The sequence below is a fragment of the Streptosporangium sp. NPDC001681 genome (assembly GCF_040298085.1).
Lineage (GTDB): Bacteria > Actinomycetota > Actinomycetes > Streptosporangiales > Streptosporangiaceae > Streptosporangium.
Genome location: NZ_JBEOZN010000048.1, coordinates 1 through 55,626 on the forward strand (window position 1 = coordinate 1; position 55,626 = coordinate 55,626).

The window sequence follows — 55,626 nt, forward strand, 5'->3', positions numbered from 1 at the left end:
TCGTCGGGCCGACGAAAGTGCTCATGTAGTCCTCGTACGAGATCAGGTCGTCGTTGAACCGCAGGTATTCGTCGAACAGCGGCTTTCCGCCGCCGCTGAACTTGTCGTCGCAGTCGAGTGCGTTGCCGCCGAAGACCTTCACGCCCACGCCCTGCACGTGCTCGATCGAGGCCTTCACCATCGAGCAGTCGACGCCGAACAGTGCGACCGCATCCACCGATGCGGCGGCTGCTGCGCGCAGTTGAGCGTTGTAGACCGCTGGATCGGCCTTGCCGTCTACGAGCTTGACGTCCCAACCCAGGGCTTCCGAGGCCGCCACGAAGCCCTCGGCGGGGAGTACGCAGCCCGCTGCCTGGGTGCTGCAGGCGAGCGCCCACACGGTCTTGTCCTCCTGCGCTGGGGGCCCGGCGGCAGGCAGCGCACGGTCGGTGCCCGCGAACGCCGCCGCTGTGGCAGCCTTCGCCTCGTCGATCACGTTGGTGCTCGTCGACCCGGCAGAGTCGCTCGAGGACCCCCCGCACCCGGCCAGAGCCAGCGCCAGGAGCGGCGCACACAGCGCCGCAATACGAGTTCTCTTCATCCCATCTCCTCGATTCTTGCGGCCGCGGGTCCTGTAACCGTGCCGTCTTGTGGCAGGTCGATCGATTCATCCGAGTAACTCGATCGAGCTCTTCGGCACATCCCTGTGCCGACTACGTCCAGCCCTATCAACGTGATGTGACCCACAGTGAGGTACTGTGAGCGGTATCGTAGGAACGATTCTGGTACCACGTCAACCCTGTCGCCACGCGCTCCGCACGCATCGGCAGCGGGTTTCGGGCACGCCTGGCCACCGTTCGTCGCAGGAGCCGATCAGACGACGGATTAAGGGCACGCGGCAGCACCAGGAGCTGCGCGGTACGGCGTCAGGGACGCAGTGTTCAGGCCAGTCCGCGACGGCAGAAGTGCCCGAACAGCTCCAGTGCGTCGCCGCGTGAGGCGCCGACCCGATCGAGGACCTCGGGGTCTCGCAAGCGCCGAATCACGGCACCGAGCATCTCCGCCCACAGGGCGGGTGTCCCTTCGGTCACCTCGCCCCTCTGCATCGCCTTGCGGACGATGCTCTCGAGCTCGCGGATAGCGATCTCCTGGTGCCGGTCGTAGACGTGCCGGGTCGGTGCGTAGTTCTCGACGTCGTGGATGAACTGGCGGCTGGCGCGCCGATTGCGTTCGACCGACGCCGACAGGTAGGCCTCGATCTGATCGTGGACCCTGGCGGCGTCTTGCGCCCGCCGCAACGCGTCCTTACCCATGCCGTTGAAGAATCGGTCGATGACGCCGACCACGACCTCCTCCTTGCTCTGGCCGAGCTGGTAGAGCGTGCGACGCGAGGTGTGCGCCAGCCCCGCCATGTCACCGATTGTGAGGTGGCGGAAGCCCTCGGCGAGGAAAACCTCCTGAAGCGCATTGAGGACGTCGGCCTGCCGGGCTGAGAGCAGGTTCGGTCTCACATCGCTCATTCAGCACCTTGATCCCACGGTGGACGCCGGGCGGCCGACACGAGCGCACGGCGGTACTTTCCTGGCGAGGAGGATACCAGCGCAGCGTCGTCGCCGCGTCGCCAGGTTGATCACTTGCCCTGGTGGCGCTGTCTCCACCGCGCCATCTCCGCGAACAGCTCGGTCGCCTGGGAGGCCGGCGTTTCAAGGCGGGCACCCCGGTAGGCGTTGTAGACGGTGACCACCACCCGCTCCGCCTGCGGCCAACGCGCGTAGGGCCCGAGATCGAGACGCTCGACGGCTTCGCGCCAGGAGCGGCCCGCTGCCAGCGAGGTGTCGACCCCGTCGCGAACCACCGCCAGGTAGTCGCGCATCGTGAGGATGCCGTCGACATCGGTCACGGCCCCGTGTCCGGGGACGACGACCTCAGGCCCCAGCTCGATCATGTGGTCGCATGCGGCGATCCAGCTCGATATGGAGTCTGCCCACATGATCGGCGTACCATCGTTGAACAGCAGGTCGCCGGTGAAGAGAACCCCGCAGTCGGGGACGAAGGCGACCGCATCGCCGTATGTGTGTGCCGGCCCCAGCCGGCGAAGCTCGACCAGACGTCCCCCGACGTCGACGGTGCGTACCTCGTCGAATGTCGTGTCGGGGCCGCGCAGGATGATCCCGTCGAAGGCGAACGCGCCGAAGCAGTGCTGAAAGAACTCCGACAGGAGCGGCTCGTGATCGCCCGCCACCAGACCGGCCAGCCGCTCGGGGGTCGTACCGTGTCGCATCTCGTGCTCGGTGTCAGCCGTCGCATGGATCGTCACCTCGGGTCCCAGCAACTGGTTGCCGAAGCAATGGTCTCCGTTCGCGTGGGTGTTCAGCGCAGCACTAATCGGGTGTTCATCGGTCACCGAAGTCATCGCCTCGAGCATCTCCCCGGTCAGCTCCAGGTCGAAGAGCGTGTCGATGAGGAAGGACTCCCCCTCCCCTCGGACCAGTCCCGCGTTGCTCCAACCCCACCCACCATCGGGCAGCAGCCACGCCCAGACGTCCTCGCCCACACGGTGCAGCCCACGTGTGTACTCGACCACATTCACCAGCTCCTTTAGAATCCGGACGGCAGACGGTGGACCGGGACACCGGGAACGACTCTCTGCTCCGTCCGCCCCAGGAGGTCGCCCCCCAGGGAGACCACGTCCCCCGGCCTCAGCCAACGATCGAATGTGTCGGGATCCCCCGTGAGGTGCTCCAGCAGACACCCGCCGGGCAGGGTGCCGGAGCCGATGACGTCACCGGGGCGCAGATCAGTCCCCCGCGAGACATAGGAGACGATCTCGGCGAACGTCCAGTCCATGCCGGCGAGCGTCCCCCGAGCGATCTCCTGTCCGTTCACCGACGCCCAGATCTCCAGGTCCAGCGCGCCGTCGCGCACCGAGCCCGCGATCTCCTCGGCGGTGACCAGCCACGGACCCAGGGTCAGACCCGAGTCCTTGCCCTTCCCCTGGCCGATTCCCATCGCCGTGTCGAGCCGCTGCAGGTCGCGCGCCGTCCAGTCGCAGAACAGGGTGTAGCCGACGATGGCCTCCTGCGCGGCACGCAGGCCGAGGTCGCGACCCGTCCTACCGATGACGGCACCGACCTCGAGCTCGAAGTCGAACCAGCGCGAGCCGGGTGCCATCGGCACCTCGTCGTAGGGCCCGAGGATGGAGGACGGGTTCCCGAAGTAGAACGCCGGCACCTGGTGCCACACCTCCTCCAGATGAGGATCCCGACCGTAGGCACGGCGGCAGCCCCGGACATGGTCGAGGAACCCAACAGCGTCGCGGACCGAAGGCGGCCGAGGTAGCGGCGAGACGAGGTGGCACTTCTCGAGCGGCAGTACGTCGGACGGCGACCGCCGCAGGCGCGCGGCGACCTCTGCCATCTGGCCGCCGTCGATCACCTCGAGCAGGCTGGGCCCCCTGTCGTGCAGGTGGACGTCGTCCCCGACGATGAGCCCGACGCGCTCCTCGCCCTCGAGTTCGCAGGTCACCCAGCGCATGCGCGTGCCCTCCCTCTGCTCATGCCTTGGTGGTGGGTGCGCCGGACCCGGCCGTGTCCGCGCCCCACCAGTCCGGCTTGGGCGGCACGAGCCCGCCGTAGGCCTGGGACTGCTCTCGGATGTAGGCGCCGGACTCCTGGAGACCACGCGTCGCCTTCTCGAGCAGGTCGGCACGCATCCGTCCGCCGCACTTGACGACCTCTCCGCCGACGACCACGGTGTCCACGTCGGCGATGGTCGCGTTCATCACGATGGTCGAGAGCGGGTCAAGCGACGGGTTGAGCCTGGGTCCGCGGCGGTCGACGAGCACGAGGTCCGCTGCCTTGCCCACCTCGATCGACCCACACTCCGACTCCAGGCCCAGGCCGATGGCACCACCGAGCGTCGCGTAGTGCATCACGTCCGCTGCCTTGAGCTGAAGCCCCTCCATCTCGTAAATGCCGACCTCCTCGAGGGCCTTCTGGTTGCTCCGCGCGCGCTCGCCGGACAGCATCAACCGCATCGCGGTGAACATGTCGGGTGAGTTGTTGGACTGGATGTCGGTACCGAGCCCGGCCGCGACACCAGCGCGGTCCGCCACCGCGGCGATCGGGTACCCCATCCCCATGCCGAGCTCGGTCTCCGGCGTAGAGGAGACCTTGCACCCGAACTCTGCGAGGAGAGCCAGGTCTGCGGTGTCGGCGGTGTTGCAGTGGGAGTGCAGCTGGTGCGACCACAACAGACCGGCCTGGGCGAGCTGCTGGATTTCCGAGGGGTAGCCCGGCCGCCAGCGAGCGTTGGTGTGGGTGTGGATGAGGCAGTCGAGGTCTCGGCCCACCTGCATCTCGCGGGCGACCTGATCGATGCCGACCAGACTCATCTCCGTCGGCGCGATGCCGAACCTGACCCGGTCTTCGAGGTCGCTGGATCGGGTGTTGCGCACCCGGTGGGCGTCGGCGATCCGCTGCTCCACACTCGTGAACGTCCTCGTCGTCGCCGGCTGGTCGTACAGGCCGTAGCACCACACGCCGCGGATGCCCGACTCGATGAACGCCTCAAGACCGGCGTCGGCATGGTCCGGCGTGACGATGCAATGGTTGTAGTCGACCGAGCACGTCGTACCCGAGTCGAGCAGTCCGACGGCGGCTCCGAGCGTGCCGTTGTAGACGTCCGCCGCACGATGGATTGCGGAGTGATTCCGGCGGATGACCCAGACGTAGTCGGCGAGGGTGAAGTCGGCCGTCAGGCCGCGCATCGTGGCCTGCCACATGTGCTGATGGGCGTCGACGAATCCTGGGATGATCCAGGCCCAGCCAGCGTCGACGACTTCGGCGCCTTCGGCCTCCAGGTCTCTGCCGAGGCGCGCGATACGTCCCTCGACGACCTCGACGTCGACGTCCTGGAAGGAGCCTGCGCGTGGGTCTCCTACCAGAACCTGGGCACCTTGGTAGATGGTGTGGTTGGTCACCGTGCGCTCCTCCTGAGCTCGTCCTGCCGATTACGACCATCGGCGAAATCGCATGCCGTGCGGTCGAGTACCTCCTCGAGCGTGACGTCCGGGGCGAGCTCGACCAGATCAAGTCCCTGGTCCGTCACATCGAACACTGCGAGGTTGGTGATGATGCGGTCCACGACACGCCGCCCGGTCAACGGGAGGTCGCACGACCTCACGACCTTCGAACGGCCGTCCTTGGCGGTGTGGTCGGTGACGACCACGACGCGCTTCGCGCCGACGACGAGATCCATCGCACCGCCCATCCCCTTCACCAGCACGCCCGGAATGGTCCAGTTGGCCAGGTCGCCGAGCTCGGAGACCTGCATCGCGCCAAGGATCGCGAGGTCGACATGGCCGCCCCGGATCATCGCGAAGGACTGGTCGGAGCCGAAGAAGCTCCCACCCGGGTTGATCGTGACCGTCTGCTTCCCGGCGTTGATCAGGTCGGCGTCCTCCTCGCCCTCGACGGGGAACTCCCCCATGCCCAGCATGCCGTTCTCGCTCTGCAGCGTGACTCGCATGCCCGCGGGCACGTGGTTGGCGACCAGCGTGGGGATCCCGATGCCGAGATTGACATAGGAGCCGTCGACCAGCTCCCGGGCCGCGACACCTGCCATCTCCTCACGCGTCCACATGCGCCACTCCCCTCGTCGTGCGCTGCTCGATCTCCTTCTTCCGGGGCGAGGCGACGACCACCTCGTCCACGTAGATGCCCGGTGTCTCCACGGCGTCAGGGTCGATGAACCCCGGGAGGAGCTGCTCGGCCTCCGCGATCGTGACCCGTCCCGCCGTGGCGACGACAGGGTTGAAGTTGCGGGCGGTCCGGCGGTAGGTCAAGTTACCCGCCCGATCCGCGCTCTGCGCCCGGACCAGTGAGAGATCGGCGACGATCGCGCGCTCGAGAAGGTAGATGCGGCCGTCAATCTCCATCGTGGGCTTACCCTCGGCGACCGAGGTATGCGCACCGGTCGGGGTGTAGAAGGCAGGGATACCGGCGCCGCCGGCCCGAAGTCGCTCCGCGAGCGTGCCCTGCGGGGTGAACTCGACCTCGAGATCCCCGTCGAGGTACTGCTGGGCGAACAACTGGTTCTCGCCGACGTACGACGCCACCACCTTGCGCACCTGCCGGCCCTCCAGCAGAACACCGAGGCCCTTGCCATCCACACCCATGTTGTTGGAGACGATCGTCAGATCCTTCACTCCTGAGTCGCGTACCGCCTCGATCAGGTCGAACGGGTTGCCGCAGAGGCCGAAACCTCCGACCGCGATCGTCATCCCGTCGAACAGGTGCCGGTAGACCACCTCCTGGACGGACCCGAGCCCTCCTGCCGCCCTCACGACCGGTCCTCGAGCCCGGACGGCAGCACGACGGCTCCGGCGTCGACGTGACGCTGCACCTCGCGCTGGTCCATGCCGAGTTCGGCAAGGAGCGCCGCGCCGTCGCTACCGACGATCGGCACCGGCCGAGGGTCGCCTGCGGGGGTCCGGTCGAATCGTGGAACCGGCCGAGGCATGTGGCCACTGCCGAGAGCCACGTAGGTTTGTCGATAGGCGTGGTGCGGGTGCAGCGGTGCCTCGTTCATCGACAGGACGGGCGTGACGCACGCCGAGCTCGTCGCGAACACATCTGCCCACTCGTCGCGGGATCGTGAGGCGAATTTCTCCTGCAACCGCTCGATCATCACCGGCCACCGGTCGCGGTCCTCCTGGTTGGAGAACGCCGGATCATCGGAGAGTTCCAGTCCGTCCAGGAGGGCGGCGTAGAACTGGGGCTCGATACAGCCGACGGCGACATGCCGACCGTCGCTGCATTGGTAGGTGCGGTAGTACGGCGCCGCCCCGTCGAGGTGGTTGACCCCGCGCTGGTCCACCCATCGACCTTCGACGAGGTAGCCGTGCAGCATCGCCATGAGTGCAGCCGATCCGTCGATCATCGCCGCGTCGACCACCTGGCCGCGACCGGTCGTGCGAGCACTGACGAGGGCGGCGAGCACGCCATAGGCGAGGAGCATGCCGCCCCCGCCGAAGTCGCCGATCAGGTTCAACGGGACGATGGGGTCGCCGCCGGCCGGGCCGATGGCATGAAGCGCTCCGGTCAGGGCGATGTAGTTGATGTCGTGCCCTGGCAGCTGCGCCCACGGTCCGTCCTGCCCCCAGCCGGTCATCCGACCGTAGACCACCCACTGATGGGCGCGATGGACGTCGCTCGGGCCGATGCCGAGGCGCTCGGCGACACCCGGACGGAAGCCTTCGATGACGATGTCGCTGGCCTCGATCATCCGCAGTGCGACCGTGCGTCCCTGCTCGGACTTCAGGTCCAGCGCGATGGACCGCCGGCTGCGGTGGAGGACCGGGTGGAGCTCTGCTCCGGGGCGATCGATCCGGATCACGTCGGCGCCCAGGTCCGCGAGCATCATGCAGGCGAAAGGCGCCGGGCCGATCCCGCCGAGCTCGACCACCCGCACACCGTTGAGAGGCCCGCTGTTCATCGGCCGCTCCAGACCGGTCGGCGCTTCTCGGCGAAGGCGAGCGCCCCTTCACGAGCGTCCGCCGACTCCATGACAGGTCGGGCGACTTCCAGCTGGCGGTCGTACGCCTCGTCGTGGCGCCATGAGGGCGAGGTCATGACGATCTCCTTGCTTGCTCGCAGTGCCAGGGGCCCGTTGGAGGCGATCCGGTCCGCCATCGCCCGCGCTGCCGCGAGTGCATCTCCGTCCGGCGCCATGGCGTTGACGAGACCGACGTCGTGCGCGCGGGAGGCGCCGACCATGTCGCCGGTCAGGATCCACTCCATGGCGATCTGGTAAGGGATCCGCGCGGGAAGCTTGAGGAGCGCTCCGCCCACGGCGACCAGGCCCCGCTTGACCTCGGGTACGCCGAACCTCGCCGACTGCCCCGCAACCACCAGATCGCACGCGAGGACGAGCTCACATCCGCCGGCGACGGCAGCACCCTCAACGGCGGCGATCACCGGGATCGCGGGCGGTCGAGCCGTGAATCCCGCGAACCCACGACCGGGGATGGAGGACCGCTCACCGCGCACAAACGCCTTGAGGTCCATGCCCGAGCAGAAGCTCCCCCCTGCCCCGGTGAGGATGGCGACCCGAAGGTCGCTGCGCTCGTTGAGGTGGTCGACGATTTCGGCAAGGGCTTGCGCCATCGCCGCGTCGACAGCGTTGCGCACCTCCGGGCGGTTGAGCGTGATCGTCGCGACGCCGTCCGCCTCCTCGAAGAGGACGGAGTCGGTGGCCCCAGTCACCGGGCAGCCATCCTGATCGCGCCGTCGAGCCGGATGACCTCGCCGTTGAGGTATCGGTTGTGCAGGAGCTCGTCGGCTAGCGACGCGTACTCCTCCGGGTCCCCGAGACGTCGGGGGAAGGTGACCGTGGCCGCGAGCCGGTCACGAACCTCGGCGCCGAATCGGGCCAGCAGCGGCGTGTCGAAGATTCCGGGTGCGATCGTGTTGACCCGGATGCCCAGGTCGGACAGGTCGCGCGCCGCACACAGGGTCATGCCGACGACGCCCGACTTCGCAGCGGCGTACGCGATCTGGCCCACCTGTCCGTCCCAGGCTGCGACCGATGCCGTCATGACGACGGAGCCGCGCTCGCCCTCGTCCGGTTGGTTGCCGGCCATGTGCGCTGCGGCGAGACGCAATGCGTTGAACGTCCCCACCAGGTTCAGCCGCAGGGCGTTCTCGAACTGGTCGAGGGGGAAGGGGATTCCGTCGCGGTCGACGATCCGACGGGGAAATCCCTTGCCGGGGCAGTGGACAAGCCCACGCAGCGGCCCGCGGTCGGCAGCGATGTCGAAGACGCCGGCGAGGTCCGTCTCGGAGCAGACGTCACCCTGCACGAAGGTGATGCCTTCTCCCCACCGTGCCCTCGCGGCGGTTTCGTCGACGGCGACGATGTCGGTCACGACGACCGTCGCGCCGCGATCCGCCAATCGTCGGGCAGTGGCGCCTCCGAGGCCACCGGCCCCGCCGGTGACCACGTACACCGGGGATTTGTTGCTCACCTAGGTTCCTCTCGATCAGTGCGGCTGCCGCCGCGGCACAGCACACGGCGGGTGAGGACGGCCGCGTCACTGGCGGGTCGTGCCTTCGCGGTCGTCGGGAGAAGGACCTCGTCCAGGATCCGAGTCCTGTTGACCTTCCCCAGGGACGTTCTGTGGACCGAGTCGACAAACCGGTACTCGCGCGGGCTCTTGAAGCGTGCGAGACGGGGGGCCAGGTGGCGGCGGAGCCGCTCGACGGCTTCCTCTCCGGCCTCTTCGCCGGGCTTGAGCTCGACGACAGCGACCACTCGCTGACCCCACTCGGTGTCCGGGACACCGACGACGACGGCGTCCGCGACCGTGGGCTCGGTGACCAGGGCAGCCTCGACCTCGGCCGGGTATATGTTGACGCCCCCGGAAAGGATTAGGTCCGCCCGCCGGTCGCCGACGTACAGGAAGTCGTCCTCGTCGAGGTACCCGACGTCGCCGGCGGTCCGGAAGCCGTCGGCGGGGCCTTCTTGGTCGCTGGCCACACTCACGGCCGCGCCACTGTAGGCGAACTCGTAGCCGCCCCGGACCCAGATGGTCCCGATCTCACCGGGCGGCAGGCTCACCCCGTGGTCGTCGCGGATCTGCAGCGAGATCCCGTCGGCGGCGCGACCAACCGAGCCTGGCTTGTCCAGCCAGACCTGCGAGGTCACCAAGGTGGCCATACCGAACTCGGTGCATCCGTAGTACTCCGTGAGGACGGGGCCCCACCAGCGGATCATCTTGTGCTTGACCTCGACGGGACAGGGCGCTCCGGCGTGCATGACGACCTCGAGCGAGGACCCGTCGAACCGGGCACGATCCGCTTCGGGGAGCTCGAGCATCCGGTGGAACATCACCGGCACCATGAAGGTGCTCGTCACCCGGTGAGCGTCGATGAGTTCGAGCATCTCCCGTGGGTCGAAACGCGGCCGGAGAACCAGCTCCTGACCCAGGTGCAGCGCACTGAGAGCGTTGAGGTTCGGGCCCGGGTGGTAGAGCGGCGCGACGGCGAGATGCACTTGGTGTTCCTCACCCATCCCGAACTGGGCCGAGCGCTGGCGGGACCGGGCGTCGGCGGCCTCATCCGGTGTGCTGGTTGGGAAGGGGCGTCTGACGCCCTTGGGGCGACCGCTGGTCCCCGAGCTGTAGAACAGCATGGATCCGGCGTGCCTCCCTGATGGCGTCGCCACCGGCTGCTCGGCGAGCAGCGCCTCGAGGGCGATCCCGGTGTCCGGCTGACCGGTGAGGAGGAGGGCGTCGCCGGCGATGCCGACCTCGGCCGCCGCCTCCCCCACGACATGTGCATGCTGCGGATCGGTGATCACCAGGCCGGAGCCGGAGTCGTCGAGGAGATAGGCGATCTCCGCAGCGGTCAGGTGCCAGTTGACCGGCACCATGCGAAGGCCGGTCTGCTCGACCGCGAGTTGGGCCACGACGAAGTCGAGGCTGTTGGGCAGCACCACGGCGATCGTTCCGCCTCGCGACACGCCCCGGGGCCCCGACAGCAGGTGCGACCACTGGTTGACCCGGCCGAGCAGGTCGCCGTACATGACCACGGCACCGTCGACGTGGATCGCAGCGCGCTGGGGATCGGCGGCGGCGATCTCGTAGAACCCGCGGGCCTCCCGCGCTCCGGCATCGGTCGAGGTGGTCACATCGGCTCCTGATTCGACAAGACCAGCGTCGCAGCCTCGGAGAAGAAGTGGCCCACTCCCTGTACGACACTGATCTCGACGTCCTCCAGCTGGACGAAGGCCTCACCGCGGAGCTGACGAACGGACTCCTGGATCGCGAACATTCCGTACATGCCGGTATGGGTGTACCGCAGGCCGCCGCCATTGGTGTTGAGGGGCATCCAACCGCCGGGGCGGGTGTTGCCATCGGCAATAAAGGCGCCCGCCTCTCCCCTGCCGACAACTCCCAGCGCTTCGAGTCCGTAGAGCGGCACATGAGCGAAGGCGTCGTAGATCATCAGGTGGTCGATGTCGGAGACGGCGATACCCGCCTCTCTGAAGGCCGCTGTCGACGAGCGCTCGAACGTCTCTGCCCTCGTCAGGTCGGGCATCTGGGACACCAGAGGACTCTGACCGGCCTCACCGGCACCCCAGAGGTAGACCGGGGGTCGCCTGCCGTCCTTCGCTCGGTCCGCGGCCGTGACCACGAGTGCACCTCCACCATCGCTGACCATGCAGCACATGAGCTTGGTGAACGGCCAGGCGATGGGCTGGGAGGCGAGGACGTCATCGACAGACACCCGGGTCGGACGTGCTGCGCGCGGGTTACCGTCAGCCCATTCGCTCTGAATCGCCGGCACCGCGGCCAACTGCTCGACGGTCGTGCCGGTCTCATGCGCGTACCGCATATACGGCAGAGTGAACATGGTTGGCGGGCCGTAGACGCCGTAGGGGAGCTCAAACTGTCCCATCATGCCGTCGGCCGGGATCGGCCGCGGGTGGCGGCCGACCGTCGACCGGCGGGACTCACCATGGAGGACGAGCACCACATTCGCATGGCCCGCAGCGATGGCGTCCGCAGCGTGACGAACGTGGACGAGGAACGACGTGCCCCCGACGGTCGTGCCGTCAAACCAGGTGGGCTCGACTCCGAGGGCATGTGCCACCTCCACCGGGTTGTGGACAGCGCTGGTGACGCCGTCGACGTCCGCCAGACTCAGTCCCGCGTCAGCGAGCGCGAGAAGCGCCGCCTCCACATGCAGGTCCAGTTCAGAGCGGTCGTCCAGCCGCCCCAGGTCGGTCTCGGCGGCCCCGGTGATCGCGGCGAGCGACCTCCTCAATGGACACCCCCGGCCGGAGCGAAGACGGGCAAGACGCGACCAGCGCGCTGCTCGAACCGGACTTCCAGCTCCATGTCCACCCGCAGGTTCTCTGGCCGCGGTTCGACGCCAACGATGTTGGTCATCATCGACGGACCTTCGACGAGCCGGACGATCGCCAAAACATACGGAACGGCGTCCTCGAACCCCGGAGCAGGCAGATGAACGATGACGAAGCTGCTCAGCGTGGCTCGCCCGCTCGCAGTTACCCACGTCAACTCCCGAGCGCCGCACCCGACGCACGAAACCCGCGGGTAGAACACGGCGGTCGCGCAAGAGTCACACCGCTGGATGTCAAGCCTGCCGTCGCGCGCGGCGGACCAGAACGGTTCCGTCGTCGGTGTGGGTTGTGCTCTGGCAGCTCCGACCGACACTGCCATCGACGAGTCGTGGATGGGTATCACGAGCGGTACTATATGCCTTGATTCGGTACCGGGCAAGCGCGCCGATCGCGGCGGCCCGCCTTCTCCCTCACCTACGGCGACCGCGCCAGCCGGGTAGGGGCTAACGAGGCGGCGAATCCGAGCTGATGAAGGTCTTTGCCGGACGTCTCATACCCGCCAGGCAGAAGCCCGAGACGCCCCCAACGAGCTGTGGGTCACGACATCACCGAGCACCCCACCCGCGAAGGCAAGGTCTACTGCCGCGTCGTCTTGGACGTCTACTCCCGCCGGGTGGCGGGCTGGTCCATCGATGCCGGCCAGACCGCCACCCTGGTCACCAACGCACTCGGCATGTCCATCCATAACCGCAGGCCGGCGGCAGGCACGCTGATTCACTCCGATCACGGGGTGCAGTTCACCTCCTGGGCCTTCACCCGCCGTGCCCACGATTCCGGTCTGGTTCCATCGATGGGGTCGATCGGCGACTGCTTCGACAATGCAGTCATCGAGTCGTTCTGGGGACGGATGCAGACCGAGTTACTCAACCGCAAGCGGTGGAAGACCCGTATCGAACTGGCGAATGCGATCTTCGAGTACTTGGAGATCTTCCACAACCGGCAGCGACGACACAGTGCCCTGGGGATGCTCACCCCCATCGAGTACGAGATGCTTTACCCGAACGCCCAGCTGGCATGAGAGTCAACCAAGCCGACTCCACCGAACTCGGGGTACATCAGAGTCTCCACGAAACCCGGCGCGGTTCACTTGCGGGGGTCCGCCGAACCGGCGACGCTGCGCTGCCTGGTCGACGACGGTGTCTCAGTCACCGAGGCCACCCGCACCCCCCGAAAACCATTCGAGGCCCGAGGTTAAAGAACACGCTTAGCCGACGTCGCGGCGGCGGAAGCCGTACAAGCCGACGATGGCCAGCGCCGCGGCGATCGCGGTCATAGCCACCAGCGGGGTCGCCGAGACCTCGCCGCCCGGCAGTGTGGGCAGGTGGCTGAAGGGTGACAGGTCCAGCAGCACCTGGGGCAGCTCCAGTAGCGCGCCCACCTGGCCGAAGAGCAGGAACAGCGCCAGGACCGCCCATGCCGCGGCGGCCAGGCGGGGCAGCAGGCCGAACAGGGCGAGGGCCAGTCCGGAGAAGGTCCATACCGCGGGGAGCTGAGCGAGAGCCGCGCCCAGCGTGGCAGGCAGGTGGGCGGCTATGTCTCCTGAGGCTGCGCCGTACGACAGACCGACGGCCAGGCCGGTCACGGCGAGGACCACCGCCGGGCCGAGCATGGCGAACAGCGTGTGGCCGGCCGCCCAGCCGACGCGGCTGACCGCGGTGGCCAGCAGCGGCTCGGCGCGGGCGAGGCTCTCCTCGGTGCGCAGCCGCAGCGCGGCCTGGATGGCGTAGCCGGACACGGCGATGCCGAAGATGCCGATCAGCACGGCGATGAACAGGTCGGCCGGGTCGGTTCCGCCGCCGAGCCTGTTGAGCATCTCCGTGATCTGGGCGTTTTGCCGCAATGCGGAGGAGGCGGCGTCGGCGGCGCTGCCGATCACCGCGCCGAAGACGGCGAAGCCCGCGCACCAGGCCAGCAGCAGCCCGCGGTGCAGGCGCCAGGCCAGCGCGAGCGGGCCGGCCAGGCTGGGCGCGGCCTGCGCTGGACCCGGCCTGGGCGGTAGCAGGCCGGCCGCGACGTCGCGCCGGGCAGCCAGCGCGTAGGCGGCGTAGCAGGTCACGGCGATGAAGGCGGCGAACAGAGCCAGCGGCCACCATTCCTCGTCGGCGAAGGGGCGCAGTTTTTGCCCCCAGGCGATGGGCGACAGCCACGACAGCCAGGAGGCGTCGGTGGTGTCACCGGCCATCCGCAGCAGAAACGCCAGCCCGAGAGCGGAGAGGCCGATCACCCGAGCCCCGGAGGCGCTCTCGGTGAGCTGGGCGGCCACCGCGCCGATCGCGGCGAAGGCGATGCCGACCAGGGCGTAGTCGAGCCCGGCCGCCAGTGCGCCGGCTACCGGATACGTCCCGGCGAGGGAGCCTGCCACGATCAGGCCGGCGATCACGTTGGCCGACGCGACGACGATGAGGGCGGCGGACAGCGGGGCGTGGCGGCCGAGCACGGTGGAGCCAAGCAGCTCGCGGCGTCCGCTCTCCTCTTCTGCCCGGGTGTGCCGGATTACCGTGAGCAGGCTGGCCAGGCCGAGGATCACCGGAACGAATCCGGCGCGCCACACGCCCAGCGCCGCCACGTGCCAGTCCAGCAGCGGGCCGTACAGGGCGAAGAAGGCCGGAGTGGCACGCATGGAGGCGGCGAAGGCCTGCAGCTCGGCGTCGGTGGAATAGAGCCCGCCGATGGCGGAGATCTGGGTGACGGGCATGATCGCCAGCAGGAGCACCCAGATCGGCAGGATCACGCGGTCGCGGCGCAGAATCAGCCGGACCAGCGCTCGCGTGCCCGTCATCAGCTGTCCACCCGGGCGTAGTGGCGCATGAACAGCTCTTCCAGCGTCGGCGGCTGGCTGGTCAGCGTGCGCACGCCCACGCTGGTCAGCTGGCGCAACGCCGCGTCGAGCTCGTCGGTCGTCACCTGGAAGGTCACCCGGTTGCCGTCGATACGAAGGTCGTGCACGCCGTGCAGGCCGTTGGGCGACCCGGCCAGCTCCGCGGTGATGGTGGTCCTGGTCAGGTGGCGCAGCTCGGCGAGGGTGCCGGTCTCGACTATGCGGCCGTCGCGGATGATACTCACCCGGTCGCACAACTTCTCGACCTCGGCCAGGATGTGGCTGGACAGCAGGATCGTACGGCCCTGCGCGCGTAGTTCGCCGACGCACTGGGTGAAGACCGCTTCCATGAGCGGGTCGAGCCCGGAGGTCGGCTCATCCAGCAGGAACAGCTCGACGTCGGAGGCCAGCGCGGCCACCAGGGCGACCTTCTGCCTGTTGCCCTTGGAGTAGGCGCGGCCTTTCTTGCGCGGGTCCAGCTCGAAGCGCTCGATCAGCTCGGCCCTGCGCCGGGGGTCCAGGCCGCCGCGCAGCCGTCCCAGCAGGTCGATGACCTCGCCGCCGGACAGCCCCGGCCAGAGGGTGACGTCGCCGGGCACATAGGCCAGGCGGCGGTGCAGCTCGACGGCGTCCTTCCACGGGTCGCCACCGAGCATGGAAGAGCTGCCCGCGTCGGCGCGCAGCAGCCCGAGAAGGACGCGGATGGTGGTGGACTTGCCTGCGCCGTTCGGGCCCAGGTAGCCATGCACCTCACCGGCCCTGACCTCAAGGTCGAGGCCGTCCAGTGCGGTCGTCCGGCCGAACCGTTTGGTCACGCCGGACATGGAGATGACGTTGCTCACGCTTTAGAATGTACATAGCCTTCACAAGTTTGTGAAAGATATGAAGACACTAAACTACGGATCCTTGACGCGGGGTGAGAGGAGCAGGATGAGGGACGAGGAAGCGGTGCGTCAGTTCGTCGAGCGGCTCAGCCGGATGCTGGCCGACTGGGGCTTCCCGCCGATGGCGGGCCGGGTCCTGGTGACGTTGTCGGTCGCGGAAGAGGACACGCTGAGCGCCCCCGACCTGGCCGAACGCCTCGACGTCAGCCCGGCCGCCATCTCTGGCGCGGTCCGCTACCTCGTCCAGCTGGGAATGGTCGCCCGAGACCCGGTGCCCGGATCCCGGCGCGACGTCTACCGGCTGGTCCACGACAGTTGGTGGGAGGTCGCGCTGACCAAGGTCGGCCTCTACAAGACCCTCGCCGACATGGTCGACGAGGGCATCGAGGCGCTCGGCGGACCGCAGACCCACGCCGGGCAGACCATGACCGAGCTCCGCGATTTCTACCTGTTCATGCACCGGGAGATCCCTATGCTGCATGAAAAGTGGCGCGAGACGCACTAGTCGGTGGTTTGTTAGGGCGGGGCGTAGAGGTTGAGGGGTCGTCCTGTGGTGACGGCTGTGACCAGGGCTTGGAGTTCAGCGGGCGGGGGCCTGGTTGACCTGTGCGGTGCCAAAACTCGTCCATGGCATCTGACCTGGCCTTCTGTCCTCAGCACTCGTGTTTCTACGCCTCCTGTACCTGCTGATGGTCCGGTTGTTCGGCTGGTTGACACTCCTCGCGCGGGGCGACGCCTCCAAGGAGGTGGAGATCTTGGTGCTGCGCCATGAGGTCGCCGTCCTGCGTCGTCAGGTCGCCCGGCCGCGACCGGACTGGGCCGACCGGGCGCTGCTGGCCGCACTCGTACGGCTGCTGCCCACGCGGCTTCGGCTCCATCGGATCGTGACGCCGGGTGCCTTGTTGTGCTGGCACCGTCGGCTGGTGACCCAGCGCTGGACTTACCCGAACACGGCCGGGCGTCCGCCGGTCCCGGATGAGCTGCGTGACCTGGTGGTCCGGTTGGCCAGAGAGAATCCACGATGGGGGCACCGGCGGATCCGGGGTGAACTGCTCGGCCTCGGCCACCGGATCGGGGAAGGCACCATCCGCCGGATCCTGGCCGCGGCCGGAGTGGGCCCAGCGCCACGCCAGGCCTCACCGACCTGGCGACCGTTCCTCACCTCGCAAGCCTCCGGCATCTTGGCGTGCGACTTCATGCACGTCGACACCGTGTTCCTCAAGCGCCTGTACGTCTTGTTCATCATGGAGATCGAGACACGCCGCGTGCACATGCTGGGCGTCACCTCCAAGCCGACCGGTGCATGGACCATCCAGCTGGCCCGGAACCTGCTGGTGGACCTGGGTGAACGCGCCGGCGCTTTCAGGTTTCTCATCCGGGACCGTGACGGCAAGTTCTCCCGCTCGTTCGATGAGGTGTTCGCCGCCAGTGGTGTGCGGGTCATCAAGACGCCTGTCCGGTCGCCTCGGGCGAACGCGTTCGCGGAGCGGTTCGTGGGAACGCTACGCCGTGAGTGCCTCGATCACCTGCTCCTCTATGGTGAGCGGCACCTGCGTACGGTCTTGGCCGAGTATGAACGCCATTTCAACCATCATCGCCCGCATCAGGGCCGTTCGCTCCGCCCGCCGTTGCATGATCCCAGCGAGGTGATCGACATGGCCTCCCGGATCCACCGTCGAAGGACCGTCACTGGACTGATCAGCGAGTACCGCAGAGCAGCCTGATCGCCCTGCGAACGCTCAGCTCAGCAACAGTATTCGCCGTTTTGGCACCGCACAGGCACCCGTAGCGCACCCGGTGATCGCTGCGGGCGACCTCCATCGCCGCGGGGCCCAAGCCAGCCGCGCCCGCGGGCAGAAATGTGATATGATCATTTTGTCATGGATAGTCATGACACATCCCAGCCTCAGGTGCTTCTCGCCGGAGACCCCGGAGACCCCGATGGCCCCGCGGCCCGCTTCGTCTCGGCCATGAACGCCGGTGATCCCCACGCGATTGACCACGTCTACGAGGATGGCGCCGTCCTCGTACCGGTGCCCGGCCATTCCGTCACCGGCCCCGCACGCCTCGCCGCCAACCAGCACCTGCAGAGCTTCGGGCTGCCGATCGAGGCCCGTCCGAGGCACGCGTACGTGGCCGGAGACATCGCCCTGCTCATCGTCGACTGGTCCATGCGCGGCACGGCACGCGACGGCACCGAGATCGACATGAGCGGCACCGCGACCGACGTCGTCCGCCGCAGCCCCGACGGCCGATGGCGCTACGTCATCGACAACCCCCACGGCACCGACTGACCAGCTCAGCCGCCGAAATGCGATCCACGCTAAGGATCATGTCACCGGCCGCCAAGCGGTTACGGTCCTTCAAGAAAGCCGACCAAGCCTGGCAGCGCATCACCCGTCAGTACCCTCGGTTCTTAACCCGTTGGGCATGGACTGCTTGTTACTGGTGATCGGGGTGACAAGAGCGGAGTGACGGGAGACTGTCACGCTCCACTCTGTGGGAGCCCGGGGGTGTGATTCCCCCGGGCGACTCGACCTGAGGATCCGTCCTGTGCGAAGCGTTACACCGAACGGGACAAGACGCGGCTGAAACACACCTGGGAGATCGCCAAGGCGTGCGGGCTGAAGGACTTCGCCTCGGCCGAGGCCGAGCTGACGGGCAAGGTGCGGGCACACGCGTGGAACACCGGCGACGGCCCGACCGCGTTGTTCCAGTACGCCGTGCGCTGGCTGCGCCAGAACGACGTGCTGCTGCCCGGGATCACCACGCTGACCCGGCTGGTGGCACGCGAGCGCGAGCGCACGGGCGGGTATACCGATGGTAGCCCCTGGCCATCCAGGCTCTATTAGCGACCTTCATCGCCGACAAGACCATCGTCGACGAGTCCGCCGCCCGCGCTGCGGTCAACGAAGTCACCGCCACCGAGTGACAGATCACCCGAACATGGATTCCTCACATAAACTCCTGCTATGCCGCGCTGCGCCAGGCCCGAACTCGTTCCGACCATCCGGAAGAGAGGACAGCGCGGGCATGAACGACACCGAGCAGCAGCCAACCTGGACGCTCCTGACCGACCGCGCCCGGGTTCTGCGCATCATCGCTGACATCCGATGCGGCCAAGCCGACAAAGGGATATCTATGATCACCCATATCAACGTCGCCGTCATGTACGTAGCCGACCAGCAGCGGTCGGTGGATTTTTACGCCGATAAGCTTGGCTTCACCAAGACCGTCGACGCCGAGATGTGGCCAGGCGCGCGCTGGGTGGAGGTCAAGCCGCCGAACGGACAGACCTCGATCACTCTGCACAGCGCGGAGGCGTTCGGTAAGAAGCCGGGCGAGGGCGCCTATCTCACCTTCGCCTGCGATGACATCGACGAGACGGTGCGTCGGTTACGCGAGGTCGGCGTCACCGTGACCGACCCGGTGGAGGAGGCCTGGGGCACCTACATCAAGGTCACCGACCCGGACGGCCACGAGGTTATGATCTCCAAGAAGTGACGGGCGAGGGGCAGATGCCCGTCTGAGGATCCTGACGAGAACCACGACTCACTGGAGCCAGGCGACCCTACGAGCGAGAGCGCCATCACGATCGCGAGAGAGTTCTTGGAGTCCGGGGAAACGGATCCCAGCCTGAAATCCCCGGTTCAGATGTCCCCTCGCCCGCAGAGCGGGCCACCGTCAACGAGGTCATTGCCACGAAATGAACCGGAAAGACAGACTTCCCGTTTCCGGTTACGCGGACAAGGCGGCGGGCGACTTCCTGCCCGTCTTGCGAAAGCGCAGGTGCAACCGGGTGGTGCCGTCGCTGAGGTCGGTTCTCCTGCGCGACGTGCTGCCCCGCCGGGGCGAGGTGGTCTCAGCACGTGCCGAACGTCTGCTCATGGCCGCTGGCCGCCTCCTGGACGACGCTCGCGGGCGGCCAAGCCTGCGCGAGGCCGCCCGCGAGCTCAACACCAGTCCGTGAGCAGTCAACTTGCGCATCAAGATCACCACATGGTGACGGGTGACGTAGGCCGGCCACGATCGCAGGCCGAGGGCGCGGAAGTTGTTTCATAAGTGACCGCCTATGAAACAGGCGGGTGTTTCGCTCCGTGTTCCCGAAAGTGCGGGCACGGGTAGTGATCTTCGCCCCACGGGCTGTCGCTGTCTTGCCGGTATCGCTCGTAAAAGCCCTGGGCCTGTTCGTACTGGCCGGTGGTGTACCAGGTCAGGTCAGGGGGCGGGCCTCCAGTTCGCGCAGGGCACGAGTACCGAGCCCGCAGAACTGCCACTCCAGCGGAAAACTGATCATGTTGAGAAGGCCGGCCTCGCAGGTCCCGTACCGGACACGCCCGAGCCGATGCTCGTCACCGGCGGTGATCCAGAACTCGTAGGAGGAGATCGGCGAACCGGCGACCTGGATGAGAGAGCGTGGCAGCCGAAGCCGACTTCCAGCGCCGGGCCGCGCAACTGGGCTACCCGGTGCCGCAGATCGTCGCCGACGGCTTCGAAGGCAGCGCCGAGGGCGGCCGCCACTTCTTCACCGAACACAGCCTCGGCGAGGCCTCCCTGCACGACGCCGCCCTGGCCGGCGCTGATGCCCACGGCCAGGTGCCTCAGGAGTTGCTCGGCGTCCAGGACGCCGTCGAGGCGGGAGATATGCTCGCAGACCTCGCCGAGCTCGAACGCCCGGTCGCTGCGGCCGAAGTCTTCCCAGTCGATCAGCCGTACCCGGCGCTCGTGCTCGTCCCACAGGTAGTTGGCGCGGTTTCCGTCCGCCAGTCCGAGGACGGGCGGCAGCGGGTTCACGATGAGGCTGTCGGAGCGGTAGAGGCCAGCCAGGCGGCTCCTGCGCAGGGCCCGATCGCGGACCAGCCGTCCGCTGTCGGGATAGCGCTTCAGCAGCTCCTCCAGCTCAACGCCGGCAGCGGCGTCATCCTGCGGGCCGGCCACGTGCCGCTCGATTGCCTCCTGCAACGGGGCCGCGAACTTTCGCGCCCGCGTTCGCGCCGTTGTCGCCCGGCACCGTGAGACGGTCCAGTGACAGGCCCGCAAGCCCGGCGGTGTGAGCGAGCCGCATCACCGGCACCAGGCCCGCGGCCGACACGAGATTCGGGTCATCGAACGCTACCGACACCGCCTGGGGAGCGTGCTTGAATTGCATCTACGGGATGCCTTCCCGACAGTGAAAACGGAACCCTAGACAAGTCCCATTTTCCCTGGTCAGAAAGGTATTCTCACTTCAACTCACCGACACTCTCCTGCTCGTGCTCGCGCTGACCGTCGCCTGAGTGCGACCGGCGCAGCCCGTCCAGCACGAGGGTGATGACACCGTCGGCCTCGGCCCGCCAACCGGGGCGGTCATGGGCCGCACCGATGCCATGCAGTGCCATCATGACGGCGCCGGCACCCACGTCGTCGCGGACGGCGCCGTCCTTCACGGCGGCGGCCACCAGGTCGGTGACAGCCTGCTCCAGCGCCCGACTACCCTCGGCGAGCTCATCTGAGCCGGTGGCCATGAGCGTGGCCAGCGTCCGGGCGAGGCCCTGGTGGGCATCCATGTAGCCGACCATGCCACGCAGGAAGGTCGCCAAGGCCTCCTCCGCGGGCAGCGTGGCCTGCAACTGGCGGGCGCGGTCGCACAGCGTGGCGACCTCCTCGTGGTAGACCGCCTCGGCTAGCGCCTCCCGGGTGGGGAAGTGGCGGTACAGCGTGCCGGTGCCCACACCGGCCAGGCGGGCGAAATCATCGAAGCGCAGGTCGAAGAAGCCTCCGGCGTCGAAGACCTCCCGGGCCTTGGCGAGCAAGGCCTCGCGGTTGCGCTGGGCGTCGGCACGCAGCGGCTTGGCGGAGTTCATGCGCTACCTCGCGTTGACAAACGGAAACTACCTCCATATTTTTGGGAAGTGGAGATGACCTCCAATTTGATTGTATCCCACGAGGTGCAGCTTGAAGATCCTGATGTTCGGCCGAGGCGTGATCGCCACCATGTACGGCTGGGCCCTGGAACGGGCCGGGCATGACGTCGAGTTCTACGTCCGGCCGGGCCGCACGGCGGCGTACGGGGAAGCGATAGACCTCGATCTGCTCGATGCGCGGCGGCGGGTGTGGGGGCAGCGCGTCGTCCAGAAGTGGCCGGTGCGCTACCGCGAGGCGCTGGAGCCGGACCACGACTTCGACCTGATCGTGCTGAGCGTGCCGCACCACCGCCTCGCGGAGGCGACGGCCTTCCTGTCCCCGCGTGTCGGCCACGCCACGGTGCTGGTCTTCGGCAACATCTGGACCGAGCCGCTGACCGCGATCGGCGCACTCCCTGTCGACCAGATCGCCTGGGGCTTTCCCCAGGCCGGTGGCGGTTTCGGCGCGGACGGCGTGCTCCGTGGGGCGCTGCTGCCGTCGGTCATCTTCGGCACCCTCGGCCAGCCCCCGACCGACCGGGAGCGGGCCGTGCGCCAAGCGTTTCGCGAGGCCGGGCTCCGGCTTAAGGAGCAGCCTGACTTCCGCGGCTGGCTGTGGGTCCATTTCGTGTCGGATGCGGGCCTGCACTCGCAGGGCCTGAGGCTGGGCTCGTTGGCCAAGCTGGCAGGGGCGACGGGCGACCTGCGCGAGGCGCTGCTGGCTATCCGCGAGCTTCTGCCGCTCCTCGAGGCGCGCGGCGTTGACCTGCGACGTCACCGGGGCGGTGTGCTACCGTTCCGTGCGCCCACCTGGCTGACGGCCCCCGCGCTCGCCTGGCTGCTCGCTCATTTCGCGCCGGCGCGCGTGAATTTCGAGGCGCACTCCGACCCCGAGGCCGAGGAGCCGCGTGAGATCTGCCGAGACACCCTGGCGGAAGCACGCCGGTTGGGCGTCGCGGTACCGCGACTGGAGGCGGCGGAACCGAGCTTCGCCCGCGAGGTGACAGGCTGAGTGAGCGGCTACGAGACTTCCCCGCAGTTCCGCTGTGATCACCCCTTGGCGACGAGGGGTAGGAACGTCGACGACCTCGCCCCACGCCGGGTGCATCTCCTCAGCCATCCGCGCATCCTTCGAAAGATCGGCCAAAGGACAGGATCGCGCAGCGGCTGTCTCGACGAAGGACTGGAACACGGACACCACGCCGTGGACATCCTCTCCCACGTCGCCTCCACCCGGTCGCTCACCTACGTCAACGACCTCCTCCACGCGCTGACCCCCGGGACACAGAAACCAGCGTGCGCCAGTTCCGCCACCGCATACGCCAAGAGCTCCGCATCCCCGCATAGAGCCACGGCCGCGCCCGCGAGCACGCCCCCGATTCCCCGCGGCCAGGCGGCGCTCACCGCTGCGCCACAACGACTTCCTGGACAGAGGTTTCTGGACGGCATCGTGCCTGGTCACTAGAGTGTCCAGAAAAGTTAGACGTTTCTGGACACCGCTGGGAGGGTGGCTGATGACCGTCTGGGCGTACGTACGGGTCTCGACGCGCGACCAGAACCCACAGCTCCAGCTCGACGCCCTGGCGGCCAGCGGCTACGACGAACTGGTCACGGAAAAGGAATCGGGCAAGCGCGGTGTCGCGCGACCGGCGTGGGAGGCGCTCTTGGCGCTCCCCAAAGCGGGCGACACGCTGAAGTTCTGGAAGTCCGACCGGTGGGGCCGCTCCGCGGGACACGTGCTGACCACGGTCAACGAGCTGCGCGACCGCGGCATCACGGTGGTGTCGCTGACGGAGAACTTTGATCTGGCCACCAAAGAGGGCCGGTTCATGTTCGCGGTCCTGGCCGCAGCCGCGGAGTACGAGCTGGAGCTGCGCGCCGAGCGCCAGGCCGAGGGAATCGCCGCCGCCAGGCGTCGCGAAGCCACAGGTGCCATGCTGCCCGGCAAGAAGAAGACCGGCCGGCCCCGCGTCATCGGCCCCGCCGAGCTGGCCACACTACGCCGCCTGGTCGCCGACGGTGTCTCGGTCACCGAGGCCGCCCGCACCCTCAAAATCGGCCGCTCCACTGCCTACGCGGTACTCGCGGGACGCTGACCAGCAACTATCCCACCCGCATCCCGCTTCTGCCCTGAGGCGCCCCAGCAAGATCGTTCTCATCGATAACGGCTGTCCGCCGGTTCCTCAACCCCGTCTTCGGCCGCTTCGTCGAGCTGCTCGGCGATCATCGCGTGCAGCCTGGTCATCCCCGCCACTCCCTCGGGCAGGCGGGCCTTGGCCAGCCTGCGGCCCGAGGCGTCCCTCAGCTCGACGTCGTGATGCTGCTCGGCCCAGTCATCTCCCACGAACAGGCGCACCGCTTCTCCCGATTTTCGACACCGATCGATACTCAACAGCCCGCAGGAGAACCGTCAGCGAACTAATCAAGCAGTGCTCACGCCTCTGCGGGCGGGCACGGCATCCCGGCGGGGATCAACTCTCCCGGCCGACCAGCGGGGGCACGATCTTTGGGCGGGACTCACGGTCCGGTAGCTATGAGTGCTCACCCGCTGGCGACTGTACCCGGCCGCTGAGATCGTCCTATCGCAGACTGGGCTGGGACCGGTCCTGGGCGCCCGGGCGCTCGCAGAGTTCGGCGACGCCGAAGGCCGCTACACCAGCGCCAAAGCACGCAAGAACTACGCCGGCACCAACCCGATCACCCGGGCGTCGGGCAAGAAGAAGGTCGTGCTCACCCGCTATATGCACAACGACCGGCTCATCGACGCCCTCGATTCTCAGACCTTCACCGCCCTGCAGGCCTCACCGGGCGCCCGCGCCTACTACGACCGGCTCCGCGCCCGTGACGTCTGCCATCACGCCGCCCTGCGCCAAGTGGCCGGCCGCCTCGTCGGCATCCTGCACGGATGCCTGAAGACCAACACTCTCTACGACGAAACCGCCTGGTCACACCACACCGAACCCCTCACCGCTTGACACTTAAGCTCCTGGGATGTCTTCGGGGCTCATCGCACGGACCCGAGTGGAGGACCGTCATGACGACCTCTCTGGAACCCGCCGACCGGCCGGACTTGCTCGTCGCCGAGCCGCTCGTCCGCACCGAGATCAAGATCGGATACGCCCGGGTCTCGACCAGCGGGCAGAAGCTGGAGCGGCAGCTCGACGCGCTCACCGCCGCCGGGTGCCGGAAGATCTTCGCGGACAAGAAGTCCGGCAAGAACGCGCTCCGCCCCGAGTTGAAGGCGTGCCACGCCTTCCTCGACCTCGGCGACACCCTCGTCGTTCCCTCGCTCGACCGCTACGGCCGCAGCCTCCAGGACCTCATCAACATGGTCGCCGAACTCCGCGAGCGCGGCGTCGGCTTCACCTCGCTGCACGAGAACCTCGACACCACCACCCCCGGCGGCCGACTCGTCTTCCACGTCTTCGCCGCCCTGGCGGAGTTCATCCGCGAACTCATCGTCATCGGCACCAACGAGGGCCTGGCCGCCGCCCGCGCCCGCGGCCGTATCGATCGTCAACCCTTGCCCGCAGTTCCTCGTTCTCCGTCACGAGCAGCGCATCCCCATCCCACTGTCAAGATCTCCGCGCTCAACACCATGTCAGTCCGCCCGGCCCCAGATGCCCAGTATGTCCTTGCCCGGGCGGAAGCCGTGCGCCTCCGCCATGTGCGCCGCCTCCTTGAACCCTTGGGCCACAGCCGACGGCATGTGCGCGTCGCTCCCGAACGTCACCGCCTGCCCGCCCTCCTCGCGCCACCAGCGAAGGATGGTCGAGTGCAGCGGCAGGCGCGTGTTGATCTCCAGAGCTCTGCCCGACTCCGCCGTCACCCGCAGCGCGTGCCGGAACCCCTCCTCGAACTCCAGCAGATCGAACGGCCCGGCCTGCTCCGTCGGCCAGTAACGGATCGGATAGTCGATGTGCGCCAGTACTGTGAACACCTCGCTCTGCTCGATCAGCCGGGGAATCTCCGCCAGGTAGTCACGCATGACCTCCGCCGCGGGTCGCCGCGCGAACTGCCCCGGAGGCTCGGTGAACCTGTCCCCGATCGGGAGGCAATGCAGCGACCCGATCAGCCGATCGAACGGCCCGGCCGCGAGCAGCTTCGCGATCTCCTCGGCATGCCAGTGTGGCTCCCCCAGTTCCATACCGCTAAGGATCTGCAACTCCGGGAAGCGCTCCCGGCACCTTTCGATCGCCTCCAGGTATCCGGCCGCGTCGAACCGCGGCGGAGTCAGCTCGCCATCCGGTGAGCGCACGGTCGCCAGATGGTCATCCGGGTGCAGCACGTCGGGGTTGACCATCCACACGGTGTGATCGACGTGCTCCGTGAAGGCGATCGCGGGCAGGCCGAGCTCCACCGCCTTCTCGCAGGTGCGCTCCATCGAGCCCAGCGGCGCGTCCCAGGACCACTCGCTGTGCACGTGACTGTCCGCAGGCAACATCACGAATCTCACCTCTCGTCGATCGGAAGATCACTGCACAGCGTACTGAGCGGTCACGAGGGCGAGTTGACGGGCGGCGGCCGAGCGCCTCCACCTGTCCATCCCCGCGACCAGCCGGGCGCTCGGCCGGTTGCGGCGGGCGATGGGCGGCCCGATCCTGGTGCGCGCCGGTCGTGAGATGGCGCCCACCCCGTTCGCGCTTCGGACCGCTCCCCGGGTCCGGTCGCTGCTCGAGGAGGCGTCAGCGCTGATCAGTGCTGATCAGTGCTGACCACGAGGTCACGATCGCCGACCTCAGGCGCACCTTCACGATCCGCATCAACGACGGCGTGGCCGCGACCCGGGTCGCATCCAGCCATTACGTCGGGCTCGCCCCTCGACGCCTCGCCGAGCAGTACGGCCAAGCCCTCGGCATCTGCTGGTTTCCCATCCCCGCGGACCTGCCGGAAATCGACGTACGACTGCTCTGGCACGCACGGCTCGACGTCGATCCGGCACAGCGCTGGCTTCGTGACACGATCCGCGACACTTTCTGCTCCCCGTCCTGACGAGCAACATGCGCGACAGCCGTTTGCGTGCCAGACGCGTGCACGGATGGTTCGCCGGCAAAATCAGAGACACATGGCCCGCCGGTGACTGCGTTGGGGGCGCGGCAGCCAGGAGCGGCGCGGGCATGGCGGTCTGTTTTCAGATGCAGAACTCGGCGTTCAGGGCCTGGTTCATGGCTTGGTCGACAGCGGCATCGTCGGGGGCGGGCAAGGCGGTGGGCCACACAGTCGGCGACGCGGTGGGGCGCGCCGTCGGCAAGCGTATCCGCTGCCCGATCTGCCGATCGTCCAGGACGATGGCATCGCGGCGCGCTCGTGGCCCGGCAGGCCGGCCACGCGCAGAGGGCGGGACGGCCTGCCGGGCGGATGAGGTCAGGAGACGGGTTCGATCCACACGTTGCGGAAGCGGGGATTCTCGCCAGGGTCGCCGTGGTCCTGGAGGCGGATCCCGCCCGACGCCGCGCTCTCCGGGATATTGTCGCCTGTGCCGCCGTCGATGGCCACGTCGTTGTGCACCACCACGCCGTTCCAGACGACCGTGACCCGCGCGTTGTCGACCTTCACTCCCGCGCTGGTGTAGCGGGCCGCACGGAAGGTGATCTCGTAGGTCTGCCACGTTCCTGGGGCGGTGGCCATGTTGCGGTCGGGCGCGCGCTTGGAGTAGATCGCGCCCGCCTCGTTGGCGGCCGGTGTGGTGTCACCGTATGACTCGAGGACCTGAACCTCGTAGCGTTCCTGGAGGAAGACGCCGCTGTTGCCGCGCTGTTGCCCGGTCACGTCCGGCGGGTAGTCCGGCTCGTACCACTCGACGTGGAGCTTGAAGTCGCCGAACGTCTGCCGGGTACGGATGTCGCCGCCATAGGACTCCATGGAGCCGTTCGCGATCGGCCAGGTCGCCGACCCGCCGGCCCGTTTCTCCCACGCCGCCAGACTGGACCCGTCGAACAGCGTGATCCGCTGCGCCTTCGACACGGTGATGTGGTCGAGGCTGACCTGTCCCATATCGCCGGAGTCGTACCTGTAGTCGATCCTGTTCGAACCCCGCTTCAGGTTGAGCGCCTCCGTCTGGACGGCCCAGGCGTCCCAGCCGCCGGTGCCGGCCAGCCGCACCTGCCTGACCTTGTCGCCGTTGACGTACACGCTCACCGACGTGCCGGCGTTGGCCGCGTAGCGGAGCCCGACGTTGTGCATGCCGGGTGAGTCCGTCCGCACGGTGAACGACGTGCTCGCGCCCGCGGCCGTGTAGCCGTCGACGAAGCCCTTGCCGGTGTAGCCCTGATGGTTCGTGCTCACCTTCGCACCACCGCGCAGCAAGGCGTTCTCCGCCTCGAGTACCGGTCGCACGGCCACGGTGATGGAGTCCAGGTTGACGTTGCCCGTGTCGCCGCTGTCGTACTTGTAGGCGATGATGTTGGCGCCTGCCTTCAACGCGAGCGGTTCGACCCGGGTGGCCCACAGGTCCCACGTTTCCGTAGTGGGCAGCGGCACCTGCCTGACCTTGGTCCCGTTGACGTACACGCTCAGAGATTTGGTGCCGGGTGCGGGGTGCGGGCCGTTGGAGTAGCGCAGGCCCACGTGGTAGGTGCCGGCCTCGGCTGCGCGTACGGCGAACTGCGTGGCCGCTCCTGCGGCCCAGTAGCCGTCGACGAAGCCGCTTCCCGAGTAGCTCAGATGGTCGGTGTTCAGCTTCGCACCGCCGCTGTGTGAGGCGCTCTCCGCCTCGTACGTGGTATCCGTCGTCGGGCCGTCGATCATCGAGTTAAGCGTGTACCAGGCCTCGGTGCTCCACAGCGGCTGCCCCGATGCCGAGCTGAACGGACGCGGCGACCGCAGGTGCACCACGCGCCCCGGCTTGAGACCCGCGATCTTGAGCGTGACCTTCTTCCCACCGGAGGTCGGCTTCGCGGAGGTGACGGTCAGCGGCTCCTCGTCCACCTTGGGGCCACCGTAGGTGGAGGCCGCGGCGTACCGCCACTGGGTGGCCTGATACTTGGCCGCCAGCGACGTGGCGGTCTCGGCCGACAGCGGCTGGGTGTACTCCAGCTCGAAGCCGCCCTCGATCGCGCGCATCTTCAGGATGTCGAAAGCCTTGTCGTCGCCGGGGGTCAGCTTCTGCAGTCCGTAGGTGAGCTTGCCCGGCTGGCCCCAGTTTCCGCCGGCGCCGAGACCTCCGGCGTAGATGGCGCCGTCGGGCCCCAGGCTGATCCGGTTGACCCCTGCCTCGAGGCCCTGAGTGAAGCGGAAGACCGCGCCTTGGTACTCGCCGTTGACCTTCTCGAGGTAGCCGCGCTGGATCCCGCCGTAGGTGACGTCGCCGAACAACATCTGCCCCGCGAACCTGCCCCCCCTCATGACCAGCGGCGTGCTGGGGGAATTGGCGATCTCGTTGTGCGGCAGCCAGAGCACGGGCGCGCTCACCAGGTTGTCATCGAACAGGCCGTCAGGGTTGGTGTAGTGGTTGAAGAACCGGTCCTTCTTGATGTGCACCAGTTTCGAGGCGGGCAGCCAGCCGCCCTGGTTGTCCATGACGAACAGGTCACCCTCCGGCCCCCAGCCGAGCCCGTTGGGCGTGCGCAGACCGCCAGCGATGTACTCGACCTCGCCGGTGGCCTTGTTGACCTTGATGGTCGTGCCCCTGTTCCGCGCCGGCTGCGGGTCGGTGGTGGCGCCGCCGTAGTTGATGGCGACGGAGAGGTTGATGTAGAAGTGGCCGCCACGGTAGAGCAGCCCGAACGCGAACTCGTGGAAATTGCCGCCGAACGGCCAGCTCGCCACGGTCCTGAGGTTGTCGGCGACCTCGTCGCCGTTGGTGTCGTTCAGCTCCACCAGCCGGGACTTCTCCGACACGTAGAGCTTGCCGTCCACGTACTTGATGCCCATGGGCTCCTGAAGCCCGCTGGCGATCTTCTTGGTGGTCACCTGCGCGGGTGAGGTCTTGCCTGTGACGTTGTCGAGCAGGTAGACCTCGCCGAGCTTGGTTTCCGAGCCACCCCACGTGGCGACCGCCAACCGGCCGTCGGGCAGCCAGTCCATCGCGGTCACCTGCGGCTGGAAACCGTTCGGTCGCAGGTCGGTGAGCGTGAAGTCAGGGTGTACCGACTCCAGCGGCAGCCCGTCGCCCGGAGAGTCGGCGCCGCTCTCGCACTCCTTGCGCCCGGGGGCGGTGACCCGTACCACGTCCGCGTCCGTGCTCAGCACCGAGTTCGGCACGAGGGTGAACGCCGAGGATCCGGGTGGTTTCCACTCCAGCTTGAGCTGCTGGCCGTACAGGTGCTCGAAGTGGTCGACGCGCAACGTGTGGTAGCCGGCGGTCAGGGTGATCGTGCCGTCCACGGCGATCGGCCCGTGCCGCCCGTCGTTGGTGATCACGACGGTGTCGTCGATGCGCAGCCGGGAGCCGTCGTCGCTGGTGAGCCGGAACTCGTACGTGCCTGCGGCGGCGATGGAGATGTTGCCGATGACCTCGGTGACGAACATGTCGGCCAGGCCGAAGTCGGCGTCGGAGGTCCAGTCGATCGTGGGCATCAGCTTGTCCACGTTGGGTGTCTGACCGGGCTTGAGCGTGCAGAGCTTGGACAGTTCGACTTGGAGGTCGTAGGTGCGCAGAGTGATGCCCGGCTCCTGCGGCGGCACCGCCGCGCGCGCTTGAGCGGGTACGACGAGCCATGAGAGTGCGGTGAGCAGTAAGACGGATAACAGGGGTAATTTCCGCATGGCCAGTCCCATCTCGGTGAGGGCGCCGCGTTCAGCGCGGCGTGGGGGTTACGGCATCGCCGATATGGCCGATCGAACGGCGGATGCCGGGTCTCATTCGCTGTAACACGGAGGAAATAACGCTGCTCTGCGCCGTAATATAAAGCAAGATCTGCAACTTGCCCATACTCTTTTGCCTCAAATCGACGTAAGTCGTGACTCACCACGGCAAAAGGGTGCGGCGCCACGGCACCGCTCGCAACGAGTGCAGGGCGACCGGGGATCTGCCAACGGCCTGCCGTGTCGGCGACCGAATTGGGTGCGGCTCTTCTGGAGGGGCTGGAAGGTCCGGTGTGACCTGGGCTTTTGCAGATCCGCCCCCCGGCGCCCCGAAGCGTCGTCGTCATCGGGAAGAGCTGACCGGACATGACCGGGTGGGCTCCCGAACTGGGATGTTGCTGCTCTGGCGGCAGGTGCGGGTTGGTCGTTTCGGTGTTCATCACGTGATCCAGGGCAAGAAGGCGGGCGGTTCCAGAGCATGCGCCGCAGCAGGGAGGTGTTGCGGGCATGCCGCCTGGCCAGGTCGCTGATCGGCTCGGCGAAGGTCCGTACCTGGCAGGTCGGGTTGCCGCACTTCAAGCGGCGTACGGTCAGGCTGATGAGGACCTGGCGGCCGCCGGCCGCCAGGTCCTCATCAGCCGCCGGTAATGCCCGTGCAGCCGGATCGACGGCACCCGGCACCCTGAACAGGGGATGGGCGCTCCGCCGGTCCGTGCCCGGATCAGCACATAGCCGCCGCGGTCGACGAGCTCTTCCGGTTGCGTCCACGGAGGTGGCGTATGAGTTTCCCCAGCTAGATGGCATGGCGCCGTGAAACGAGGACGGCCATCGCGTGATCCTTCAGGTTGCGAAACCAAGATCGAAGGAGAAGAAAGCGATGGCCGTACCCGACAGTGTGGACCCCGCCGCATGGCCGGCGGAGCAGATCCGGCAGGGCGATCCGGATCTGTTGCGATCAATGACGCGGGGAGGGCGAGCGCCGACGACCTTCAGCCGCCCGTCGGCAGGAGGTCGAGGGTATGGGTGAGGGCGGCGCGGCCCCTGCGCAGGGCAGCGGCCGGGTCGGTCCCGGCCGGTCCCTGCCAGCGGAGATAGACCATGGTGGAGCCGTGGCGCACGGCCACGGCGATGTGCGCTACGGAGTCGTGACGGGCAGGATGGCGCTGCGAGTCAGGGCGCCGCACGGCGAGAGTCTCGATCTCTCCTGTCCAGGAACCCCTGGTGAAGGGCTCGAGGCGACGGTCGATGCTGTAGGACAGCGCGTCGTCGGAGTCGCAGGGCTTCACCCCCTTGTCGGTCGAGACGCCCGAGCGGGCCCAGCGGATCGGCCGGATGCGTGCCTGTTCGGCGCTCTGCTCGTCGGCCAGGAACAGCACGTCCTCGCGGATGGAGACCTCGCCGATCAGGCGGCGCGTGATGGCCGGAGCACCGCCGTGCACGTTCTCCTCGAAACCCGACGGGCAGACCAGATCATGCAAGAGACCAACAGGGTCGGGCCACGGCCTCATGTCCTTGCCGTAGACGGACGGCAGAGGCAGGGCCGCGGCCATCATGGTCGAGGCGGCCCGCGAGGTGACGCCGGCCGGTGCGGGCGCGGAGGGGGCGCCGCCCACGGCGGCCAGCACGGACACCGCCGCCTCGGTGCCCCGGAGCAGCGGGCTCTGGCCCGGCCTGCCGCCTGCCTCGAACGCCCAGGCCCACGACACCTCGGCCAGCAGCGCGCCGCGTGCGGCCACGATCGTCACCCTGGCGCCCGAGTCGCCGTACTCCGTCCAGTTCTCTGTGGTGACCAGGGCCTGCACCCCGTGCCACCCCCAGCGATCGAAGTCGGCCACGTCACTGATCGCATAGCCCTCCGGAGGGCGACGGCCACACTCCTCGGCGCCGCGCCGGGTCGCCGCGACCAGGCGGCTCGCCTGGTCGGGCGAGGTGATCCAGAACCGCACCTCCAGCGGATCGGCCACCTCCGGAGCGTGCAGCTCGCCGGTGTAGGCGGGCACACCCTCAGGCGGCAGCCGCGCCTCGAGGCCCTGCTTCTGCTCCGGCCAGCACCAGTGCAGGAGGGGCGTGTCCAGTCTCATCGCGAAGGGGGCGAAGGTGAGGTCCGGCAAGAAGCTCTCGAAGACCTCGTCGTCCAGGCGGTCTCGCAGTCGCTCGGCGATCTCCTCGGCCGAGGCCGCCGCGTCCGCGGGCATCGGCAGCGCGGGCATCTTCAACTGGTCGAAGCCACCCAGGGTGAACAACAAAGTGACGGCCGCGGCCGCGATGCGCAGCCCAGGACGCCTGGAAAGATCCACAACGGACATGATGCCGTACACCCGGCCAAGTTCACCGGGACAGCGATCAAGGAGCTCTTTCCAACCTGGCCCCCTCCTCCCGAACGTGTCCCCGGCCGCCAAGTAGCGGCGCGGCTCTGTTTTCGGAAGTGCCGAGCTGGGCTTTCACCCTTGCGTTGTGCGTGTTCTCCGAAGATGACTGACTGCTGGCGGGATATTCGGGTGCGGAGGGTCGGTGGGGTGGTGTGTGATCGAGGGATGGCGATCGAGGTGGGTAGGCCGGGGGTCGACGGGCTCGGTGACGTGGTGCGGGTGTTGGGGAAGTGGCAGTACGACGGAGGGCTCGTGCAGTTGCATCCAGGGGATGTGGGGTGGTTCTGGCGGTTGGGTGCGGAGCGGACGGCGGAGGCTACGCGGACCTGGAGTCGGGCTGGGGAGGTTCTGGCGGTCGGGCTGCTGGATGGTGCGGAGTTGCTGCGGTTGGCGTTCGCGCCGGAGGCGTTGCGGGATGAGGAGTTGGCGCAGCAGGTGGTCGAGGACGTGTCGGCGCCTGAGCGTGGTGTGCTGCTCGAGGGCAAGGTGTACGTCGAGGCGCCGATGGGTGCGCTGGTCCAGGACCTGTTGTTCAAGGACGGCTGGGAGAGTGGCGAGCCGTGGACACTACTTCGGCGTGACCTCGGCGCGCCTGTGCCGGATCCCGGCGTTCGCGTCGAGGTGATCGGGCCGGAACAGGCGCACGAGTGGGCCGCGGTCCTGCGGGCGTCGTTCGACGGGTCGACGTTCACCGACGAGCGCTGGCACGCGATGGCGGCAGGTGCGCCGTATGTCGACGCGCGGTGCCTGGTCGTTCGCAATGAGCAGGGCGAGGCGGTGGCGGCCGTGACGGTGTGGTCGGCGGGTGAAGGCAAGCTAGGGCTGATCGAGCCGATGGGGGTGCACCGGGCACACCGCGGTCACGGTTACGGCCGAGCGATCACGGTCGCCGCGGCGCGCGCACTCCAGGAGTTGGGTTCGTCCAGCGTGGTCGTGTGCTGCCCGAGCTCCAACGTCGGCGCCGTCGCCACCTACCAGTCGGCCGGCCTCGAGCAGTTGCCCGAGAGACGGGACCTGTACCGCAACGCTTCCTGAGGTTTTCGGTGTGGGGCCGGGGTGTGGCCAGTGATCGCGAGGTTGGTCTCCGGGGTTGGGGTGTCGATAACGAAGCTGTCATGAAGTACACGCGATGGCGTCCGGCCAGGTCAGCGGCTTGCGCTTAGGGGTCCCGGTAGTACCGGCGAAATTTTCAACGGACATGCAGGTCAGAGCTCCCTTAAGAACCTTCGGGCACAGCGTGGAAGGGGGCCGCTGACCTGCATATCCGTTGTTTCCTGCGTCGTTACTACTGGAACCCCCATTAGCAGTCCGGGTACGACCTCGCCGCGCCGTGTCCGTCCACTCAGTATTCGGCGGCGCCGGACCGTGAGGCCCGGCGCCGCCGCGGGTGGCCAGATCAGTCGCGCGCGGAGCCGCCCGTGGCCGATGTGTTCAGCTGCGCGCTCGTCCGGCCGGTGAGCTCCTCGAGGGAGACGCTGTGCCGCGACCCGTCCTGGAGGATTGCCGTGACGCTCTTGACGCCGCCACGAGGTGAGGCGTTCTCGCGCTCCTCCGTCGTCGGCGCGTCCGGCCACCAGGCTGCGAAGTAGCCGCCGGTGACGGTCGCGGTCACGCTGCCTTTCGCCTCCGTGGAGAGCTCCAGACCCACCACGCCGGCACCGACCCTGCCGGTCACGATACGCACGCTCTCCTCACTCGTGCTCATGACCGCGCCGAGGGCGGCCCGCGCCGCCCCCGCGGGAACCGGCGAAAGCGGTTGTGCGTCGGGCCCCGGCGTGCTGCCCTGCGAGCCGACGAGGTCGCCATCGCGGAGCAGGCAGGTGATCTCGGCCAGATGGCTGCTGTCGTCGTTGACGTAGACGAGCGTCCATGGCCCTCGGCCCTCGGTCACCACGGGCCGGAAGCCGAGCTCACGCCCGGTTGTGCGCTTGGCGGTGTCCCGGGCGCTGTCGAGGCACTTCTCCTGGGCGTCGGCGGCCCGGTCACCGCTCACCGTGTGTGGCGTCGCGGTCCACGCTGCCATCGCCGAGCCACCGCCGAACACGCCGGGCAGCAGCAGCGCTGCCGCGATGCCGACGGCCACCCCTCCGCCGGCAGCGGTGAGACGCCCGGCGGTGAGCAGACGAGGGCTGCTGGTCGTCGGTGCGGGCGTCTCCATCGGGTCGGTGGCCATCACGCGGGCCAGCAGGACCCGAGCCTTGGGGTCGGTGCTGGTGTCCAGGTCGGCGGGGGTGACGGCCGGGTCGAGGTCGCGCAGGGCGTGGTCGAGGGTGTCGTTCATCGCATGCTCCGGGAGTTCACGGTGGCGGTTGCCACGGGCTGGGTTGTAGTGGCGGGGACCGCGTCGGCGCGGTGGCGCAGGGCACGCCGGGCCCGGGTGAGCCGAAGCCGGAACGCGACGGGGGAAATGCCGAGCACCCGCGCGGCCTGTGGGGCTGTGAGGCCGTCCCACACGGCCAAGGCGAGCGTCTCCTGGTGGCGCGGGCTGAGCCGCCGCCACGCCCGGACGAGGTCGAGCCGGCGTGCCACCAGCTCGGGGTCCAGCCCGGCCGCCGCGGCGCCGGTCAGCTGGCTGTCGGCGATGCGAACGGTAAGTGCCTGCCGCCGCTGGTCGGCCCGCAGCCCGTTGCGCAGAGTGCGGTGCGCCACGCCGAACAGCCAGGCCCGAGCCTCGTCCGCCGCCAGCGGCACGTCGTCCAGGCGACGCCAGGCGACGAGGAACACGTCGGCGACCACGTCCTCGGCATGGGAGGGATGGACACGACGCTCGATGAACCGCAGCAACGTGGCATACGTCTGCTCGTAGAGGCGGGCGAAGCGCTGGGTGCGCGGCGGCCCGGTGTCGGTGACGTTCATGCCTAGGTCATGTCCGGCAAGCCCACAGGTGTGTCGCGAACCGTCACGACGAGGCGTCGACCGGCCTTTGGGGGCCCAGTAGTAACGACGCAGGAAACAACGGATATGCAGGTCAGCGGCCCATCTTCCACGCTGTGCCTGAAGGTTCCTAAGGGGGCTCTGACCTGCATATTCGTTGAAAATTCCGTCGATACTACCAAGACCTCATAAGGGGTCGATCGCAGGATGAGGGTTCAGGCCGCCCAGTACGGATGCGCCGCATCCGACCTCGTTGCGAGGCGGCGGGCCCGGGCACCTTGTGACTGCTCTGAGATCTTGGACTGCGACGATCTCGGCGGTCCCGTCACCGTAGGGCAAGAGCAGCAGGAGAACCCCCCGATGAGATGGCCTATCGCCGCATTCGCCGCCGTCCTGGCATCCGCCCTGGTCGCCGGGTTCGGTGACGGTGCGAGCGCCCAGAGCGCTCCGGCGGACCCGGTGCGGGCGCTCAAGAAGCAGATGGCGGCACATGGCGGAGTGCGCTTCTCCCGGGTCGCGGTCGACACGACCGAGGATCGAAGCGATGTTCCCTCCTGGATGACCAAACGCAAGAGCAAGATCACCTTCCGTAGCAAGGGGGCCGTCCAGTTCGGGGGCGGGAAGGTCACGGCCAGCGACGTGACGAGCCGAAACAGCCTTATCGGGTCAGATGAGAGCGTGCGGTTGGTCACCTTCACAGGCCGCAGCTATATGTCGGGATGGCCGGTGCAGCCGCTGCCCGCGGGCAAGGAGTGGGTCCTGCTCGACGACGACACGACCAGGCCGGAGATGGACAGCGGGCGGATCAGACTCGCCGATCCCGCCACGTTGCGGGCCGTGCTCGCCACCACCACGGCCAAACGGCCCGCGGGCCGCTACGACGGCACCCGCACCACCCTGTACGAGGGAAAGATCACCTTCGGCGAGCTGAGCAAGGCCTACCCCGGATTCCGTCTCCTCACCGACGGAAAGCCAACCGCGAAGGACCTCGGGATCGAGGTCTCCTGGCGGCTGTGGATCGGTGAGGACCAGCTCGTCCGCAGGGCGTGGAGCTCGTGGAGCGAACCCCTCCTCAAGAAGATCGACCTCTACGTCTCCAGCGTCACCGATGTCCGCCTGACCGGCTGGGGCACCGCACCTGGCGTCCATGCCCCCTCCGACGACCAGGTGGTGAAAGCCGATGGCCCCGTACCCGACTTCACCATCCGCACCCTCCAGCAGATGAGTGAGGACCTCGGCTCCCAGAACCACCCCGCCTCCTACTGAACACCCGGCCCACTGCCCAGCTGTTACGCGCAGGCGCGCGAGAAAGCCGGGACGAGGACCCTCTCGCCTTTGACAGCGGAAACCGGCCAAGGCCTTGATTACCAGTCGTTACCGGCGCGGTGCTGGTTGACGTCATCGGCCTGCCTGCGCGTCTGTTTGAGGGTGGGGCGGCGTCTTTAAGGCAGGACAGTGCCGGGTTCGGCGGGGGTGATCCGCTGTCCGCGCGGTGGAGGTCGGCACGCGACGAAACCCGACCGTGGCCGGGAGGGTCCGCGCGGTGTGCGAGCCCGGCCCCGCCCCCGGCCCGAGTGTGGCCGACGCTTGCCGCCGGTCAAGTCCGCTCCCTCGCTGGCGCTCGGTCGGCGGACTGGACAGTCGGCCGCGCGTCGGCCGGACAGGCCGCGGGGAGCGAGGCCGGGAACGGCGGGGAGGGAAGATCGGCTCCGTTGTGTCGTGGGGGCCTCGCAATTGGCCACACATCCGGTCCCGGCAGCAAGATAGGCGATCAGGGCACCTGATCGCGGTCCGGTCCCTCCGGGGCGCTGCGCTGAGCCGACGACGACCGTCGGCGAGCAGGCCAGTTTCCGGACTTTCTGGACCCCCTACGCGCGGGCGCGCGAGGTCTGTGGAATTCGCTCACAGAAGTCTGGTTCTGTGATCCCCTCCGGCGGGCGGATCGGCCGGCCTTCGGGGAGGATCGGACCGGATTTTGGCGGTAGGGCTGAAGCGGTGATGATCTACTGGGTCAGCGGGTCGGCCACAACCGCACCGTGTCGTCGAGGCTGCCGGTGGCGAGGGTTTTGCCGTCCGGGCTGAAGACCACCGAGGTGACAGCGTCGGTGTGGCCGGTGAGGGTGGCGATGGTTTTGCGGCCGGCCATGTCCCACAACCGCACCGTGTCGTCGAGGCTGCCGGTGGCGAGGGTTTTGCCGTCCGGGCTGAACGCCACCGAGTAGACCCAATAGGTGTGGCCGGTGAGGGTGGCGCTCGGTGTGGGGTTGGCGGCGCTCGGTGTGGGTTTGGTGGCGTTTGGTGTGGGGTCGGGGGTGCAGGCGACCGTGGTCGGTACGCCGATGGCGGCCAGGGCGCCGAGCCCACCCAGGAGCAGGGTGCGGCGAGATAGTGGCGGTAGGCCCTGGCCGCGAGCGCTGAGGTGGTCGAGGCACTCGGCCGGTCGAAGGGCCTGCGGTAGGTCCCGCGCACCCGCGCGGGCCAGCTCGACCTGCGCCTCGGCGTAGAGCTGCGGCCGCTGGCGGGCCTCACCCGCGGCTTCTACGACTGCTGGACAGCCGGCACCGTATGCCTTGGCTATTCCGCTGCGTGGGCGAGGACGAAGTGACGGAAGTTCTCCACTGCCGGTGGGCGGGTGCGATCCGCGACCCATACCAGGCCGATCCTTCGTCGTGCGCCCGCGATCTCGCGTTCGGCGACCCCCGCTACCGCGTCGCCCGGTGGGACCACCGCCACGCCCAGCCCGGCCGCGACCAGGCCGCGCAGCGTGCTTGTCTCTTCTCCCTCGAAGGCGATCTTCGGGCGGATGCCTGCCTCGCGGAACAGGTTCTCGATGATCGAGCGCAAGCCGTACCCGTGCCTCAGGACGATGAACGGCTCGTCCGCCACCTCCGTCAGGCTCACTTCCCCCTGCTCCCTCGCTCCCGTGACCGCCAGGCGGTGACCGGCCGGAACGGCCAGTCTCAGCCGTTCCGTCGTCAGCAGATGCCACGCCAGGCCCTCCGGGCGAGGGCTAGTGATCGCCATATCCGCGTGCCCCTGGACGACTTGCTCCTCGATGCGCTCGGCGCTGCCCTGCATCAGCCGGAAATCCACCCAGGGGTGCTCGGCCCGGTACGCGCGGAGCAGTTCCGGCACCAGCACGGTGCCCTGCGTGTGCAGGAAGGCCAGGCCAACCTCGCCGTGCTCGGGATCGGCGGCCTGGGCGAGCGCTTGCCGGGCCGCGTCTTCGGTGGCGACCAGGCGCTCGGCGTGCTCACGGAAGATCGCGCCGTACGCGTTGAGCCGGAGCGTACGGCCCTCGCGGTCGAATAGAGGCGCGCGCAGGTCACGTTCGAGCCGGGCGATGGCGCGGGAAAGCCCCGGCTGGGAGATCCGCAGCTCCTCGGCCGTCCGCGTGACGTTGCCGGTCTCCGCGACGCGGAGGAACCAGCGCACTGTAACCAGATCCATGCGTAGCAAGCATAGTTCTTACAAATAACTCTCATTGGACGTATCAGCGCACCATGTCGCATTGTGGAGAGGACATGGTTTCCTCACTGGTATCCACGCTCTCACCGGAAGAACGGCACCGTCGCGACTCCCCCGGGCTGCGCCGGGTCAACCTGGCCCTGTTCGTCGCCGGGCTGACCACCTTCATCTCGCTCTACAGCGCCCAGGCGTTGCTGCCCGTACTCTCCCGGGCCTTCCACGTCTCGCCGACCGGCTCCAGCCTGCTCGTTTCCCTGGCCACCGGGACGCTCGCCCTCGCGGTGATCCCGGTCAGCGCGCTGTCGGAGCGGTTCGGCCGTACGCAGGTCATGCTGATCTCCTCAGCGATCGCGGTGCCACTCGGCCTGCTGATCCCGCTCTGCTCGTCGTTCCCGGAGCTGGCGGCGGTGCGCGCCCTGCAGGGGATCGCCCTCGCCGGCGTTCCCGCGGTCGCGATGGCCTACCTTGCCGAGGAAGTCCACCCGGAGGCGTTCGGCGGCGCCATGGGCCGATACATCGCCGGCAACACGATCGGCGGGCTGGCCGGACGGCTGCTGCCCGGCTTCGTCACCGACCTGGCAGGCTGGCGCTGGGGACTCGCCGCGACGGCGCTCGCCTCGGCGCTGCTCACAGTGGCGTTCTGGGCCCTGCTGCCGCGCTCGCGGTTCTTCACGTCCTCGCGGCCGGGCCTCGGCGGGCTGCTGCGCCATCTGCGCGACCCGGGCATGCGCCGCCTGTACGTAGTCGGCCTCGTCCTGATGGCCACCTTTGTCACCGTCTACAACTACCTCGGGTACCGCCTGATCGCGGCACCGTTCGGTCTGCCGCAGGCAGTCGTGGCGCTGCTGTTCATCATGTACCTCGCCGGCACATTCAGCTCGCCCACGGCAGGCTCGCTCGCCGACCGGATCGGCCGCCGGCCGGTGCTCCTAGGCGCCTGCCTGGTCACCGCGGGCGGCCTGCTGCTGACGCTGCCCGATTCGCTGCCGGCCGTGGCCGCCGGACTCCTGATCATGACCACCGGCTTCTTCGCCGCGCACTCGGTCGCCAGCGGCTGGGTGGGACGGCGCGCAGCCACCGCGAGGGCCCACGCGTCCGGGCTCTACCTGTTCTTCTACTACCTCGGCAGCAGCGTCGGCGGATCGGCGGGCGGCCTGGCCTACGAGCACGGACGCTGGCCGTCGACGGTCGCGTACGGTCTGGTCCTGCTCGCAGTCGCCTTCGCGGCGGCGCTCGGGGTGCGCGTTTCCGCGGGAGAGAAGCGCACCGCCCCCTCCCCGAGCCCCGACAGTCAGTGATGGATGCAAAACCGCTCACTTCGTCGACCACCTCGCCATCGGCCCGGCCGATGTCTACGTCATCGACTCCAAGAACTGGAACCGCGGCCGTCGCGTCACCCCAGCGCGGCCGGTACGTTCACGTTGGAACCACCTGGGGTGACAACGTCACTCGCTCGGTCGTGTACGAGTCCACAGCGGTCGCTACGGCTCTGCGCGCCGCGATCGTTATCTTGGGTTGTTGACCTCGTCTCGCAGGTCAGAGCGAGATGATCTTTTCAGGTACGTAAGGCACGTTGGTCGGCTCTCCAGGCACGTTGGACCGTATGCGTGTCCGGTGTTCCACCGAAGCTTCTTCTGGCGTGGGACAGAACCCGGGGCAGCATGGGGCAGGCCGGTAGCGATCGCAGGCGACAGTTGCACTCCGCACCGGGGCCGATCGTGGACTCGGCGGTGGATTTCGGGCTGGCCCTGGCTTCGTTCTTCCCAGGGTCCGGGCTGCCCGTTTACCTGGTGCCGCGCGTACGGGCGTTCCTCATGGTGGATTCCGCGGCAGGCTGAGGGTCAGGATGGTTCCGCCTCGGGGGGCGTTGGTCGCGGTGAGAGTGCCGCCGTGCAGGCGCGCGTTCTCGGTAGCGATGGCCAGGCCCAGGCCACTGCCGTCGGTACGGGTACGGGCGGCGTCACCTTTGGTGAAGCGGTCGAAGACGTGGGGCAGCAGGTCGGCGGGGATGCCGGGCCCGTCGTCGGAGACGGTGACGGCGATCTGGTCGGTATCGGCCCGAACCTGGACGAGCACCGATACCGCCGTGCCGCCGTGCCGCAGCGCGTTGCCGACGAGGTTGGCCAGGATGACATCGACGCGGCGCGGGTCGAGCCGGGCGCGCAGCCCAGGGGGAACATCGGTGCGGACCCGGTCCCGCCAGTGCCGCAGCGCTAGCGTCTTGCCGATGAGCTCGCCCACGTCGACTTCGTCAAGGTTCAGTACGGCGACGCCGGCGTCGAAGCGGGACACCTCGATCAGGTCCTCTACCAGGCGGCTGAGCTTGCGTGTCTCGTCGGAGACGAGTTGCAGCGCCTCGGTGGTGAGTGGCGCGAGGCGGCCGGAGGCGGCGTCGGCGTCGAGGACTTCGGTCACGGCGGACATGGCCGCCAGCGGGGTGCGCAACTCGTGGGAGACGTCGGCGGCGAACCGGCGTGCCCGCGCTTCCATGTCGCGCAGCGCGGCCGCGTCGGACTGGAGCGTGGCCGCCATGGTGTTGAAGGTACGGCCGAGGTCGGCGAGTTCGTCGTTGCCGGTGACGCGTACGCGGGTGTCGAGACTGCCGCCCGCCATCCGCTCGGCGGCCGTCCGCAGCCGCTGTACCGGTCGCAGCAGTCTGCGCGCGGCCAGCAGTGCGGGGACGATGGAGATCAGGGCGACGGGCAGGGCTCCGGCGCGGGCGGCGGCCGCCAGGGTGTCCACATCCTGCTGCTGGGAAGCCAGGGAGAAGGAGGCGTAGACGACGAGGGGCGGGGGGCCGTGTGGACGGGCGGCGGCGGTGACCGGAAGGGTTACGGCCAGCCAGGGCGCCTGGCCGCGATGGAAGCGCTGGGCCAGTGCGGTGGTCGCGTTGGCCGCTTGAGTGCGCAACTGCGCGGGCAGTGGCGGCTGCGCTCCGGTGGCGATGAGCGGGCCGCCGCGATAGGACAGGGCGGTGCGCCAGCCGCGGATGCCTGCCGCGCGGTCCAGTTGCAGCGCCAGCGTACGCAGATCCGTCTCGGTGGGGTCGGCGGGCAGGTCAGGCGTCCGGGAGGCGAGGTGGGCGCGCAGGTCCTGCAGGGCGTCGGCCTGGGCGCCTCCACGATCGCGGTGCGGCCCTGACGGAAGGTGATGATGGCGGCGATCAGCGCGCTGAGCACGGAGACCAGCAGGAACACCAGGACCAGCTGAGCTCGCAGGCCGCGAGCGAGGGACGGGTGGATCACAGCGGCCCGAAGCGGTAGCCGAAGCCGCGTACGGTTTGGATGTAGCGGGGGTTGCGGGGGTCGTCCTCGATTTTAGCCCGCAGCCGCATCACGCACGCGTCGACCAGCCGGTAATCGCCGTAGAAGGTGTGCTCCCACACCTGTTCAAGGAGTTGCTGGCGGCTGAAGGTCTGTTCAGGAGCGGCCGACAGGAACAGCAGCAGCCTCAGCTCCGTCGGCGCCAGCGCAAGTTGCGTGCCGTGCTTGAGCGCGCGCAGGGCGACCCGGTCGATGAGCAGGTCGCCGTGGGTGGTGCGGGCCTGGTCAGAGGAGGCGGGCGGCGTGGTACGGCGCAGCACCGCGCGCATGCGTGCCTCGATGACCTCGCTGCTGGCAGGCTTGATCACGTAGTCGTCGGCGCCGGCCTCCAGACCGACCACGATGTCCACGTCATCGTCGCGCGCGGACAGGATCACGATGGGCACCTGGCTGAAGGCGCGGATGCGGCGGCAGGTCTCCAGGCCGCTCATGCCGGGCAGCATCAGGTCGAGCAGCACGACCTCGGGGGCGCTCGCGACGAGTTCGGCCAGCCCGTCTTCACCGGTCGCGACCAGCACGGTTTCGTGGCCCCTGTGGCGCAGGCCGACGCTCACGCCCCGGCGCACGGCCGGATCGTCTTCTATCACGAGCACGCGGGTCATGAGGAGGCTCCTTGGGCGGCTGGGACGACCGATCCGGTCTCGTCGCATCTGACCGGCCAGGGCTGGTCCATGGCGGGCTCGATCACCTCGACGACGGGGTCGTCGCCGACGTCCGCGGCGGCGGCCGTGCACACGAGCTGGCTCACCGCCACCGGCCGCAGGTCGCGTACCAGCCAGGGCAGACGCAGTTCCACCCGGCCTCTGGTCGTCGTGGCCCGGACCGGCTGGATTGACGAGGGAAGCTGTGTGATCAGCCCTCGGGCCCGCTCATCCGCCGTGGGGCCGACGAGCAACGCGTCCATGGCCCGTTGCAGCCGGTTTCCGGCCGGGGCCGGCCGCGAGACCGGCCAAACACCCTCTTGCGTGACGAAGTACACCCGCAGTAGCTGGTTGCTGTTCTCGGTCAGGCCGCCCTGGACCGGCTGACCGGCGGGCAGTGCATCGGTGTCGGTGATCCCGCAGCCCGCCAGCGCCGCCGCCGCGACCAGGACGGTCACCACGCGGCACAGCACCCCCGGCATGTGTTGCTCCTCCTCTTCGACGCGATGTCACCGGTGTGACCTGGCTAGAGCTGGCCGAGCCTGCTCACATCGACCGTCCCGGCACCGGGCTGCGGCCGTGGTATCGCCGCCCACAGTCCCGCCACCATCACTCCCGCGACGGCCAGCGCCACCCATCCACGGCGTCCGGTGGCCCACCGGGCCCGCAGCCGCACCGGGTCCTCGACGGCGACCTTCGACACTACCGCAGCCAGCAGCGACAGGCCGATCGCGGTGACCGTCCACCCCCAGCCGGCCGGCCCGGCCACCGGCCGTGGCAGCAGCAGATAGACCGGCCAGTGCCACAGGTACAGGCTGTAGGACAGCTCGCCCAGCCGGCGCGGTACGGCGCTGCCCACTGCCCGGCCCGCCAGACCGTCCGGCGCGTGGGCGAGGAGCGCGATCAGCGCGGCGCCGGCCAGGGCGTGCGCGAACATCCCGCCCTGGAACAGGCCGGGGGTCGTTTCCCCGCTGGTCAGCACCCATGACGCGAGCAGCCCGCCCAGCAGCGGGACGCAGATCGCGTCCACGGCCGTGGGTGACAGGCCGGCCACGGCGCGGCGGACGGGTGCGGTGGCCGCGGCCGCGCCGAGGAGCAGGGAGAAAGCCCGAGTGTCGGTGCCCTCGTAGGCGCGGGTGGTATCCACGGCCGCCCCGAGCCTGATCATGAGCAGGAGTGAGACGAACGCGCCGGCGACCGCGACGAGCGCGACCCGCCGCTGCCCGCCGCGCCCCTTCCCGACCAGCGCCACCACCAGGGGCCAGGCCAGGTAGAACTGCCACTCGACGCTGATGCTCCACAGGTGGGCGAACAGACGGGTGCCGGAGGCGTTCCAGTATCCGATCTGCTCGCCGATGAAATGCCAGTTCAGGCTCTGGGCGGCCGCCCATGGCGCGTCCCGCAGGGCGGACCCCAGCACGTCCGGCCCGGCGAACGCCCAGGCCAGCAGCAACGTTGCCGCGACCATGACGGCCAGCGCGGGCAGGAGTCTACGGGCTCTGCGCCCCCAGAAGGCCACCAGGTCGATACGGCCGGGCCCGGCGAGCTCCTCCAGCAGCAGACCGGTGATCAGAAAGCCGGACAGGACGAAGAACAGGTCGACGCCCAGAAACCCGCCGCGCATGTGCCCGGCGTGGAACAGCAGGACCGCGGCGACGGCGAGCCCGCGCAGCCCATCGAGCGCGCCGATATGCGCGCGGCGGGAGGCTGAATCCATCAGCCGCAGCCGAGTTTGATGAAGCGCTCGTCGCCGGTCCACGGCCCGGTGGCCCAGGCGCCGGGGGCGGGCGGAGTGAAGCCGGCCAGTTTGCCGAGCTGCCTGGCGAACCAGGTGGCGAAGGCCGCCGACCCTTGTTGACAGGAGTGGATCCCGTCCTTGGCACGCTGGGCCTTGTCGGCGGCGTAGTCGTCCCCCCACAGTTCAGAGGCATCCAGGTAGCGAACGTCAGCGACCTTGGCGGCCATCGCGGGCGCGTTCTTGATCGCGTCCTCGTGGGGCTTGTAGAAATCGTCGATCTTGAACGGCGGGGCGGACACCAGGACGAGCCGGGCGCCGGCGTCCTTTGCCGTCCGGGAGAGCTTCTGGTAGGCCGCCAGCTGCTGGTGAGGCGTGCCCCAGTCGTAGGTGGTGATCTGGTACGCGATCACCGTCGGCCGGAAGGAGGCAAGGTCCTCCTTCAGCCTCTTCCAGGTGTCCTTGGCCGCCACGGCCGTCACCGGGTGATCACCGGCGACGATGTTGCCGCCGCCATTAGAGGTGGCGTTCTTGAACTGCACACCGCTGGCCTTCAGCGCGGCCTCCACGGCCGGGGCCTCCGCGCCCGCGATGGAGTCGCCCATCCACAACACCCTGACGCTGGTCGCGGCCTGACTGGCGTGCTGGGCCGTCGCGTCCGCCGCGGCCGGTCCGTCGCCGGGGGCTGCGGTGAATGCGCCGCAGGCCGCCAGCGTGGCCCCGACTGCGACGACGGCCGCCATCACTCCGGCACGACGGCGGCCAGTGGATCCTTGGGAGAACGGGGAGTCAGGAGAGGGGTTCGTCGGTTGCATGATCCGTAGGCAATCAGACGAATCCGGTGGTCAACCGCGTTGTCATCGTTTCATCACACAATGAGGGATCAGCCATCACAGAGCTTCGCTGCCCCTCGCCTCCGGCGCGGTACGGCCCGCCGGCGCAGATACGCGAGACGATGGGGTTCCGGCTGGTGACGTTGGAGACCGAGGAACAGCAGACCCAGGCCGGTAGTACCGAGGCAGTGCACCTGACATGGCTGACATGCCTGAAGACCCCTGAATACTGGTCAGGCAAGTACGCGCCAACCTTACTTGCCTGACATGGCTTCTCTGAACTACGAAACGATCATGAATGCTGCTGGTTGTCAGGCCGTTGCCTGCGCGTCCCGAAGCGGGGCTCTCCTGAGAGGGTGAGGGTCTGGGCCAGGTCGCGATAGGTGGGCATGCCCAGATTGACGGCGGAGTTGCGGCGGGCGATGAGCCCGTCGACTTGGGCGAGTTTGGCTTCGGCGGCGGCGAGGCTGACGTGGAGCCCTTCGGCTTCGCCGGTCCAGCCCTCGCGTTTGGCTTCGGTGATGTGGGCGAGCAGGTTGTCGCGGATCTCCTGGAGCCGACGCTGCTGGGCAGGGTCGATGCGCAAAAGTGGGCACCGAATGCAGGATTCTCTGAACTATGGGGCCGTTCCGTCCCAAAGCCTCTGATCTGCAGCTCTCTGAAACCGAATCGGTGATGCCAGAGGAATCACAGCGAGATGCTCCGAAGAGCGAGAGTCGCTCCGCCTGCCGCCTCAGTACTGTGACTTCGCATGACCGACACCGAGATTGAGATCACCGCAGACCTGGTCCGCGACCTGCTGCAGGAGCAACATCCAGACCTTGCAGGGCTGGCCATCCGCGAGGTGGCGGGCGGCTGGGGCAACCAAATGTGGCGCCTTGGGGATGAGTTGGCCGTGCGCATGCAGCGCATGGACCCTACCCCGGAGCTCCAGCTCAAGGAGCGGCGGTGGCTACCTGTGCTGGCTCCGCGCCTGCCGCTTCCGGTGCCGACCCCGGTGCGGTTCGGCGAACCGTCCGAGCGCTTCCCCAAGCACTGGACCGTGATGACGTGGGTTCCCGGCGAGCCGCTGGACCACGGCTCGATCAGCCGCGGCACCCACGCGGCCGACACGCTGGCGAGCTTCCTCAGGGCGCTCCATGTGGAGGCGCCCGCTGAGGCCCCCGCCAGTTCGGACCTCGGCGCTCACCCCAAGAGGTGCACGGGCGGCTTCGAGCAGTTCTTGCAGGCCATTGACCGCGACGCCGTCGGCGATGTCCGCGCCGTCCGGGCCGTCTGGGCCGATGCCGTCGCGGCCCCCGAGTGGGAGGGCCCGCCGGTGTGGGTGCACGGTGACCTCCATCCCGCGAACGTCGTCGTCTCGGACGGAACGCTCTCGGGCATCATCGACTTCGGTGACATGTTCGCCGGCGATCCGGCGTGGGACCTCGCCGCCGCATGGGTCCTGCTACCCGCGGGCACGGCCTCACGGTTCTTCGACATGTACGCGCATGCAGACGAGGCGGCGATCCGACGCGCCCGCGGGCTGGCCGCCATGAAGAGCCTCTTCCTGATGCTCATGGGGCAGAACGGAGATCGGGGCCTTCCCGGCGGGAAGCCGAACTGGGGACCTGCAGGCCGGGCGGCACTTGATCGTGTTCTGAAGGGCGTTTGATGCAGTCAGCCCGTCTTGTCCCGGTTCTCAGCTTCCCGAACTACGAGCTGGCCGATCGGTGGCATGCCGATGAACACCGGCGAGTCCTTTCGTCGCTCCCTGGCGTCAATCTGGCTGATCTTGTCATCGGTGGCGGCGAGGCTGACGGTCAGTTGCTCGACGTCGCCTAGCCATCCTTCACGTTCGGCTTCGGCGATCCTGGCATGGAGGTTCTCACGGATCTCTTCCAGGCGGGGCCGTTCGCCTGGCCCCACGATCAGTACCGGGCATCGAACACAGGCGTGCTCGTGGACACAGCTGCTTCCGTATGCTCGGCCGCACTGCCCCAGGGCCAGCTTGCGCCTCTTCCCTGTTAACTGCACCTTGTCAAGCGGCAGTTGTTCAGCATGGAGCGCTGCAGCGTGCTGACGTGACCGAGGATGAGTTGTGGATTTTGATTGAGGATGCCCGCCGAGATGGTGGAGGCGTGCTGGGTCGCCAGGTCCAGCTCCTGCGCGAGTTCTTCTTGAAGAGCTCGTCGACCGAGGTCCTGCCGGCGTTTCGTGACCGGTGGGAGGACGTCGAGGATCGATTGTTCTCGTGGCCGGTCTGGGATGCCGCTTGTGTGCTGCTCGGATTTGTGAGCGATGACTTCTTCGGCGACGTGCGCGCCTGGATTATCAGTCACGGACGTGCAGCGGTGGATCGGATCGCGGCCGACCCGGATGCCCTGGTCGAGCTGGCCCACGATGTTGACTCCGTCAACGCTGGCGAGGAGCTTGGCGTGCTCGTCTGGGAGATGTGGGAGCGGCTGATGGGTGACTGTGGCGGCGAGTCCCGGAGCACCGGTGTGGGAGTGGGCAGGTAGGGAGTGATGTTGCGCCAGGCGCGCTCGATGTATTCCTCCTTCTCGCCGACCGGGGCGACATAGTGCAGCGCGCTTTCGGCGGCGTCGTTGCCCTCGAGAGGGGTGCCACCGGAATACGGCGGAAACGGGCCGCCGGAGGCCGACCTGACAGAGTCAATGCTCTCCAGTCTTGGACTGGCCGACCTGCCGACAGGGCGACCGAAGCGCTCGGCCGGCATCCTCGGCCGGCCAAGCTCGGTCGCGCCCGCCGCGGCGTCGATGGCAGGCGGCCTCGCGCCGTCTGCCGTCCGGCCCTGACGGGTCTGCCGCTCCCCGGCTCGCCGTGTGTTCTTCAGGACGGGTGCGGCCCTGCCAAGAGCTCGCCGACCTGGACGACCGCGAACTCGACCTGGCTCTGGCCCTCCTCCCAGTTGGCGATCAGCGTGCAGCCCTCGTCGGCGAGCAGGTCGCCGCCCGACCGCTCGGTCCGCAGGTACATCAGCCCCTCCTCGCCTTCGGTGCAGAAGAAACTCAGATGGGCGAACAACTCGGGCGGCGTGAGGTCGGCCAGCGCCTCCTGCCACTCCTCGGCCGCCTCCGCCTCGAAGGGAAGGAGGCTTTCGGGGCCCGTGCCGAGCGCGGTGGCGACCCGCATAGCGTCGAAGAGCGTGCCGTCCGAGACCAGCCGCGGGTAACAGACGGTCCAGGTGTCGCGCAGATCGGACGCGGCGAGGTCGTACCGCGCCAGCAGGGGAGCCAGGTCGCCGCCCAGGACGAGCCGGCCCGCGAAGCACGCCGCCGCGAGATCCGCCTCGAACTCCGGCGGTAGCCCGGCCTTGTCGAACTCGAAGACCGACCGGCTCGCGTCGAACTCCAGCAGCGGCTCGTCCAGGTCGAAGATCGGGCAGTCCCAGACGACCGGCTCGGCGCCGCGGAGGGCGGCCGGGTTCACCCAGGCGGTGTCCCGCGCGAAGCCGAGCTCGTCGATGAGGTCGCCGCCGAAGAACGTCGCATAGATGGCGTCGGCGTCGAAACTCGCCAGCGGACGGCCGAGCAGGATCTCAAAGGCGCCGGTCAGCTGTTCTCGCCACGGGCCCGAAATGTTCGCAGAAGCGGAGTTCATGCCGGGACCATATAGGCCGGGCCCATCATTCCAGACCGAGTTCGTCGGAAGCGGGCCAGCGCGTTGGCCACTGAGATGAAGCGCCTACGCCGCCGCACCGACGATTTCGGGAGTTCCGGGGGGACCTCGCCTAGCACACCGAGCGTGACGTGCAGGTCCGGCCGGACGCGGCCTGTTTCCGCCGTATGCCGGTGGCACCCCTCGTAGAGCAGCGTGAACAGGAAGCGGTCACGCAGCCGGTCGCACGCGTCCAGGATCGTTTGCACCTCGACGACGGTGAGCACCCGCGGCAGCTTGCGCGGCGCTCGGAGGCTGATCGTCCTGCGCGGCTGGAGCCCGCCCTTGCTGATGTGATGCAAGAACGGCTTCCAGGTCGTGTTCCGTCGCCGCGCGGCCTCGGGCAGAGTCCTGGCCTTCGACAGCACCACCACACAACGGGCTGCGACAGCGTCAGTCCTGAGCTCCGGCGTCGATGCTGTCGACGGTCAGGTCCGTCAGCGCCGCGATGGCCGCGGCGACGGTGGCACGCCCCCGGTTCAGCTCCGCGGCGATCGCCTCGGCCGCGCCCAGCACGCCGACGCAGCGCAGCCGGAGGGCTTCCTGCGTGAGCCCGGAATACGGCCGCAGGGCGGTGGCCATCAGGTCCGTGTAGCCGTCGAGCAGCTCGCGCTCGATCGCCTCCATCTCCTGGCTCCCCTTGAGCGCGGCCGAGATGGCGGTCCACTCCGGCATGTCGGTGGCGCAGGCGAAGTAGGCGGCGCTCAGGACGCGGGCGATCTCGCGGGGGACGGCCGGGGCGTCACGCAGGGCCTCCTCCGAGGCGGCCCGGTGCCGCTCGTCGAGCCGCCGGTAGAGCGCGATCAGCAGGCCGGGGCGGGTGCCGAAGTGGTCGTAGACGACTGGCCTGCTCACTCCGGCGGCCTCCGCCAGGCTGAGCAGCGTGAGGCTGTCGGTGCCGTGGGCGCGCACGATCGCCATGGCGGTGTCGAGCAACTGCTCCCGCCTGGCCGGCTTGGACAGGCGAGTTGATCCCGTGGTCATCGTCCTCCCTTGCGTCGCCTCTCAGTTTAAGCTACAAAATGTAAGTTACAGAATGTAGGTTAGTGAGAGGACATCACCGTGGAGCACTCCGTACTGATCATGGGCGGATCCGGCCAGGCTGGCGCGGGGACCGCAACCCTCCTGCGCCGGTGGTACCCGGAGCTGCCGCTGACGATCGCGGGCCGCGATCTCGGCCGCGCCCGCCGGGTCGCCGACGAGCTCGGCGCCGCGACAGCCGTGACCATCGATCTGCGGCGGAGCGACCTCGGCCTCCAGCGGACCGACGGCTACTCGGCCGTCGTGGCAACGGTGTGGGACAGCCACCTGAACGGACTGCGTTACGCACAGGACCGCGGCCTGCCGTACGTCAGCATCTCCAGCGGCCTGGTCGACATCGGACCCGAGGTCGTCGCCGCCGGCCTGCGAGCCGGCGCGGCGCCGATCCTGCTGGCCAGCCACTGGTACGCCGGGCTCGTCGTCCTCGCGGTGCTCGACCTCGCCAGGGAGTTCGACCGGCTCGACACCATCGAGGTCAGCGGCGTACTGGACGAACAGGACAGCGGCGGGCCCGCGGCCACGGTGGACATGGCACGCCTGCTGGCCGCCACCTCAGCGGGACACGTCCGCCGCGACGGCGTCTTCGGCTGGGTCAGCGGCCCCGACGCGCAGGTGGAGGTCACCGGCGTCGACGGCACCGTCCTGCCCGCCCAGATCGTCCCCATCCTCGACGTGCCGAGCCTGGCCCTCGCGACGGGCGCGCCCAACGTCCGCTTCGCGTTCGCGATCGGCGAATCCGCGGGCCGGCGCCGCGGCGGACCCGCGTCCACGGAGGTCAAGATCGACCTCGAAGGCGTGGACCGCGCGGGCGCACCACTCAGGACGAGCCGCTACCTCCTCCACCCGGAGGGGCAGCGCCCCCTGACGGCACTCGGCATCGCCCTCGGCGTCGAGCGACTGCTCGGCCTGCGCGGCGCCCCCGTGCCGCCCGGCCTCCACACCCCCGAGGCGTTGATCGACCCCGGCTACGCGGCCGAGCGGATGACAGAGATCGGCACCACCTTTACCGGCGCGCACGGCGATCGCTGACTCCGGCGATCGAGAATCGCGGGCGGCGCGTCTGTGCGTGTCAGTGGTTCGGCGACTCGTACCGCTCAATGTGATCGCGAAACCAGTCGAGCATGGGGTCCCCGTAGTTCTCAGGAAATTTCGGGCGGATATGCCTGACCTGCGGTGATTCTGATCAGTGCGTGGCCATGCGGGCGGCGAGTTCCTCCGCGCTGGGCGTTTAGGTACCGCGTTGAGCGTCGATCTCGTCCAGCCGTCGGTGGGTGCCCTCCTTGGACGGCTTGAGGTACCGCTGTAGCGTGCGGCGGTCTTCGTGACCGGAGAGGTTCATCAGGTCGGCCTCGGTGGCGCCGTCCTCTCCGGCGTGGGTGAGCCGGGAGTGGCGTAGATCGTGCAGGTCCCAGCCACTGGTAGCGGTGCCAAGGTGTCGTTCGGCGGTGCGGTAGGTCATCCGGCGCCGTCGACTGCTCTTGTCGAACTCCCCGGAGCGCGCGGTGCCGTCCTCGGGTGCGCGGCGGGTGGACAGGAACACCGGCCCGGTGCGGCGGCGGCCGAGGAGCTGGCCGAGCATCCGGGCGGTGCGGATGTCGTAGAGCAGGTCGTCTTCCTTGCCGCCCTTGCGGATCGTGCGGGCACGGCGGTTGGCGCGGTCCAGGTCCTCGACGTCCAGGCGCAGCACCTCGTCGGCGCGGGCGGCCGTGGAGTACAGCATCGACCACAGCGTCCGGTCCTCCAGCGACTGGCGCTTGTCGGTGATCAGCCGGTCGATCTGTTCGCGGGTGCGGACGCGGTTGTCGGTCGGCTTGGGCTGGTGTTCCCGGTCGAGTCCGGCCAGGACCGCGGTCGGGTCGCCGATCCAGTCCTGTTCGTGGAAGTAGGCCAGGGCGGAGCAGACGGCGGCACGCTTGGCGTTGAACGTCGATGGCGCCTTGCCGCCCCAGGCGGCGCGGATGTTGGCGTGCAACTGGTCGCGGCCGGCGTCGGCCAGTTCGCCGAGGTCGGTGATCCCGGCGAACGCGGTCGGCAGGGCCGAGGTGTAGGAGCGGACGGTCTCTGGCGAGGTGATCCGGCCCGACCGGCCGCGCCGGTTGGCCAGGTGCCGCAGGAACGAGGCGAGCGCCTCGGAGGTCGGCACGCCGCTCGGCGGCGCCGGTTGGGCGCTGTCGGTCGGCGGTTGCGCGACGGCGGCCAGGTGCCGTTCGGTGGCCATCGGGACCCCGCTCCCCTCAGTTGTCAGATAACACGCATAAAGGGGTGTCGCCGCCGGGGACGTCGTCCCAGGAGCGATCCTCCAATTTGTCAGATAATGCGGGATTATCTGACAATCTCAGCAGATCGACAAAGACGAGGACGACCGGGACAGGCCTCACCTGAGCGGAGTTGTGCCGGCTAAGAGTGGTCCAGGAAAGGGCGGTGGCGCGATGACCTCGCCGTCGGACCGCGAGCTGCTCAGCTGGAGTCCGGCCAGCGAGGCCGAGGAGCGCGCCGACATGAAGCAACTCCAAGCTCAGCGCGACGCTGTGACCGCGCCACCGCCGGTCTGAACCGTCGGTTAGGCGTCCTGTCCGACCTCGGCGAGGCCGCGCGGGTGACTGACCTCGCCGAGGCGGCGTCTGGTTTGGCATCGTGGTCGGAGGCACGCCGATGCGGCCCCTAAGTAGCAGGCGCCGAAAAACAACGCTTAGCCGTGCTGGCCCCACCTCGACATCGAGGGTGTGCCCGACCCGGAGCACGTCCCCTGGATCGACCCCGACCCATCCGGCCTGGCGAACGGCCCGGTGTCAGCGGCTTCACCGATCAGAAATCCTCCGCCACGTCGTCAGTTCTGGTAGCCCCTCGCACCGGTGGAAGGATTGATGACCATGACCGATACCAGACCGCTGGGCGTCGACGAGGCCACGTTCCTCGCGGCGGTCCGCTCAGGCGACACGGCGCGGTTCGCACTTATCACGGAGCGCCACCGGCGTGAGCTGCAGGTGCACTGCTACCGGATGCTCGCGAACTACGAGGACGCCCAGGACATGACGCAGGAGACGTTCCTGCGAGCGTGGAACAAGCGGGAGTCGTTCAAGGGCCACGCTGCGCTGCGGACCTGGCTGTACCGGATCGCGACGAACGCCTGCCTCGACTTCCTGGACAAGCGCAACGACCGCACACCCGTACCGTCCGAGCTGCCGGACCCCGGCTCCGAGGTGCTGTACCTGCAGCCCTACCCCGACCGGATGCTCCCCGAGGACCCGCAGGAATCGGTGGTGGCGCGGGAGACGATCGAGCTGGCGTTCATCGTCGCGGTCCAGCACCTGCCGCCGCGGCAGCGGGCGGCGTTCATCCTGCGCGACGTCCTCGGCTGGCCGGCGTCGAAGGCCGCCGACGCCCTCGAACTGACCGTCGCATCGGTGACCAGCGCACTGCAGCGGGCCCGTGTGACGATGCGCGAGCAGCTGCCCGGCCGCCGCCTCGACTGGCGGAGCCCCGCCACCCACGAGCTGTCGAATGACGAGCGGGGCGTGGTGAAGTCGTATATCGACGCCCATGAGCGCAACGACCTCGACGGGCTGATGTCCCTACTGCGCGACGACCTGCGCTTCGTGATGCTGCCCGAGCGGGGAACCTCGGTCATCACGGCCAAGGACGCGGTGGAGGGCTGGGTCTCCGGTGGGCTCTTCCAGCGCGGCCACGACGACTGGCGTTGTATCACCACGACGGTCAACCGCATGCCTGCCGCCGCGCTGTACCTCCGCACCCCCGGCGACCCGGAGTACCGGCTGTTCACCATCGCGGTCCTGCACATCGTCGACGAAAAGATCGCCGAGCTCACCGGATTCGACGCCGCCGACAAACCATGGCTGGGCCTGCCCCCGACACTGTCATCAGACAAAAGCCCCATCGTCGACGAGTCCAGCGCACGGGCCGCCGTCACCGAAGTCACCGCGGAATGAGCACCCCGGCCGGCTGAACACCAACGCGGCAACGCGAACCCCACCGCCCCGTCGGCGTTGCCGGCGGGGCGTCTTCATGCCCGAAGAACATCGTCACGATCAACGACGCCGTCGTCCTCATCTCCAGCGAGTCGGTCAACAGCTCACTCGGAACGCAAGGAAGGGCCCGGGGAAGGTTCCCTCACAGCCGAGGGTCACGGTGAGCACGCCGGGAAGGATTTCGACCTGGCCTCACGAGCCGAGCATCTGGCCCGTGCTCATCGCCTCGTCTCGTATCGGGTCAGCACCACGCCGCCGGGAAACGTCCGCGTCTCCACCAGGGTCAGGTTCACCCAGCTGTCCAGGGCCGTGAAGAACGGCGTGCCGCCGCCCACCAGGACCGGGTAGGTGACCAGCACGTACTCGTCGATCAGCCCGGCCCGCATGGCCGCTGCGGCAAGTGTGGCGCCGACGATGTCCATGGGGCCGCCGTCCTCGGCCTTGAGCCGGGTGATCTCGGCGACCGCGTCGCCGGTGACCAGGCGGGTGTTCCAGTCGACCGTGCCGATCGTCGAGGAGAACACCACCTTCGGCATGTCCCGCCAGCGGCGGGCGTACTCGATCTCCGCCGGCGTGGCGCCGGGCTGCTGGTCGGCGGTCGGCCAGTGGGAGCTCATCGCCTCCCACAGTTTGCGCCCGTACAGCGCCAGGCCGGTCGCCCCCACCCGGTCGGACCACCACTGGAACACCTCGTCGCTCGGTACGCTCCAGCCGAGGTCGTCGCCGGGCGCGGCGATGTAGCCGTCCAGGCTCAGGTTCATGCCGAAGATCAGTTTCCGCATCGTGCCAGCCTCTCGTGAGTCGATCTCACACGTACAGACGGGCGCGGCGCGGAAACCTAATCGGTGCGCGATCTGCGTCCGCAGGTAGTCCTCGCGTTCCGGACTCAGCACGGCGTACTCGGCGGGCTCGAGCACCACTGACCGGATCTCGATTTCACCCTCGCACAGGCAGCGGCGCACCCATTCGGTCAGTTCCGCCTTGAGCGCTACCGCCTCGGCCGGGATGTCCTCGGCGGTCAGCGGCGAGATCACCAGGTCGCCGCCATCGTCCAAGCGCACCGGGCCGTCACCGGCGGCCAGCACTCCCTCCAGCTCCCCGAGCGCCTCGCCCAGCTCGTCCTCGGCGGCGGCCAGGGCGCGGGCGGGGTCGGCGGATTTGCCCACGAGCCGGCAGAACTCCGTGCGCTGCGCCGACCACTTGTCCGAGGTCAGCAGGTAGGTGGCGGGGTCGGAGTAGCGCCGCGAGCCGGGCACGTACACATCGCCGGTGCGCAGTCCGTCGCGCAACCCGAGCAGGGTGCACAGCTCCCAGTAGTGCCGGTAAGCGCTGGTGTTTCCGGACTTGCGCGCGGTGTCGAGGTAGCCGCGCCACCGCGTGGGCACGAACCCGTCCGGCGCCTCGTCGGGGACGCGCCGGGCGCCGGTGGCGTTGAGTTCCCGCAGGATCTCCACCGC

The 55,626-nt window shown here is 68.6% G+C and carries 56 protein-coding genes and 4 pseudogenes; 22 read left to right on the top strand and 38 right to left on the bottom strand.

Annotation, left to right across the window (positions count from 1 at the left end):
- The 13 genes from ABT130_RS22170 to ABT130_RS22230 all read right to left on the bottom strand — a co-directional run.
- The coding region (locus ABT130_RS22170; protein ID WP_350957930.1) for a hypothetical protein at positions 1 to 580 on the bottom strand (580 nt) is incomplete at its 3' end.
- A 340-nt stretch (positions 581 to 920) separates the two neighbouring features.
- Positions 921 to 1,499, bottom strand: coding sequence for a TetR/AcrR family transcriptional regulator (locus ABT130_RS22175; protein ID WP_350957933.1), 579 nt, complete (start codon positions 1,497 to 1,499; stop codon positions 921 to 923).
- A 110-nt stretch (positions 1,500 to 1,609) separates the two neighbouring features.
- On the bottom strand, positions 1,610 to 2,563 hold the full coding sequence (locus ABT130_RS22180) for an MBL fold metallo-hydrolase (RefSeq protein WP_350957936.1): 954 nt from the start codon (positions 2,561 to 2,563) through the stop codon (positions 1,610 to 1,612).
- Between the two features lie 14 nt (positions 2,564 to 2,577).
- Positions 2,578 to 3,513 carry a fumarylacetoacetate hydrolase family protein gene (locus tag ABT130_RS22185; protein WP_350957939.1) on the bottom strand — a complete coding sequence of 312 codons (936 nt, stop codon included), beginning with the start codon at positions 3,511 to 3,513 and terminating at the stop codon, positions 2,578 to 2,580.
- Positions 3,514 to 3,532: 19 nt separating this feature from the next.
- Positions 3,533 to 4,960: an amidohydrolase family protein gene (locus ABT130_RS22190; protein ID WP_350957942.1), complete on the bottom strand. Its 1,428-nt coding sequence runs from the start codon at positions 4,958 to 4,960 to the stop codon at positions 3,533 to 3,535.
- A complete protein-coding gene (locus ABT130_RS22195; protein WP_350957945.1) occupies positions 4,957 to 5,622 on the bottom strand; it encodes a 3-oxoacid CoA-transferase subunit B in 666 nt (221 codons plus the stop codon). Before ABT130_RS22195 ends, ABT130_RS22190 begins: the two co-directional genes overlap by 4 nt.
- Entirely contained in the window at positions 5,609 to 6,325 is a 717-nt protein-coding gene (locus tag ABT130_RS22200; RefSeq protein ID WP_350957947.1) for a CoA transferase subunit A, read from the bottom strand. The genes ABT130_RS22195 and ABT130_RS22200 overlap by 14 nt, the downstream gene beginning before the upstream one ends.
- Positions 6,322 to 7,476 carry a CaiB/BaiF CoA transferase family protein gene (locus ABT130_RS22205; protein WP_350957949.1) on the bottom strand — a complete coding sequence of 385 codons (1,155 nt, stop codon included), beginning with the start codon at positions 7,474 to 7,476 and terminating at the stop codon, positions 6,322 to 6,324. Before ABT130_RS22205 ends, ABT130_RS22200 begins: the two co-directional genes overlap by 4 nt.
- Entirely contained in the window at positions 7,473 to 8,246 is a 774-nt protein-coding gene (locus ABT130_RS22210) for a crotonase/enoyl-CoA hydratase family protein (protein ID WP_350957951.1), read from the bottom strand. The genes ABT130_RS22205 and ABT130_RS22210 overlap by 4 nt, the downstream gene beginning before the upstream one ends.
- Positions 8,243 to 8,989, bottom strand: coding sequence for an SDR family NAD(P)-dependent oxidoreductase (locus tag ABT130_RS22215; protein WP_350957954.1), 747 nt, complete (start codon positions 8,987 to 8,989; stop codon positions 8,243 to 8,245). The genes ABT130_RS22210 and ABT130_RS22215 overlap by 4 nt, the downstream gene beginning before the upstream one ends.
- A gap of 14 nt (positions 8,990 to 9,003) precedes the next feature.
- Positions 9,004 to 10,671: an AMP-binding protein gene (locus ABT130_RS22220; protein WP_350957957.1), complete on the bottom strand. Its 1,668-nt coding sequence runs from the start codon at positions 10,669 to 10,671 to the stop codon at positions 9,004 to 9,006.
- Positions 10,668 to 11,810 (bottom strand): thiolase C-terminal domain-containing protein, encoded by a 1,143-nt coding sequence (locus ABT130_RS22225; protein ID WP_350957959.1) that lies wholly within the window; start codon positions 11,808 to 11,810, stop codon positions 10,668 to 10,670. The genes ABT130_RS22220 and ABT130_RS22225 overlap by 4 nt, the downstream gene beginning before the upstream one ends.
- Positions 11,807 to 12,253 (bottom strand): Zn-ribbon domain-containing OB-fold protein, encoded by a 447-nt coding sequence (locus ABT130_RS22230; protein ID WP_350957962.1) that lies wholly within the window; start codon positions 12,251 to 12,253, stop codon positions 11,807 to 11,809. The genes ABT130_RS22225 and ABT130_RS22230 overlap by 4 nt, the downstream gene beginning before the upstream one ends.
- Positions 12,254 to 12,422: 169 nt before the next feature.
- Here ABT130_RS22230 and ABT130_RS22235 point away from each other — a divergent pair.
- Positions 12,423 to 12,928 (top strand): annotated as a pseudogene (locus tag ABT130_RS22235) (IS3 family transposase); the annotation flags it as partial.
- Between the two features lie 186 nt (positions 12,929 to 13,114).
- Here ABT130_RS22235 and ABT130_RS22240 read toward each other — a convergent pair.
- Together ABT130_RS22240 and ABT130_RS22245 are read right to left on the bottom strand one after the other, a co-directional pair.
- A complete protein-coding gene (locus tag ABT130_RS22240) occupies positions 13,115 to 14,689 on the bottom strand; it encodes an ABC transporter permease (protein ID WP_350957964.1) in 1,575 nt (524 codons plus the stop codon).
- Positions 14,689 to 15,570, bottom strand: a complete 882-nt coding sequence (locus tag ABT130_RS22245) for an ABC transporter ATP-binding protein (RefSeq protein ID WP_350957967.1) — start codon at positions 15,568 to 15,570, stop codon at positions 14,689 to 14,691. Before ABT130_RS22245 ends, ABT130_RS22240 begins: the two co-directional genes overlap by 1 nt.
- Positions 15,571 to 15,658: 88 nt before the next feature.
- Between ABT130_RS22245 and ABT130_RS22250 the strand changes: the two genes are divergently transcribed.
- The 6 genes from ABT130_RS22250 to ABT130_RS22275 all read left to right on the top strand — a co-directional run bounded on the left by ABT130_RS22250 (position 15,659) and on the right by ABT130_RS22275 (position 19,582).
- Positions 15,659 to 16,117, top strand: a complete 459-nt coding sequence (locus ABT130_RS22250) for a GbsR/MarR family transcriptional regulator (RefSeq protein ID WP_350957969.1) — start codon at positions 15,659 to 15,661, stop codon at positions 16,115 to 16,117.
- 157 nt (positions 16,118 to 16,274) lie between these two features.
- Positions 16,275 to 17,336 (top strand): integrase core domain-containing protein, encoded by a 1,062-nt coding sequence (locus ABT130_RS22255; RefSeq protein WP_350957972.1) that lies wholly within the window; start codon positions 16,275 to 16,277, stop codon positions 17,334 to 17,336.
- A 156-nt stretch (positions 17,337 to 17,492) separates the two neighbouring features.
- Positions 17,493 to 17,906: a YybH family protein gene (locus ABT130_RS22260; protein WP_350957975.1), complete on the top strand. Its 414-nt coding sequence runs from the start codon at positions 17,493 to 17,495 to the stop codon at positions 17,904 to 17,906.
- Positions 17,907 to 18,200: 294 nt separating this feature from the next.
- Complete coding sequence (locus ABT130_RS22265) at positions 18,201 to 18,464, top strand: DUF4158 domain-containing protein (RefSeq protein WP_350958071.1); 264 nt, start codon at positions 18,201 to 18,203, stop codon at positions 18,462 to 18,464.
- A 181-nt stretch (positions 18,465 to 18,645) separates the two neighbouring features.
- Entirely contained in the window at positions 18,646 to 19,116 is a 471-nt protein-coding gene (locus ABT130_RS22270) for a VOC family protein (RefSeq protein WP_350957977.1), read from the top strand.
- Between the two features lie 202 nt (positions 19,117 to 19,318).
- Entirely contained in the window at positions 19,319 to 19,582 is a 264-nt protein-coding gene (locus ABT130_RS22275; RefSeq protein ID WP_350957980.1) for a hypothetical protein, read from the top strand.
- A gap of 323 nt (positions 19,583 to 19,905) precedes the next feature.
- On the opposite strand, the gene ABT130_RS22280 is transcribed toward ABT130_RS22275, so the two are convergent.
- The 3 genes and pseudogenes from ABT130_RS22280 to ABT130_RS22290 all read right to left on the bottom strand — a co-directional run bounded on the left by ABT130_RS22280 (position 19,906) and on the right by ABT130_RS22290 (position 21,455).
- Positions 19,906 to 20,550: a phosphotransferase family protein gene (locus tag ABT130_RS22280; RefSeq protein ID WP_451935877.1), complete on the bottom strand. Its 645-nt coding sequence runs from the start codon at positions 20,548 to 20,550 to the stop codon at positions 19,906 to 19,908.
- A 16-nt stretch (positions 20,551 to 20,566) separates the two neighbouring features.
- A pseudogene (locus ABT130_RS22285) lies at positions 20,567 to 20,761 on the bottom strand (IS1380 family transposase); the annotation flags it as partial.
- A 73-nt stretch (positions 20,762 to 20,834) separates the two neighbouring features.
- Complete coding sequence (locus ABT130_RS22290) at positions 20,835 to 21,455, bottom strand: TetR/AcrR family transcriptional regulator (RefSeq protein ID WP_350957985.1); 621 nt, start codon at positions 21,453 to 21,455, stop codon at positions 20,835 to 20,837.
- Between the two features lie 91 nt (positions 21,456 to 21,546).
- On the opposite strand from ABT130_RS22290, the gene ABT130_RS22295 reads away from it, so the two are divergent.
- Complete coding sequence (locus ABT130_RS22295) at positions 21,547 to 22,506, top strand: ketopantoate reductase family protein (protein WP_350957988.1); 960 nt, start codon at positions 21,547 to 21,549, stop codon at positions 22,504 to 22,506.
- A 502-nt stretch (positions 22,507 to 23,008) separates the two neighbouring features.
- On the top strand, positions 23,009 to 23,590 hold the full coding sequence (locus ABT130_RS22300; protein ID WP_350957991.1) for a recombinase family protein: 582 nt from the start codon (positions 23,009 to 23,011) through the stop codon (positions 23,588 to 23,590).
- A gap of 59 nt (positions 23,591 to 23,649) precedes the next feature.
- Here ABT130_RS22300 and ABT130_RS22305 read toward each other — a convergent pair whose 3' ends face one another.
- Positions 23,650 to 23,850 carry a hypothetical protein gene (locus ABT130_RS22305; protein WP_451935557.1) on the bottom strand — a complete coding sequence of 67 codons (201 nt, stop codon included), beginning with the start codon at positions 23,848 to 23,850 and terminating at the stop codon, positions 23,650 to 23,652.
- A gap of 181 nt (positions 23,851 to 24,031) precedes the next feature.
- Between ABT130_RS22305 and ABT130_RS22310 the strand changes: the two genes are divergently transcribed.
- Together ABT130_RS22310 and ABT130_RS22315 are read left to right on the top strand one after the other, a co-directional pair.
- Complete coding sequence (locus tag ABT130_RS22310; RefSeq protein ID WP_350957994.1) at positions 24,032 to 24,469, top strand: transposase; 438 nt, start codon at positions 24,032 to 24,034, stop codon at positions 24,467 to 24,469.
- Positions 24,470 to 24,528: 59 nt separating this feature from the next.
- Positions 24,529 to 24,942: pseudogene (locus tag ABT130_RS22315) on the top strand (recombinase family protein); the annotation flags it as partial.
- A 153-nt stretch (positions 24,943 to 25,095) separates the two neighbouring features.
- On the opposite strand, the gene ABT130_RS22320 reads toward ABT130_RS22315, so the two are convergent.
- Entirely contained in the window at positions 25,096 to 25,938 is an 843-nt protein-coding gene (locus ABT130_RS22320; protein WP_350958074.1) for a PHP domain-containing protein, read from the bottom strand.
- A gap of 85 nt (positions 25,939 to 26,023) precedes the next feature.
- Here ABT130_RS22320 and ABT130_RS22325 point away from each other — a divergent pair.
- A pseudogene (locus tag ABT130_RS22325) lies at positions 26,024 to 26,209 on the top strand (LysR family transcriptional regulator); the annotation flags it as partial.
- Complete coding sequence (locus ABT130_RS22330) at positions 26,193 to 26,486, top strand: type 2 periplasmic-binding domain-containing protein (protein WP_350957996.1); 294 nt, start codon at positions 26,193 to 26,195, stop codon at positions 26,484 to 26,486. The pseudogene ABT130_RS22325 and the gene ABT130_RS22330, both read left to right, overlap by 17 nt.
- 372 nt (positions 26,487 to 26,858) lie before the next feature.
- Here the strand turns inward: ABT130_RS22330 and ABT130_RS22335 are convergent, their stop codons facing one another.
- Together ABT130_RS22335 and ABT130_RS22340 are read right to left on the bottom strand one after the other, a co-directional pair.
- The gene (locus ABT130_RS22335) at positions 26,859 to 30,200 is read right to left on the bottom strand and encodes a 3-keto-alpha-glucoside-1,2-lyase-like domain-containing protein (protein ID WP_350957999.1); all 3,342 of its coding nucleotides are present in this window, start codon (positions 30,198 to 30,200) and stop codon (positions 26,859 to 26,861) included.
- Positions 30,201 to 31,228: 1,028 nt separating this feature from the next.
- Positions 31,229 to 32,536, bottom strand: coding sequence for a hypothetical protein (locus ABT130_RS22340; protein WP_350958002.1), 1,308 nt, complete (start codon positions 32,534 to 32,536; stop codon positions 31,229 to 31,231).
- A 237-nt stretch (positions 32,537 to 32,773) separates the two neighbouring features.
- Between ABT130_RS22340 and ABT130_RS22345 the strand changes: the two genes are divergently transcribed.
- Positions 32,774 to 33,643 (top strand): GNAT family N-acetyltransferase, encoded by an 870-nt coding sequence (locus ABT130_RS22345; protein ID WP_350928283.1) that lies wholly within the window; start codon positions 32,774 to 32,776, stop codon positions 33,641 to 33,643.
- Positions 33,644 to 34,004: 361 nt separating this feature from the next.
- On the opposite strand, the gene ABT130_RS22350 is transcribed toward ABT130_RS22345, so the two are convergent.
- Complete coding sequence (locus tag ABT130_RS22350) at positions 34,005 to 34,889, bottom strand: hypothetical protein (RefSeq protein ID WP_350958005.1); 885 nt, start codon at positions 34,887 to 34,889, stop codon at positions 34,005 to 34,007.
- Positions 34,886 to 35,464 (bottom strand): RNA polymerase sigma factor, encoded by a 579-nt coding sequence (locus ABT130_RS22355; RefSeq protein ID WP_350958008.1) that lies wholly within the window; start codon positions 35,462 to 35,464, stop codon positions 34,886 to 34,888. Before ABT130_RS22355 ends, ABT130_RS22350 begins: the two co-directional genes overlap by 4 nt.
- Before the next feature lie 378 nt (positions 35,465 to 35,842).
- Between ABT130_RS22355 and ABT130_RS22360 the strand changes: the two genes are divergently transcribed.
- Positions 35,843 to 36,748: a hypothetical protein gene (locus ABT130_RS22360; RefSeq protein WP_350958011.1), complete on the top strand. Its 906-nt coding sequence runs from the start codon at positions 35,843 to 35,845 to the stop codon at positions 36,746 to 36,748.
- Positions 36,749 to 37,493: 745 nt separating this feature from the next.
- Here ABT130_RS22360 and ABT130_RS22365 read toward each other — a convergent pair.
- The gene (locus tag ABT130_RS22365; protein WP_350958014.1) at positions 37,494 to 38,132 is read right to left on the bottom strand and encodes a WD40 repeat domain-containing protein; all 639 of its coding nucleotides are present in this window, start codon (positions 38,130 to 38,132) and stop codon (positions 37,494 to 37,496) included.
- Positions 38,057 to 38,932: a LysR family transcriptional regulator gene (locus ABT130_RS22370; RefSeq protein ID WP_350958017.1), complete on the bottom strand. Its 876-nt coding sequence runs from the start codon at positions 38,930 to 38,932 to the stop codon at positions 38,057 to 38,059. Before ABT130_RS22370 ends, ABT130_RS22365 begins: the two co-directional genes overlap by 76 nt.
- Before the next feature lie 74 nt (positions 38,933 to 39,006).
- Between ABT130_RS22370 and ABT130_RS22375 the strand changes: the two genes are divergently transcribed.
- Entirely contained in the window at positions 39,007 to 40,248 is a 1,242-nt protein-coding gene (locus tag ABT130_RS22375; protein ID WP_350958019.1) for an MFS transporter, read from the top strand.
- 514 nt (positions 40,249 to 40,762) lie between these two features.
- Here ABT130_RS22375 and ABT130_RS22380 read toward each other — a convergent pair.
- Positions 40,763 to 41,860 carry an ATP-binding protein gene (locus ABT130_RS22380; protein WP_350958022.1) on the bottom strand — a complete coding sequence of 366 codons (1,098 nt, stop codon included), beginning with the start codon at positions 41,858 to 41,860 and terminating at the stop codon, positions 40,763 to 40,765.
- Here ABT130_RS22380 and ABT130_RS22385 point away from each other — a divergent pair.
- The gene (locus ABT130_RS22385; protein WP_350958024.1) at positions 41,849 to 42,091 is read left to right on the top strand and encodes a hypothetical protein; all 243 of its coding nucleotides are present in this window, start codon (positions 41,849 to 41,851) and stop codon (positions 42,089 to 42,091) included. The two genes, ABT130_RS22380 and ABT130_RS22385, sit on opposite strands and share 12 nt — an antisense overlap.
- Positions 42,092 to 42,191: 100 nt before the next feature.
- On the opposite strand, the gene ABT130_RS22390 is transcribed toward ABT130_RS22385, so the two are convergent.
- The 5 genes from ABT130_RS22390 to ABT130_RS22410 all read right to left on the bottom strand — a co-directional run bounded on the left by ABT130_RS22390 (position 42,192) and on the right by ABT130_RS22410 (position 46,068).
- Complete coding sequence (locus tag ABT130_RS22390) at positions 42,192 to 42,875, bottom strand: response regulator transcription factor (RefSeq protein ID WP_350928261.1); 684 nt, start codon at positions 42,873 to 42,875, stop codon at positions 42,192 to 42,194.
- Positions 42,872 to 43,396 (bottom strand): GerMN domain-containing protein, encoded by a 525-nt coding sequence (locus ABT130_RS22395; RefSeq protein ID WP_350958027.1) that lies wholly within the window; start codon positions 43,394 to 43,396, stop codon positions 42,872 to 42,874. Before ABT130_RS22395 ends, ABT130_RS22390 begins: the two co-directional genes overlap by 4 nt.
- A 44-nt stretch (positions 43,397 to 43,440) precedes the next feature.
- Positions 43,441 to 44,631 (bottom strand): acyltransferase family protein, encoded by a 1,191-nt coding sequence (locus ABT130_RS22400; protein WP_350958030.1) that lies wholly within the window; start codon positions 44,629 to 44,631, stop codon positions 43,441 to 43,443.
- The gene (locus ABT130_RS22405; RefSeq protein WP_350958033.1) at positions 44,631 to 45,464 is read right to left on the bottom strand and encodes an SGNH/GDSL hydrolase family protein; all 834 of its coding nucleotides are present in this window, start codon (positions 45,462 to 45,464) and stop codon (positions 44,631 to 44,633) included. Before ABT130_RS22405 ends, ABT130_RS22400 begins: the two co-directional genes overlap by 1 nt.
- 310 nt (positions 45,465 to 45,774) lie before the next feature.
- The gene (locus ABT130_RS22410; RefSeq protein WP_350958035.1) at positions 45,775 to 46,068 is read right to left on the bottom strand and encodes a hypothetical protein; all 294 of its coding nucleotides are present in this window, start codon (positions 46,066 to 46,068) and stop codon (positions 45,775 to 45,777) included.
- 165 nt (positions 46,069 to 46,233) lie between these two features.
- Between ABT130_RS22410 and ABT130_RS22415 the strand changes: the two genes are divergently transcribed.
- Positions 46,234 to 47,136 carry an aminoglycoside phosphotransferase family protein gene (locus ABT130_RS22415; RefSeq protein WP_350958037.1) on the top strand — a complete coding sequence of 301 codons (903 nt, stop codon included), beginning with the start codon at positions 46,234 to 46,236 and terminating at the stop codon, positions 47,134 to 47,136.
- 5 nt (positions 47,137 to 47,141) lie between these two features.
- On the opposite strand, the gene ABT130_RS22420 is transcribed toward ABT130_RS22415, so the two are convergent.
- Positions 47,142 to 47,390, bottom strand: a complete 249-nt coding sequence (locus ABT130_RS22420) for a recombinase (RefSeq protein ID WP_206641468.1) — start codon at positions 47,388 to 47,390, stop codon at positions 47,142 to 47,144.
- A gap of 155 nt (positions 47,391 to 47,545) precedes the next feature.
- Here ABT130_RS22420 and ABT130_RS22425 point away from each other — a divergent pair, with 155 nt between their 5' ends.
- On the top strand, positions 47,546 to 47,983 hold the full coding sequence (locus ABT130_RS22425) for a DUF4240 domain-containing protein (RefSeq protein WP_350958040.1): 438 nt from the start codon (positions 47,546 to 47,548) through the stop codon (positions 47,981 to 47,983).
- 331 nt (positions 47,984 to 48,314) lie between these two features.
- On the opposite strand, the gene ABT130_RS22430 is transcribed toward ABT130_RS22425, so the two are convergent.
- Genes ABT130_RS22430 through ABT130_RS22440 form a run of 3 tightly spaced genes read right to left on the bottom strand, consistent with a single transcriptional unit; the run spans position 48,315 to position 50,126 of the window.
- Complete coding sequence (locus ABT130_RS22430; RefSeq protein ID WP_350958042.1) at positions 48,315 to 49,085, bottom strand: hypothetical protein; 771 nt, start codon at positions 49,083 to 49,085, stop codon at positions 48,315 to 48,317.
- A complete protein-coding gene (locus tag ABT130_RS22435; RefSeq protein ID WP_350958045.1) occupies positions 49,082 to 49,513 on the bottom strand; it encodes a hypothetical protein in 432 nt (143 codons plus the stop codon). The genes ABT130_RS22430 and ABT130_RS22435 overlap by 4 nt, the downstream gene beginning before the upstream one ends.
- Before the next feature lie 22 nt (positions 49,514 to 49,535).
- Positions 49,536 to 50,126, bottom strand: a complete 591-nt coding sequence (locus ABT130_RS22440) for a TetR/AcrR family transcriptional regulator (protein WP_350958047.1) — start codon at positions 50,124 to 50,126, stop codon at positions 49,536 to 49,538.
- A 78-nt stretch (positions 50,127 to 50,204) separates the two neighbouring features.
- Here ABT130_RS22440 and ABT130_RS22445 point away from each other — a divergent pair, with 78 nt between their 5' ends.
- Positions 50,205 to 51,212, top strand: coding sequence for a saccharopine dehydrogenase family protein (locus tag ABT130_RS22445; protein WP_350958049.1), 1,008 nt, complete (start codon positions 50,205 to 50,207; stop codon positions 51,210 to 51,212).
- A 199-nt stretch (positions 51,213 to 51,411) separates the two neighbouring features.
- Here ABT130_RS22445 and ABT130_RS22450 read toward each other — a convergent pair whose 3' ends face one another.
- Positions 51,412 to 52,401, bottom strand: coding sequence for a tyrosine-type recombinase/integrase (locus tag ABT130_RS22450; protein ID WP_350958052.1), 990 nt, complete (start codon positions 52,399 to 52,401; stop codon positions 51,412 to 51,414).
- Positions 52,402 to 52,612: 211 nt separating this feature from the next.
- Between ABT130_RS22450 and ABT130_RS22455 the strand changes: the two genes are divergently transcribed.
- Together ABT130_RS22455 and ABT130_RS22460 are read left to right on the top strand one after the other, a co-directional pair.
- Positions 52,613 to 52,735, top strand: coding sequence for a hypothetical protein (locus tag ABT130_RS22455; protein WP_350958054.1), 123 nt, complete (start codon positions 52,613 to 52,615; stop codon positions 52,733 to 52,735).
- A gap of 318 nt (positions 52,736 to 53,053) precedes the next feature.
- Positions 53,054 to 54,130 (top strand): RNA polymerase subunit sigma-70, encoded by a 1,077-nt coding sequence (locus ABT130_RS22460; protein ID WP_350958056.1) that lies wholly within the window; start codon positions 53,054 to 53,056, stop codon positions 54,128 to 54,130.
- 257 nt (positions 54,131 to 54,387) lie between these two features.
- Here the strand turns inward: ABT130_RS22460 and ABT130_RS22465 are convergent, their stop codons facing one another.
- Positions 54,388 to 54,951, bottom strand: coding sequence for a dihydrofolate reductase family protein (locus tag ABT130_RS22465; RefSeq protein WP_350958077.1), 564 nt, complete (start codon positions 54,949 to 54,951; stop codon positions 54,388 to 54,390).
- Positions 54,952 to 55,626 lie beyond the last annotated feature (675 nt).

Coding starts and splice junctions, on each gene's coding strand:
- ABT130_RS22460 (WP_350958056.1), top strand. CDS start 53,054: ATGACCGATACCAGACCGCTGGGCGTCGACGAGGCCACGTTCCTCGCG.
- ABT130_RS22260 (WP_350957975.1), top strand. CDS start 17,493: ATGGATAGTCATGACACATCCCAGCCTCAGGTGCTTCTCGCCGGAGAC.
- ABT130_RS22300 (WP_350957991.1), top strand. CDS start 23,009: ATGACCGTCTGGGCGTACGTACGGGTCTCGACGCGCGACCAGAACCCA.
- ABT130_RS22175 (WP_350957933.1), bottom strand. CDS start 1,499: ATGAGCGATGTGAGACCGAACCTGCTCTCAGCCCGGCAGGCCGACGTC.
- ABT130_RS22455 (WP_350958054.1), top strand. CDS start 52,613: ATGACCTCGCCGTCGGACCGCGAGCTGCTCAGCTGGAGTCCGGCCAGC.
- ABT130_RS22465 (WP_350958077.1), bottom strand. CDS start 54,951: ATGCGGAAACTGATCTTCGGCATGAACCTGAGCCTGGACGGCTACATC.
- ABT130_RS22290 (WP_350957985.1), bottom strand. CDS start 21,455: ATGAACTCCGCCAAGCCGCTGCGTGCCGACGCCCAGCGCAACCGCGAG.
- ABT130_RS22400 (WP_350958030.1), bottom strand. CDS start 44,631: ATGGATTCAGCCTCCCGCCGCGCGCATATCGGCGCGCTCGATGGGCTG.
- ABT130_RS22360 (WP_350958011.1), top strand. CDS start 35,843: ATGAGATGGCCTATCGCCGCATTCGCCGCCGTCCTGGCATCCGCCCTG.
- ABT130_RS22270 (WP_350957977.1), top strand. CDS start 18,646: ATGAACGACACCGAGCAGCAGCCAACCTGGACGCTCCTGACCGACCGC.
- ABT130_RS22185 (WP_350957939.1), bottom strand. CDS start 3,513: ATGCGCTGGGTGACCTGCGAACTCGAGGGCGAGGAGCGCGTCGGGCTC.
- ABT130_RS22240 (WP_350957964.1), bottom strand. CDS start 14,689: ATGACGGGCACGCGAGCGCTGGTCCGGCTGATTCTGCGCCGCGACCGC.
- ABT130_RS22440 (WP_350958047.1), bottom strand. CDS start 50,126: ATGACCACGGGATCAACTCGCCTGTCCAAGCCGGCCAGGCGGGAGCAG.
- ABT130_RS22250 (WP_350957969.1), top strand. CDS start 15,659: ATGAGGGACGAGGAAGCGGTGCGTCAGTTCGTCGAGCGGCTCAGCCGG.
- ABT130_RS22365 (WP_350958014.1), bottom strand. CDS start 38,132: ATGGGTCGCGGATCGCACCCGCCCACCGGCAGTGGAGAACTTCCGTCA.
- ABT130_RS22350 (WP_350958005.1), bottom strand. CDS start 34,889: ATGAACGACACCCTCGACCACGCCCTGCGCGACCTCGACCCGGCCGTC.
- ABT130_RS22415 (WP_350958037.1), top strand. CDS start 46,234: ATGACCGACACCGAGATTGAGATCACCGCAGACCTGGTCCGCGACCTG.
- ABT130_RS22450 (WP_350958052.1), bottom strand. CDS start 52,401: ATGGCCACCGAACGGCACCTGGCCGCCGTCGCGCAACCGCCGACCGAC.
- ABT130_RS22345 (WP_350928283.1), top strand. CDS start 32,774: ATGGCGATCGAGGTGGGTAGGCCGGGGGTCGACGGGCTCGGTGACGTG.
- ABT130_RS22195 (WP_350957945.1), bottom strand. CDS start 5,622: ATGTGGACGCGTGAGGAGATGGCAGGTGTCGCGGCCCGGGAGCTGGTC.
- ABT130_RS22320 (WP_350958074.1), bottom strand. CDS start 25,938: ATGTTGCCTGCGGACAGTCACGTGCACAGCGAGTGGTCCTGGGACGCG.
- ABT130_RS22395 (WP_350958027.1), bottom strand. CDS start 43,396: ATGCCGGGGGTGCTGTGCCGCGTGGTGACCGTCCTGGTCGCGGCGGCG.
- ABT130_RS22335 (WP_350957999.1), bottom strand. CDS start 30,200: ATGCGGAAATTACCCCTGTTATCCGTCTTACTGCTCACCGCACTCTCA.
- ABT130_RS22405 (WP_350958033.1), bottom strand. CDS start 45,464: ATGCAACCGACGAACCCCTCTCCTGACTCCCCGTTCTCCCAAGGATCC.
- ABT130_RS22375 (WP_350958019.1), top strand. CDS start 39,007: ATGGTTTCCTCACTGGTATCCACGCTCTCACCGGAAGAACGGCACCGT.
- ABT130_RS22355 (WP_350958008.1), bottom strand. CDS start 35,464: ATGAACGTCACCGACACCGGGCCGCCGCGCACCCAGCGCTTCGCCCGC.
- ABT130_RS22430 (WP_350958042.1), bottom strand. CDS start 49,085: ATGAACTCCGCTTCTGCGAACATTTCGGGCCCGTGGCGAGAACAGCTG.
- ABT130_RS22370 (WP_350958017.1), bottom strand. CDS start 38,932: ATGGATCTGGTTACAGTGCGCTGGTTCCTCCGCGTCGCGGAGACCGGC.
- ABT130_RS22390 (WP_350928261.1), bottom strand. CDS start 42,875: ATGACCCGCGTGCTCGTGATAGAAGACGATCCGGCCGTGCGCCGGGGC.
- ABT130_RS22275 (WP_350957980.1), top strand. CDS start 19,319: ATGAACCGGAAAGACAGACTTCCCGTTTCCGGTTACGCGGACAAGGCG.
- ABT130_RS22205 (WP_350957949.1), bottom strand. CDS start 7,476: ATGAACAGCGGGCCTCTCAACGGTGTGCGGGTGGTCGAGCTCGGCGGG.